38 protein-coding genes and 4 pseudogenes (1 of these 42 running past the window's edge) are annotated in these 57,671 nt (G+C 67.5%); 23 read left to right on the plus strand and 19 right to left on the minus strand.

The features are described 5' to 3' along the window. The 10 genes and pseudogenes from AWC17_RS30050 to AWC17_RS30090 all read left to right on the plus strand — a co-directional run. Positions 1-460, plus strand: a pseudogene (locus tag AWC17_RS30050) (hypothetical protein); the annotation flags it as partial. Next, entirely contained in the window at positions 457-1,266 is an 810-nt protein-coding gene (locus tag AWC17_RS30055) for a CbbQ/NirQ/NorQ/GpvN family protein (RefSeq protein ID WP_046182591.1), read from the plus strand. The pseudogene AWC17_RS30050 and the gene AWC17_RS30055, both read left to right, overlap by 4 nt. Before the next feature lie 14 nt (positions 1,267-1,280). Beyond that, positions 1,281-1,409: a hypothetical protein gene (locus tag AWC17_RS33945; protein WP_046182590.1), complete on the plus strand. Its 129-nt coding sequence runs from the start codon at positions 1,281-1,283 to the stop codon at positions 1,407-1,409. Continuing rightward, positions 1,406-2,131 (plus strand): hypothetical protein, encoded by a 726-nt coding sequence (locus tag AWC17_RS30060; RefSeq protein WP_046182589.1) that lies wholly within the window; start codon positions 1,406-1,408, stop codon positions 2,129-2,131. Before AWC17_RS33945 ends, AWC17_RS30060 begins: the two co-directional genes overlap by 4 nt. Positions 2,132-2,152: 21 nt before the next feature. Then, complete coding sequence (locus AWC17_RS30065; RefSeq protein ID WP_046182588.1) at positions 2,153-2,584, plus strand: hypothetical protein; 432 nt, start codon at positions 2,153-2,155, stop codon at positions 2,582-2,584. Next, complete coding sequence (locus AWC17_RS30070; RefSeq protein WP_046182587.1) at positions 2,581-3,633, plus strand: NAD(P)H-dependent amine dehydrogenase family protein; 1,053 nt, start codon at positions 2,581-2,583, stop codon at positions 3,631-3,633. Before AWC17_RS30065 ends, AWC17_RS30070 begins: the two co-directional genes overlap by 4 nt. A 15-nt stretch (positions 3,634-3,648) precedes the next feature. Further along, positions 3,649-4,890 carry a cytochrome P450 gene (locus AWC17_RS30075; RefSeq protein ID WP_046182586.1) on the plus strand — a complete coding sequence of 414 codons (1,242 nt, stop codon included), beginning with the start codon at positions 3,649-3,651 and terminating at the stop codon, positions 4,888-4,890. Positions 4,891-4,950: 60 nt separating this feature from the next. Next, positions 4,951-5,373: a hypothetical protein gene (locus AWC17_RS30080; RefSeq protein WP_046182585.1), complete on the plus strand. Its 423-nt coding sequence runs from the start codon at positions 4,951-4,953 to the stop codon at positions 5,371-5,373. A gap of 21 nt (positions 5,374-5,394) precedes the next feature. Beyond that, positions 5,395-6,345 carry an SDR family NAD(P)-dependent oxidoreductase gene (locus AWC17_RS30085; protein ID WP_046182584.1) on the plus strand — a complete coding sequence of 317 codons (951 nt, stop codon included), beginning with the start codon at positions 5,395-5,397 and terminating at the stop codon, positions 6,343-6,345. Between the two features lie 29 nt (positions 6,346-6,374). After that, positions 6,375-7,619 (plus strand): cytochrome P450, encoded by a 1,245-nt coding sequence (locus AWC17_RS30090; protein ID WP_046182583.1) that lies wholly within the window; start codon positions 6,375-6,377, stop codon positions 7,617-7,619. 202 nt (positions 7,620-7,821) lie between these two features. Here AWC17_RS30090 and AWC17_RS30095 read toward each other — a convergent pair whose 3' ends face one another. The 3 genes from AWC17_RS30095 to AWC17_RS33180 form a co-directional block, all read right to left on the minus strand. Continuing rightward, positions 7,822-10,476 (minus strand): sugar epimerase family protein, encoded by a 2,655-nt coding sequence (locus AWC17_RS30095; RefSeq protein WP_046182582.1) that lies wholly within the window; start codon positions 10,474-10,476, stop codon positions 7,822-7,824. 25 nt (positions 10,477-10,501) lie between these two features. Next, positions 10,502-23,035 carry a type I polyketide synthase gene (locus AWC17_RS30100; protein WP_085165659.1) on the minus strand — a complete coding sequence of 4,178 codons (12,534 nt, stop codon included), beginning with the start codon at positions 23,033-23,035 and terminating at the stop codon, positions 10,502-10,504. Between the two features lie 338 nt (positions 23,036-23,373). Beyond that, on the minus strand, positions 23,374-23,733 hold the full coding sequence (locus AWC17_RS33180) for a hypothetical protein (protein ID WP_082123002.1): 360 nt from the start codon (positions 23,731-23,733) through the stop codon (positions 23,374-23,376). Positions 23,734-23,903: 170 nt separating this feature from the next. Between AWC17_RS33180 and rbpA the strand changes: the two genes are divergently transcribed. Next, entirely contained in the window at positions 23,904-24,239 is a 336-nt protein-coding gene (gene rbpA / locus AWC17_RS30110) for an RNA polymerase-binding protein RbpA (RefSeq protein ID WP_046183782.1), read from the plus strand. Positions 24,240-24,249: 10 nt separating this feature from the next. Here the strand turns inward: rbpA and lnt are convergent. The 3 genes and pseudogenes from lnt to AWC17_RS30130 form a co-directional block, all read right to left on the minus strand. Continuing rightward, positions 24,250-26,843, minus strand: a pseudogene (gene lnt, locus AWC17_RS30120) (apolipoprotein N-acyltransferase). Positions 26,844-27,111: 268 nt separating this feature from the next. Continuing rightward, the gene (locus AWC17_RS30125; protein WP_244193549.1) at positions 27,112-28,644 is read right to left on the minus strand and encodes an amidohydrolase; all 1,533 of its coding nucleotides are present in this window, start codon (positions 28,642-28,644) and stop codon (positions 27,112-27,114) included. Positions 28,645-28,749: 105 nt separating this feature from the next. Next, complete coding sequence (locus tag AWC17_RS30130; RefSeq protein WP_046183785.1) at positions 28,750-29,283, minus strand: FxsA family protein; 534 nt, start codon at positions 29,281-29,283, stop codon at positions 28,750-28,752. A gap of 73 nt (positions 29,284-29,356) precedes the next feature. On the opposite strand from AWC17_RS30130, the gene AWC17_RS30135 reads away from it, so the two are divergent. Beyond that, entirely contained in the window at positions 29,357-30,064 is a 708-nt protein-coding gene (locus tag AWC17_RS30135; RefSeq protein WP_046183786.1) for a dienelactone hydrolase family protein, read from the plus strand. 5 nt (positions 30,065-30,069) lie between these two features. Here the strand turns inward: AWC17_RS30135 and AWC17_RS30140 are convergent, their stop codons facing one another. Both AWC17_RS30140 and AWC17_RS30145 read right to left on the minus strand, forming a co-directional pair. Beyond that, positions 30,070-30,924 carry a type 1 glutamine amidotransferase domain-containing protein gene (locus AWC17_RS30140; RefSeq protein ID WP_046183787.1) on the minus strand — a complete coding sequence of 285 codons (855 nt, stop codon included), beginning with the start codon at positions 30,922-30,924 and terminating at the stop codon, positions 30,070-30,072. 6 nt (positions 30,925-30,930) lie between these two features. Further along, complete coding sequence (locus AWC17_RS30145) at positions 30,931-31,317, minus strand: PPOX class F420-dependent oxidoreductase (RefSeq protein ID WP_046183788.1); 387 nt, start codon at positions 31,315-31,317, stop codon at positions 30,931-30,933. 125 nt (positions 31,318-31,442) lie between these two features. On the opposite strand from AWC17_RS30145, the gene AWC17_RS30150 reads away from it, so the two are divergent. Genes AWC17_RS30150 through AWC17_RS30165 form a run of 4 tightly spaced genes read left to right on the plus strand, consistent with a single transcriptional unit; the run spans position 31,443 to position 35,284 of the window. Further along, the gene (locus AWC17_RS30150) at positions 31,443-32,666 is read left to right on the plus strand and encodes a DUF1214 domain-containing protein (protein ID WP_197083401.1); all 1,224 of its coding nucleotides are present in this window, start codon (positions 31,443-31,445) and stop codon (positions 32,664-32,666) included. Beyond that, positions 32,663-33,808 carry a sulfotransferase family protein gene (locus tag AWC17_RS30155; protein ID WP_046183789.1) on the plus strand — a complete coding sequence of 382 codons (1,146 nt, stop codon included), beginning with the start codon at positions 32,663-32,665 and terminating at the stop codon, positions 33,806-33,808. The genes AWC17_RS30150 and AWC17_RS30155 overlap by 4 nt, the downstream gene beginning before the upstream one ends. Beyond that, entirely contained in the window at positions 33,795-34,466 is a 672-nt protein-coding gene (locus tag AWC17_RS30160; protein ID WP_052742766.1) for a TetR/AcrR family transcriptional regulator, read from the plus strand. The genes AWC17_RS30155 and AWC17_RS30160 overlap by 14 nt, the downstream gene beginning before the upstream one ends. A gap of 14 nt (positions 34,467-34,480) precedes the next feature. Continuing rightward, the gene (locus tag AWC17_RS30165) at positions 34,481-35,284 is read left to right on the plus strand and encodes an SDR family NAD(P)-dependent oxidoreductase (RefSeq protein WP_046183790.1); all 804 of its coding nucleotides are present in this window, start codon (positions 34,481-34,483) and stop codon (positions 35,282-35,284) included. Positions 35,285-35,288: 4 nt separating this feature from the next. On the opposite strand, the gene cobN is transcribed toward AWC17_RS30165, so the two are convergent. Next, on the minus strand, positions 35,289-38,861 hold the full coding sequence (cobN, locus tag AWC17_RS30170) for a cobaltochelatase subunit CobN (RefSeq protein WP_085165663.1): 3,573 nt from the start codon (positions 38,859-38,861) through the stop codon (positions 35,289-35,291). Between the two features lie 3 nt (positions 38,862-38,864). Continuing rightward, positions 38,865-39,532 (minus strand): annotated as a pseudogene (locus tag AWC17_RS30175) (alpha/beta hydrolase). Positions 39,533-39,705: 173 nt separating this feature from the next. On the opposite strand from AWC17_RS30175, the gene AWC17_RS30180 reads away from it, so the two are divergent. Genes AWC17_RS30180 through AWC17_RS30195 form a run of 4 tightly spaced genes read left to right on the plus strand, consistent with a single transcriptional unit; the run spans position 39,706 to position 44,445 of the window. Then, positions 39,706-41,118 (plus strand): EspA/EspE family type VII secretion system effector, encoded by a 1,413-nt coding sequence (locus tag AWC17_RS30180; protein WP_085165665.1) that lies wholly within the window; start codon positions 39,706-39,708, stop codon positions 41,116-41,118. Between the two features lie 58 nt (positions 41,119-41,176). After that, a complete protein-coding gene (gene cobG, locus AWC17_RS30185; protein ID WP_047322934.1) occupies positions 41,177-42,271 on the plus strand; it encodes a precorrin-3B synthase in 1,095 nt (364 codons plus the stop codon). Positions 42,272-42,316: 45 nt separating this feature from the next. Continuing rightward, a complete protein-coding gene (locus AWC17_RS30190) occupies positions 42,317-42,943 on the plus strand; it encodes a precorrin-8X methylmutase (RefSeq protein WP_047322914.1) in 627 nt (208 codons plus the stop codon). Then, positions 42,940-44,445 carry a precorrin-2 C(20)-methyltransferase gene (locus AWC17_RS30195; RefSeq protein ID WP_046187219.1) on the plus strand — a complete coding sequence of 502 codons (1,506 nt, stop codon included), beginning with the start codon at positions 42,940-42,942 and terminating at the stop codon, positions 44,443-44,445. The genes AWC17_RS30190 and AWC17_RS30195 overlap by 4 nt, the downstream gene beginning before the upstream one ends. Here the strand turns inward: AWC17_RS30195 and AWC17_RS30200 are convergent. Continuing rightward, positions 44,430-45,995, minus strand: coding sequence for a PPE family protein (locus tag AWC17_RS30200; protein WP_047322913.1), 1,566 nt, complete (start codon positions 45,993-45,995; stop codon positions 44,430-44,432). The two genes, AWC17_RS30195 and AWC17_RS30200, sit on opposite strands and share 16 nt — an antisense overlap. 153 nt (positions 45,996-46,148) lie before the next feature. Between AWC17_RS30200 and AWC17_RS33745 the strand changes: the two are divergent. Next, positions 46,149-46,787 (plus strand): annotated as a pseudogene (locus AWC17_RS33745) (DUF2275 domain-containing protein); the annotation flags it as partial. A gap of 159 nt (positions 46,788-46,946) precedes the next feature. Next, entirely contained in the window at positions 46,947-47,504 is a 558-nt protein-coding gene (gene sigC / locus AWC17_RS33750) for an RNA polymerase sigma factor SigC (RefSeq protein ID WP_231588604.1), read from the plus strand. On the opposite strand, the gene AWC17_RS30210 is transcribed toward sigC, so the two are convergent. Genes AWC17_RS30210 through dprE2 form a run of 4 tightly spaced genes read right to left on the minus strand, consistent with a single transcriptional unit; the run spans position 47,501 to position 50,893 of the window. Continuing rightward, complete coding sequence (locus AWC17_RS30210; RefSeq protein WP_167385664.1) at positions 47,501-48,229, minus strand: cobalt-precorrin-6A reductase; 729 nt, start codon at positions 48,227-48,229, stop codon at positions 47,501-47,503. The two genes, sigC and AWC17_RS30210, sit on opposite strands and share 4 nt — an antisense overlap. Further along, complete coding sequence (gene cobM, locus AWC17_RS30215) at positions 48,226-48,981, minus strand: precorrin-4 C(11)-methyltransferase (RefSeq protein ID WP_085165683.1); 756 nt, start codon at positions 48,979-48,981, stop codon at positions 48,226-48,228. The genes AWC17_RS30210 and cobM overlap by 4 nt, the downstream gene beginning before the upstream one ends. Next, positions 48,978-50,147 carry a bifunctional cobalt-precorrin-7 (C(5))-methyltransferase/cobalt-precorrin-6B (C(15))-methyltransferase gene (locus AWC17_RS30220; protein WP_047322912.1) on the minus strand — a complete coding sequence of 390 codons (1,170 nt, stop codon included), beginning with the start codon at positions 50,145-50,147 and terminating at the stop codon, positions 48,978-48,980. The genes cobM and AWC17_RS30220 overlap by 4 nt, the downstream gene beginning before the upstream one ends. Beyond that, on the minus strand, positions 50,144-50,893 hold the full coding sequence (gene dprE2, locus AWC17_RS30225) for a decaprenylphospho-beta-D-erythro-pentofuranosid-2-ulose 2-reductase (protein WP_046184709.1): 750 nt from the start codon (positions 50,891-50,893) through the stop codon (positions 50,144-50,146). The genes AWC17_RS30220 and dprE2 overlap by 4 nt, the downstream gene beginning before the upstream one ends. A 35-nt stretch (positions 50,894-50,928) precedes the next feature. Here dprE2 and AWC17_RS30230 point away from each other — a divergent pair, with 35 nt between their 5' ends. After that, positions 50,929-51,342 carry a F420-dependent biliverdin reductase gene (locus AWC17_RS30230; RefSeq protein WP_046184710.1) on the plus strand — a complete coding sequence of 138 codons (414 nt, stop codon included), beginning with the start codon at positions 50,929-50,931 and terminating at the stop codon, positions 51,340-51,342. A 32-nt stretch (positions 51,343-51,374) separates the two neighbouring features. Here AWC17_RS30230 and AWC17_RS30235 read toward each other — a convergent pair whose 3' ends face one another. The 4 genes from AWC17_RS30235 to AWC17_RS30250 all read right to left on the minus strand — a co-directional run. Beyond that, complete coding sequence (locus AWC17_RS30235; protein ID WP_082123057.1) at positions 51,375-51,914, minus strand: TNT antitoxin family protein; 540 nt, start codon at positions 51,912-51,914, stop codon at positions 51,375-51,377. After that, a complete protein-coding gene (locus AWC17_RS30240; protein ID WP_264056051.1) occupies positions 51,911-54,844 on the minus strand; it encodes a glycohydrolase toxin TNT-related protein in 2,934 nt (977 codons plus the stop codon). The genes AWC17_RS30235 and AWC17_RS30240 overlap by 4 nt, the downstream gene beginning before the upstream one ends. A 118-nt stretch (positions 54,845-54,962) precedes the next feature. After that, complete coding sequence (locus AWC17_RS30245; RefSeq protein WP_085165671.1) at positions 54,963-57,221, minus strand: prolyl oligopeptidase family serine peptidase; 2,259 nt, start codon at positions 57,219-57,221, stop codon at positions 54,963-54,965. A 34-nt stretch (positions 57,222-57,255) separates the two neighbouring features. Further along, positions 57,256-57,671, minus strand: the final stretch of a protein-coding gene (locus AWC17_RS30250) for a M24 family metallopeptidase (RefSeq protein WP_047322909.1). The gene runs 712 nt beyond the window's last position; 416 of the gene's 1,128 nt are visible here — the last part of the coding sequence; its start codon lies off the right edge, out of view; the stop codon is at positions 57,256-57,258.

Consider the following 57,671-nt stretch of genomic DNA (forward strand, 5'->3'; position numbering starts at 1 on the left):
GCTCCTTCCATCAGACTTGCCGGTCTTCGAGGGAACCTACGTCCGGATTCTTTTACACCGCGGCAGGGACACGACCCTGAAGGATTTCGACGATCGCCGGTTTGTGCCGCCGAGCGGGCTGGGCCTGTCCACCCGGGGATACACGCGACTCGGTGCGCCACTGCGCCACTTGACGAGCCGGCTCCTGGCGCAGCCCTCCGAGCGGCGGCTGCTGATCGTCATCGGCGACGGTCTCATCTCCGACGAGGGTTACGAGGGCCGTTATGCCTGGGCGGACGTCGCGCACGCTGTCGAGGAGGCGAACGACGCCGGTGTGTCGATGTACTACGTCGGCGTCGGACCGACCCGTGTCGATCCCCTTCCCGAGGTGTTCGGGCCCCGACGGTCGCAACGGATCCGACGCGTAGAGGAGCTCCCGAGGGTGTTAGCTCACGTCCACCGTGAACTGGTCGCCGCATGAACGCCGCCACCGACATATATTTCGCGAACGGCAACGAAGTTCAGCTGTTCGAGCAGGCCTTCCGCCAGCACATGCCCGTGATGCTCACCGGCCCGACCGGTTGCGGCAAGACCCGTTTCGTCGAGCACATGGCCCTGCTGTTGCAACGACCGGTCGTCACCATCAGTTGCCACGACGACCTCACCAGTTCCGACCTCGTCGGCCGCTTCATGGTGACCGGCGGCGACGTGGTCTGGACCGACGGCCCGCTGACCCGGGCCGTCAAAGCCGGCGCGATCTGCTACCTCGACGAAGTCGTCGAAGCCCGCCACGACTCATTGGCCATCCTGCATTCGCTCACCGATCACCGCCGGTCGCTGTACCTCGACCGAGCCGGCGAAGTCGTGACCGCGCCGAACACTTTCATGCTGGTGTGTTCCTACAACCCGGCATATCGCAGCTCGCTCAAGGAGCTCAAACCGTCGTTCCGCCAACGGTTCGTCACACTCACGATGAGGTATCTGCCGCCCGAGCGGGAGGCCGAAGTGATTGTCACCGAAGCCGGGATTCCCATCGCAACGGCACGGCGGTTGGTCGAATGCGCGGTTGCCATCCGCACTGCGGACGAAGCCTTTCACTTCGAGCCGCCGTCGACCAGGGTGCTGGTCACGGCCGCGCACTTGATCGCCGCCGGCGCAACCGAACTGGAAGCGGCCGACGCGTGCATACTGGCGCCACTGAGTACCGACGGCGCGGTCACCGACGGTCTACGCGAAGTTGCGGCAGCCAGCCTGGCCGCCATCGACGCCCCGAGCGCAACCCCCTAAGAAAGGAGTCCGGCATGGACCAACAGGAACAGAAGCGCAAACGGGCGCTCATCGTCTTCCAAATCTTCATCTACGGCTACCTGCTGGTGATGTTCGGCATCCAGCTGTACATGTCGTTCGCCCGAGGGTGGTGGGATTTGTGAATCTGCCTCTGCTCAAACGGCATTCGGAAGCGGGACCGGCCGGCACCGACGGGTCGGTCAGCCTCGAGGATCACCACGACGAGTCCCGCCAAGCGCAGCGCCGCGCCGACAAGTGGATGATCATCGGCGCCGCCCTGATGGGCATGTGGGCTCCGGGGCTCATCGGATTCCCAATCTTCATGCGTGGGGTGTGGCTGCAGCGCCAAGCACTGCGAGCCGGCTTGTCGGTCCGGCCCATGATCGTGACCCTGATCGGTTATCTGGTGCTGATCGACGGAATGCTCAACAGTCTCGGCTGGGCCCTGGACCTGGTCGCCAACCACACCTTGATCAACCGGGTGCTGATGGTTGGGTGGGGCAACATGTTTGATGCCGGCTACTTCTGGCACTACAACGAGCTCTGGATCGGCGGTGCGGCGGGACCTGGCGAAAAGGCTTATGTGGCAGGGCTGATCCTCACGGTGTTCTCCATGCGCGTGGCAGCGGCGATCGGGTTTCTGCAGATGAAACGCTGGGGCCATCAGTGGATGGTCGTCACCTGCTGGATGGGCGTGGTGATCTGGTCCGCGTATGTGTTCAACATGACGATGTTCGCCGACGTGCGGTACGCCGGTGTGGTGTTCCCGGTCATCGGCTGGTGGCTCTACGACATCTTCTACATCACCCCCTTCCTCGCCATCCCGTACCTGCACACCGTCAACCGCGAAATCTTCTCCGACTGAACAGGTTTAAGGAGCAACGCCATGACCGCACCGACACCCACCGACGAGCAAGATCCCACCGCTGGTCTCGAGCCGGGGACTACGCCGTACTACGCGCGAATGCACAAATGGATCAAACGGGCCGTGCTGGTATGCCTGGTCGCCCTGGTCATCGAAGGTGCATTCACCTTGCCGTTCATGGCGGTCTACTACGGCTACCCGACCCTGAGTCTCACGCAGATCTGCAGCGAGCTGCTCAAGATTCGATACTCCAACGACACCCTGGAGTGCAAGTACCCGTACCCGCCCTTCGGGCCGCCCGAGGGCGCCGAAGGCAAGGCCACCGCACAGGACGTGTGGGGGATCCAGCCGATACCGAAGTACCACAGGCTCGGGTTCCGCGAATTGGTCAGGATCCACAACGAACGGCTCGCTCGCCAGGCGGCCCAACAGCACGCGGCGCCGCACCCGTGACCTATCGGGTCGTTCAGTGGACGACGGGTAACGTCGGCAAGAGTTCGGTGCGGGCGATAGCCACAAACCCCACACTGGAGCTCGTCGGATGTTACGCCTGGTCGCCAGAGAAGGTCGGCCGCGATGCCGGTGAGCTGTGCGGGATCGAAGCGCTTGATGTGAAGGCCACCAACGACATTGACGCGCTGCTCGCGCTCAAGCCGGACTGTGTGGTCTACAACCCGATGTTCGCCGATGTCGATGAGCTGGTCCGCATCCTCGAAGCGGGTATCAATGTGGTGGGCACGGCAGGGTTCGTCACCGGCCACTTCCTGGGCACGGGACGCGATCGCATCGCCGAGGCCTGTAAGCATGGCGGGTCGACCATTTTCGGCAGCGGCATCAACCCCGGTTTCATCCAACTGTTCGCAATCGTGTCGGCAGGCCTCTCGGACCGGGTGGACAAGGTGTCAATGCTGGAATCCGCTGACACCACCATCTACAACTCCCCCGAGACCGAAATGCCGATGGGCTTCGGCTATCCCATTCACCAGGCAGATTTGCCGGCCATCACCGAGAAGGGGTCCGGTGTCTTCCGGGACGCCGTGCTGCTGATCGCCGACGCCCTCGGTGTGGAGCTCGACGAAGTGCGTTGCGAGGTCGAGTATGCCCAGACCACCGAGGATCTTGAGTTACCCGGCGACTGGACGATTGCAAAAGGATGTGTCGCCGGCGTAGACGTCCGTTGGAAAGGTGTTTTCGGCGGCCGCGAGATCATCGAGATCCGTGGCCGGTGGCGCAAGGGTCAAACGCTGGATCCGGATTGGCCGCTGGACATGGGCTACACCATTGAGGTGCAAGGCCAACCGACGATCAAGACGACGCTGAGCTTCCTTCCGCCGCCAGACTTTCAGGGCGAGACGTTGGATGACTACATCATGTTGGGTCTCACCATCACCGCCATGCCGGCGATCAACGCGATACCCGCCGTGGTCGCCGCTCCACCCGGCATCGCCACCTACAACGACCTGCCGCTGCTCCTTCCGCGGGGAGTACTGGCACGGAGCTGAGAGGACGTGCGTCTGATGACCGCAACAACCGGTGCGCCCAGTGTCTTTGAGGCGGGACTTCCGGTGCTCGAGTACGACATCACCGAGTCACCGCACGAGGTCTGCGCTCGCATCCGGGCAGCGCAGCTACGCGGCCCAATCGCACTCGGCCCATTCGGACCCGAGATCCTCTCTTACGAGCTCGCGCGCACCGTCCTCCGCGACACCCGATTCATCATTCCCCCGGGTCTTCACCTGAGCGCGCAAGGCGTGACCTCGGGCCCGCTTTGGGACAGAGTCGTCGGAAGCATCATTTGCGCGGAAGGCTCCGAACATCATCGGCTGCGAAGCTTGGTATCGAGGGCGTTCACCCCACGGGCCACCGCGCGTCTGCACGACACCATCGGCGAAGTCGTCAACGAACTGGTCGATGGCGTCATTGACGCCGGCCGCTGCGACGTTGTGACTGACATTGCCCGCCACTACCCGATCCCGATCATCTGTGCATTGCTCGGTGCGCCACGTGCAAGCTGGGCACAGTTTTCACGATGGGCCGAAGCCATCTTCAAGATGGCCAACTTCTCGGTCAATCTCGCCGACGAAACGCCCGCGATCCTGCGCGGTTGGGCCGAGCTCGACGCCTACGTCGATGAAATGGTCGCCGAGCGACGACACCGCCTGACCGACGACTTGCTCTCTGACCTCATCCGCGCCGAGGACCCGACTTTTCAAGGCGACCGCCTCAATGCGGACGAACTTCGCATGACGGTGGCCGGATTGTTGCTTGCCGGAACGGATACCACGCGCAACCAGCTGGCCGCGTCCTTGCAGGCGCTGCTCGATCACCCGGAGCAGTGGGCGATGCTGCGCGAGCGCCCCGAACTCGCCATGTCAGCGGTCGAAGAGAGCATGCGCCACTCGCCCGCCGTGTGCAACACGGTCCGCACCGTGAACGAAGACGTCGAGTTGGACGGATACACCTTCCCGAGTGGCACGTACATCTTTGTGAATTCTTTTGCAGCCAACCGCGATCCGGACATCTACCAGGACCCCGACCGCTTCGACATCACCCGCAAGGAGGCGCCGGCGGTACTGACATTCGGCGGCGGCGTGCACTATTGCCTCGGCGCGAACCTGGCCAGGCTGGAGCTGGCCGAAGGACTCAAGATCCTGGCGCACCGGCTGCCGGACGCCCGACGTGCCGGACCGGCACCCTGGAAGCCGATGCTCGGCATGAGCGGGCCGACAAGTCTGCCTGTGGAGTTTGGCGCCCGATGACGCAACCTGCGACCATCCCGCTTCCCGACCCGTCTTCCCGATCGTGCCTGGAGGTTTCGGATGACTGACTCATCGTCGCGGTTGCATCACGTCGTCTTCGCGGTAGCACGCGAACGACATGAAGCCGTGGGACAGCTTTTTACCGAGCTGGGGTTCAGCTTCGATGAGATCAATTTGGACGAGCTCGGGCTCCGGGTGCTCCTGGATTGGAATCGAGGCATCGAGCTGATCAGTCCCAACCCGGGGTCCACCGCCGAGGTGGCCACTTCGGTGACCGAATTCCTGGCCGGTCATGGTGATGGCGGCGTATTCACGGTGGTGGTGCAGGTTCCCGGAGCGTCGGAGGCAGAGGACATCGCCAAGCGCTACGGCTCGACCACACGCTTCCGGCAAGGCTTCGAGGGCGAGGGCAACTATCTCGAGGAAATCGACTTGTCCGTGTTCGGGTTGCCCCTGACATTCCTGTCGACCAACCTGCCGTAAGAAGCCACGAAAAGGATTGCCATGAGCGAGCTTCGATTCGACGGCCGGGTTGCCATCGTCACCGGGGCCGGCGGCCAGGACCCGAGTTTAGGCCGGTCCCACGCGACTCTGCTCGCCGAGCGCGGAGCCAAAGTGGTGGTCAATGACCTCGGCGTGGGCCCCGACGGGCGAGGAACCATGCGGGCAAACGCGGAGCAGGTCGTCGAACAGATCCTCGCCGCGGGCGGCGAGGCGGTCCCCGATCAACACAGCGTTGCAGAGGAAGACGGTGCCCGCCGCGTCGTCACGACGGCGCTGGACACCTGGGGACGCCTGGACATCGTGGTGAACAATGCCGGGGTCTGCTTCATGGCGCATTTCGACGAGATTTCCAGTGCCGATGTCCGCACGATCATCGACGTGCACCTGATGGGAACGGTGTGGATGTGCCGGGCGGCATGGCCGCACATGCGCGAGGCGGGGTATGGACGGATTGTGAACACGACGTCGGGCGCGATGTTCGGGATCGAGAACCTTTCCATCTACGGTGCGGCCAAGAGCGGCATCTTTGGATTGACCCGCGGGCTGGCCGTCGAAGGCGCGGCGTTCGGTATCAAGGTCAACGCGTTGGGACCGGCCGCCAACACCACCGCTATCCGGCACTTCAATGAGACTTCGCCGTTTACTTCGTTGATGGAAGCGCATTTCCCCACCAGCCTGGTGTCGCCCGCCGTCGCTTACCTGGCTCATGAGTGTTGCGAGCTGTCGGGAGCCAACCTCGAAGCGGGCGCCGGCAACGTCGGCCTGCGCGTTTTCGGCCAGACTGCGGGATACACCGACACGGACCTCACCGTCGAGAAAGTGCGCGACCACCTCTCGACCATCATCGACAAGCGTACGGCGACGATGATCCCCGACCCCGGCGAGATACCGGCGGCGCCCACCGGCGCGGCCCAGATCGGCGTCGTTCTGAAGCCCTACCAACCGATTTGAGCACATCGAGACCGCGACAGGGAGACATCATGACCGTCGGTACGGCGAAGCCCAGTGTCTTTGACGCCGATCTACCCGTGCTGAACTACGACGTCACGGACACACCTCAGGAGATCTATCCGCAATTTCGGGCTGCCCAGGAGGTAGCACCGATCGCGCTGGGCCCCGTGGGCCCGGAGGTGCTCTCCTACGAACTTGCTCGAACCGTGCTCGGCGACCCGCGGTTCGGCATTCCGCCGGGCATTCACCTCACCGCGCACGGAGTGACGTCAGGCGAGCTGTGGGACCGGGTCGCCCGCAGCATCCTCTGCATGGAGGGTGCCGAACATCGGCGGTTGCGCGGCTTGGTGTCGAGGGCCTTTACCCCACGGGCAACCGCCCGCATGGACGAAACGATCCACGCCGTCATCAATGAACTCGTCGATGCCGTGGTCGCGCGGGGACGTTGTGAGTTCGTCGAGGAGATCGCCCGGCCGTACCCCATCCCAGTCATCTGTGCACTGTTGGGGGCGCCACGGCAAGACTGGCAGCTGTTCTCGAAATGGGCAGAGGACATATTCAAGATAGTCAGCTTCGACTGCAACCTTGCCGAGGAAGAGCCCCAGGTACTGAGGGCTTGGGACGCTTTCGACGAATACATCGACGGGATGATCGCCGATCGGCGCAAGACCCTGACAGGCGACCTACTCTCCGAACTCATCCGGGCAGAAGATCGCGGCGACCGGCTCGACGCCGGTGAAGTCCGGATGCTGGCGTTCAGCATCCTGGTGGCCGGAACCGACACCACCCGTACGCAATTGGCGGCCTCGATGCAAGTTTTATGTGAGCATCCGGAACAATGGGCCCTGCTTCGCGACAGGCCCGAGCTCGGAATGAAAGCCGTCGAAGAAACCATGCGCCACTCCCCGTCGATGTGCAGCACCCTCCGCAGTGTCACCGACGACGTCACGATTGACGACTACACATTTCCGGCGGGCACCTTCATCATCGTGAACACTTATGCCGCCAACCGGGATCCGTCCATTTACGACGAACCCACGCGTTTCGACATCACTCGCGACGATCCGCCGCCCATCCTTACCTTCGGCGGGGGAACTCACTACTGCCTCGGTGCCAACCTCGCCAGGCGAGAACTCTCCGAAGCACTCAAAATTCTCGCCCACCGCCTGCCGCATCCACGGTGCACCGAGAACCCGCCCTGGAGGCCGCTTCTCGGCATGAGCGGACCCACGCGGCTTCCGCTCGAGCTCGTTGGATCAGACGCCGCGGTATAGACCGATGACGTAAAACCGCATTCCCCATTTCGGGCTTTCGCCCGGATATCTGCCCGAGATCACCTGGCCATCCCCCACCTCCACATTGCCCATGCTGCCGCTGAGGATTCTCGCAACGGACGCGGCGTGACCGTCGATATCATGCGCCCAACGCCCGCGCGCATGCCCGCGACAATCCGGCGAGCCGAGCGGGTGGATCCTATTAACGCTTTGGCTCAGATGATTTCAGTGGGTAGGGCGCTTCGCCGGAAAGCGGCGGGCGGTCCGCAGACGCCAGTTCCAGCACATGAATCTCGCCCGAGGCGCCGTCGACCTCGACGAGGGCGCCGGGCGGCAACGACTGGGTAGCTCCCTGCACGTCCACCACACAGGGAAAGCCGAATTCGCGGGCCACCACGGCCGCGTGGGACATCGGGCCGCCCAATTCGGTCACCACGGCCGCGGCGTAGCAGAACGCGGCGGTGTATCCGACGTCGGTGACCTCCGCGACGAGGACTTCGCCCGGTCGGAGGTCATCGATCGTCTCGGGCCGCACGATCCGCACCCGGCCGCGCACCTTCCCCCCGGACACGCCGACACCACGCAGAGTTTCCCCGCTACTGAGCACCGCCGACGTCGTTGTGGTTGGTTGCCAGCTTCCGCTGAACACCATCGGCGGAACCACGGCGACCAGCCGGCGTTGTTCGGCACGGCGCCGGGCCACCAGCCCCCCGACATCTGCCGGGAGTGCATCAAGCTCGTCGACGAGCAGATAGAACACATCATCGGCGGTATGGAAGATTCCGGCCTCGAGCAACCTGCGCCCGTACTCGCGCATCAGGTTGCGTAGCACCCAGTTGGCCCGCACCACTTTGTCGCGACGGACTTCGCGGTCGCGGAGTTGCCGCGCTGCCAGCTGCGCGACAGGCTTGGCGTGCAATGGAATCCGAGGGCGCTGTGGCTGGCGCGCAGGGGGGACGCTCATTGCTCTGGTCACCATCCGGACGAGCAACTCGGGATCATCGGCATAGCTGATCGACAGCATCTCGAGCTCGGCCGGGCCACGATGCCCGATCAGCGCCAGCTCGGCCAGTACGGCGGCGTGAAACTCCGGCGCCTCGACGGCCAGCTTGCCCAGCCGCTCCCCCGGTTCGGCCAGCAGCGCTGTCACTTTCGGGTCGCGCTGTGCGGCAACCACCAACCGCTGCATTGCCTCGACCGATCGCGCACTGACCAATTCCGGTCCCGCCGGCGCGGCGGTGTCTCGCCCACACAAACCGCGCAGCAGGACGTTGAACGCGGCGCACAGCATGAACGACGCCGACGCCAGCACCCAGCCGTGCACCACATCATCGCGCGCCAACGAGATCAGGCTGAGCAGCCGACGATCGTCCAGCCGGGCGGCGTCGTCGGCCAGGCGTTCCAGGCGATCGACATCGGCAACGAACTCGTGGGTGTCCCTGGACGACCCGGCGCTGAGGCCGATCAGGTTGACGCCGAATACCCCGATGTTGCGAACGGTCCGGAGTTGCTTTCGGATCCGGCCGGTTTCGGAACGTGGACGCTCCTCACCGAAGATCGGCAACGACGCCATGCTGGGGCCGAAGAACCCGCTGTTGCTGACGATCGTCGCGGGCTTGGCAAACGGTACGGTTTCGGCCATGAAATGCGCCGAGGTGATGGCCCCGTAGAGCCGGTGGGCGAAGACGGCGACGGTCCGCATGGCGATTTCACGCTGGATGATGCCGCCGGGCCGCAGCCGCTCGGCAATGGCCACGCCGCCGGCACGCAGCCCGCGCACGGTCACCGAGGCCGACGCCGGCGAGAACGGGCCAGGCAGCGCCTCCGACAAATTGGTGGCCAGAAAAGTCGGAAAGCGCGGGTCGATCGGGGTATCGAATTCTCCGTTATCTCCATCTGGGCCAGCCCAATTGGGCTTCACCCCGTCCTCGGACGGTGCGTCAACGGAAGGAAGGTCGCCGATGCTGGCCATCCGCCAGGGTAGCGAGACCACCCGCTTACCCACGGTGACCCGGCCGCGCACCGCGAGCGCGAAATCTTCGACACATTCACCGGAGTTCCACGCCGGCCGGAATCCCCACTGCTCACGCATCCTCGCGGTATCCATGAACGCGGCGCTGTGCACCAGTTGCAGTTCGGCCAGTCCAAAGCCCAACCGCACGACCGGGCGTCCGAGCGCCGCAGCGACGCGCCGGAAAGTCAGCTCGCCCGGGGCGGCGAGATTAACGGGGCCGCTGCCGATTTCGGTGTCCACGATCGCGCGGTTGAATAGCCGAAGGACGTCGTCGACGTGGACGACCTGCATGAGACGGTCGGCCGGCCCGTCGAGGAATACCGGCAGCGCCAGCAGCCGACGCACCCAGTTGTCGACGCTTCGGCCGAGAATCAGCGCGGAGCGGATCGCGACCCATTCCAGGTCCGATTCCTCAAGCATCTGCTCCACCCGGGCCTTGTGCTGGCCGTCGGCACTGACCGGCGTTCTCGCGTCGTGCTCGGTCTTCGGCGCATCGCCGCCGCCGTAAACATGTGACGACGATGCGAAAACGATCCTTCTGGCTCCCGTCTCAGCCATCGCCGCCAGCACGTTGCGGGTGCCCTCGATGTTGACCTGGTGGCTCACCGCGTCGCTATCGGCGAAACCCTTTGCCCATGCGCAGTGCGCGACAACGTCCGCGCCGGCCAGAGCGCGGTTGACCGCATCGGTGTTCCGGATGTCTGCTACGACGAAATCGGCTGCACTCGGCCAGCTTTCGGGTCGGTGCCGGGCGATCCCCGCCACGTCGTGGCCCTGGCTGAGCAGTCGGGCGGCGAGGCCGCGGCCCAGCACACCGCTGGCCCCGGTGACGGCGACTCTCACTGACTGCCCTTGCGCACGCTCACGGTTACTCGTCGTCGTCCATCAGTGCAGCGTTGACCAGATCCTCGAGGTCCATGTCCGCGATGTCCTTCTCCGAGGACACCGCGGCGGCCTGCGACCGTCCGTCCACTCGGCTGCCGTCGGCTTCATTCGCCAACGCCAGCAACAGCTCCAGCACTCCGGCCTGTCGCAGGCGCTTGACCGGAATCGATCCCACAGCGCGCTGGATTTCGGCCTCCCCGGGCGCGGCGGCGGGACTCTGCTGCTCGGCTGCGCCGACGAGTTCGCGGTGCATGTAACCGGCCAGCGCGGCGGAGTTCGGGTAGTCGAAGATCAGCGTGGGTGACAGGGCCAGGCCGGTAGCGGATTTCAGCCGGTTGCGCATCTCGACCGCGGTCAGCGAGTCGAAACCCAGCTCCTGGAAGGCCCGGTCCGGATCGATGGACTCGGGGCTGGAATTGCCGAGCACGGTGGCGATGTTGGCACGTACCAAGTCCAGCAGAACCGCCTGCTGCTCGTCCTCGGGCAACCCCTCGAGGCGTTGCAGCAGCGCCGATTTCGACTTCGCCGCAGCCAGGGAATCGTCGACCTGACGCCGGGTCGGCGCGTTGATCAGATCGATGAACATCGGCGGCAACGTCCCGCTATCGAACTTGACTCGCAGTGCGGCAAGGTCGATGTGGGCGGGCAGCAGGAACGGCTCGTCGACGATGAGCGCGGTGTCCATCAGTTCCAGCGCCTCGTCGGAGGACATCGCGACAATTCCGTCGCGGCCGAACCGGGCACGATCGGCCGCACCGAGCGCGCCGGTCATGGCGCTGGCCTGATCCCACAGACCCCAGGCCAGCGACATCGCCGGCAAGCCATGCGTGCGCCGGTGCACGGCCAATCCGTCCAGGAACGAGTTCGCCGCCGCGTAGTTGGCTTGACCCGAGGCACCCGCCAACCCCGCCATCGACGAAAACATGACGAACGCAGACACATCCAGGTCGCGGGTCAGCTCGTGCAGGTTCCAGGCCGCATCGACCTTGGCCCGCAACACCGCCTCCACCCGCTCAGGGGTGAGCGACGAAATCACCGCGTCGTCGAGCACGCCGGCCGCGTGAATCACTCCCGACAGCGGCCGCTGCACCGGGATATCGGCGATCACCTTGGCCAGCGCCTCGCGGTCGGCGGCGTCACAGGCCACCACCTGCACCTGGGCGCCGGCGGCGCTGAGCTCCGACACCAATTCCGCGGCCCCCGGCGCGTCCAGGCCACGCCGGCTCACCAACACCAGGTGCCGCGCGTCGTGGCGGGTCACCACGTGGCGCGCCAACGCCGAACCCGCCATCCCGGTCGCACCGGTGATCAACACGGTGCCCGCCGCCCAGGCGTCCGGCATCGTCATCACGACCTTGCCCACGTGGCGGGCCTGACTCAGATACCGCAATGCCGCAGGCGCGCGTCGTACGTCAAACCTGGTCACCGGCAACGGGCGTAGCACGTCGTCGCCGAACAACGCGGCCAGCTCGTCGAGTATCTGCTGAAGGCGGTCCGGCCCGGCCTCGAACAGATCGAAGGCGCGGTAGCGCACACCCGGGTGTTCCTCGGCCACCGCCCCGGGCTCGCGCATGTCGGTCTTGCCCATCTCCAGGAACACGCCGCCGGGCGCGACGAGTCGCAGGGAAGCATCCACGAAGTCGCCGGACAGCGAGTCCAGCACCAGGTCCACGCCACGCCCGCCGGTGACCGCCCGGAACTTGTCCTCGAAGTCCAGGCTGCGGGAATCCGAGATGTGATCCTCGTCAAAGCCCATGGCCCGCAGCGTGTCCCACTTGCCGCGGCTGGCGGTGGCGAAAACTTCCAGGCCCAGGTGGCGCGCCAGCTGCACCGCGGCCATTCCCACCCCACCGGCGGCGGCGTGCACTAGCACCCGCTGGCCCCGCTTGGCGGCGGCCAGGTCCACCAGCGCGTAGAAGGCGGTGGCGAACACCACCGTGGTCGTGGCGGCCGCTGTGTACGACCACCCGGCCGGCATCTTGGTGAGCAGCCGCTCGTCGGTCCTGGCGATCGTGCCGGTGCCATCGGGAAACAGGCCCATGACGCGGTCGCCGATCGCGAAACGTCCCTCGCCCGGTGCGGTTTCCGGGCCAGTTTCCAAGACCACACCGGATGCCTCGATGCCCATCACGGCATCCGGATCCGGGTACAGCCCCAGCGCGATCATCACGTCGCGGAAGTTGGCGGCCAGGGCCGACAGCGCAACACGAACCTGCCCGGGTCCCAGCGGGACGTCGGCGTCCGGGATGCGCTCCAACCGCAGGTTCTCGAAGGTGCCGGAACTGCTCATGCCCAGTCGCCACGGCCCGCCAGCCGGGGGCACCAGCAGACCGCCTACGGCGCGACTGCCGTGCACCCGCGCGATGTACACCGTTGAGTCGCGCAGCAAAACCTGCGGCTCACCGACCGACAAGATCGCGGCGACGGACTCATCGTCCAACCGACCATCGGTGTCGACGAGCACGATCCGGCCGGGGTGTTCGGTCTGTGCGGAGCGCACCAGTCCCCACACGGCCGCGCCCGCAAGATCGGTGACGTCCTCCCCCGGCAACGCCATTGCACCGCGGGTTGCCACCACCAGGGTCCCCGCCCCCTCACGGGCCAGCCAGGACTGCAGCACGGGCAGTACCGCCCGGGTGGCCGCGTATACGTCGGCCACGACATCGTCGACCACCGGCGCCGACTCGAACACCACCGCCGACGGTTGCGCGTCGGGGCTGTCCAATTCGGTTGCGCCCCAGTAAGAGACCGAGACGGGCTGCACCGACGTCGACCGCTGCGCCGACCAGATGACCTCGAAGAGCCGGTCCGGTCCAGAATTCGACACCGCCGCCAACAGCTGCTGGTCGGTCACCGGCCGGGCCACCATCGACGCCACCGAGAGCACCGGCAGCCCCAATCCGTCCGCGAGTTCGATCGACACCGCCGAATCACTCACCGGCACGATCCGCGCCCGCACCGCCGTCGCGCCCGCGGCGTGCAACGAGACTTGCTGCCACGAGAACGGCACCAGCATCGAACCTTCGGCGAGTTCATCGCCGTCCGAGGCCAAGATCACCGCGTGCAATGCCGCGTCGAGCATCGCCGGGTGGACGCCGAACCCGGCCGGCGAGACCCCGGTGTCCGCGGGCAGGGTCACCTCAGCGAACACTTCGTCACCGCGGCGCCACATCGAGGTCAGGCCGCGGAATGCGGGCCCGTATCCATACCCGCGCTCGGCCAGCCGCTCATAACCGTCACCGACATCCACCGCGGTCGCACCGATCGGTGGCCACACCGACAGGTCCGCGCTCGGCTGCACCGAGCCCGCACGCAGCACACCCTCGGCGTGCAACGACCAGGCCGAATCCGCGCCGGCGCGCGAAAAGACCGACACGGCACGGGCGCCCGATTCGTCCGCGCCGCCGACCACGACCTGCACCGCGACCGATCCGGAGCCCGGCAACACCAGCGGCGCCGCCAGATTCAGTTCATCGACAATCCCACAGCCCACCTCGTCGCCGGCGCGGATCGCCAGCTCCACGAATCCCGCTCCGGGGAACAGCACCACGCCGCCGACGGCGTGGTCGGCCAACCAGCCCTGCGCACCGGGCGACAGCCGACCGGTCAGCACCACCCCGCCGGAGGCCGGCAGTTCCACCACGGCACCGAGCAGCGCGTGCTCGCCGGGTGCGAGCCCCAAACCCGCGGCGTCGACCGTGGCGCCGTCGCCGCACAGCCAGAATCTCCGGCGCTCAAACGCATAGGTGGGCAGCTCCACGAAATTGGCTTTGAAGCCGGCACTGCCGATTGCGCCGCGCCAATCCACGTCCATCCCGGCGACAAATCCCTGCGCGACCGCATTGGTCAGGGTCACCGGTTCCGGGCGGTCCTTGCGCAACGCCGACATGGTGATGATCGGAGCGTCGGCAAGCGACTCTTCGATCGATGCCGTGAGCCCGCTGCTGGGGCCCACCTCGAGGAAGCGGTTACCGCCGCCCGCGTGCACGAAGCGCACGCTGTCGGCGAACCGCACCGCTTCGCGAATGTGCCGTTTCCAGTAGGCCGGCGAAGCGAAGTCGTCGTCCGCCAGCTGCCCGGTCAGGTTGGACACGATCGGTATCGTCGGTTTACCGACGGCGAGTCCGGCTGCGACCGTGCCGAATTCGTCGATCATCGGATCCATCAACGGCGAGTGGAACGCGTGGGACACCGCCAGTTGGTGGACGCGGCGACCGTCGGCGCGGAGTCGGGTCGCGAGCGCGGCCACCTTGTCCTCGGCGCCCGAAATGACCACCGACGTAGGCCCGTTGACGGCGGCGATGCCGACGCTGGCTTGGTCGGAGGGCACCAGCAGCGGCCGCACCTCGTCTTCGGCGGCCTGCACGGCGACCATCGCCCCGCCCTCCGGCAGGGCCTGCATGAAGCGGCCGCGAGCGGCGACCAGTACCGCCGCGTTCTCCAGCGACAGGACGCCGGCGACGTGCGCGGCCGACAACTCTCCGATCGAGTGGCCCAGCACGAAGTCGGGGTGGATACCCCAGGATTCGAGCAACCGGAATAAGGCGACTTCCACCGCGAACAACGCCGGCTGGGCGAATTCGGTGGTGTTCAAGAGGTTTTCGTCATGTCCCCACATGACTTCGCGCAAGGGCCGCAGCAGATGCCGGTCGAGCTCTGCCACGACGGTGTTGAACGCCTCGGCAAACACCGGGTAGGCGGCGTGCAAGCCCATGCCCATGCCGAGGATTTGGGCGCCCTGGCCGGGGAAGACGAACACGGTCTTGCCGCCGGGCGTCGCCGCGCCCTGGACGACTGATCCGACTTCACCGGCGGCCAACTCGTCGAGGCCGGCCAGCAACTGCTCGCGATCACCGCCGACAACCACGGCCCGGTGCTCGAAGTTCGATCGGCCCGCCAACGACCACGCCATATCGCCGACGTCAAGCTCGCTGCGCCGGCGTAGGTGCTCGGCGAGCCGCGCCGCTTGGGAGCCCAACGCCGGCAATGACTTTGCCGACACCACGCACGGCACGACCGGCGATTTGGCGCGTTCCACCACAGGCACGGACGCGGGCGGTGCGGCCTCGATGATCACGTGCGCGTTGGTGCCGCTGATGCCGAATGATGACACGCCGGCCCGGCGCGGACGATTTGCCTTCCAGGGCCGCGGCTCCGTGAGCAGCGACACCGATCCCACCGACCAGTCGACGTGCGGACTGGGTTCGTCGACGTGCAGCGTTGCCGGCAGCAGATCATGGCGCATCGCCAGCACCATCTTGATCACGCCGGCCACACCGGCGGCGGCCTGCGTGTGGCCCATGTTCGACTTGATCGATCCCAAGAGCAGTGGCTCGGCACGGTCTTGCCCGTAGGTCGCCAACAACGCCTGGGCCTCAATGGGATCGCCCAACGTGGTTCCCGTGCCGTGGCCTTCCACCACGTCGACCTCGGCCCCGGACAGTCCCGCATTGGCCAGCGCGGCGCGCACCACCCGCTGCTGGGACGGACCGTTGGGCGCGGTCAGCCCGTTGGAGGCGCCGTCCTGATTGATCGCCGAGCCCCGCATCACCGCCAGCACCGGGTGCCCCAGCCGCTGCGCATCCGACAAGCGCTCGACGACGAGCATGCCGCCGCCCTCGGAGAATCCTGTGCCGTCGGCGGCCCCCGCATACGCCTTGCACCGGCCATCCGCGGAGAGCCCGCGCATGCGGCTGAACTCCACGAAGATGTCCGGTGTGGCATTGACGGTGACGCCGCCGGCCAGCGCCAGATCGCACTCCCCCGAGCGCAGCGACTGCGCCGCCATATGAAGCGCCACCAACGACGACGAACACGCCGTGTCCACCGACACCGCCGGGCCCTCGAGCCCCAGCACGTACGACACCCGGCCCGACGCCACACTCGACGACTGCCCGGTCAGGCGGAAGCCTTCCGCGGCCGGGGCGGCGCCCATGCCGTAGCCCTGGGTGTACACCCCGGCGAATATGCCGGTGGCGCTGCCCCGCAACGCGCCGGGTTCAATTCCGGCTCGCTCCAAGGCTTCCCAGGAGAGTTCGAGGAACATTCGCTGCTGCGGATCCATGGCCAGCGCCTCGCTCGGCGCGATGCCGAAGAAGGCGGGGTCAAAGTCCGCGACACCGTCCACGAAGCCGCCCGTGCGCGTGTAGCAGGTTCCCGGGACGTCGGGGTCCGGGTTGTAGATGCCGGCCAGGTCCCAGCCGCGGTCGGTGGGAAACGCTGAGAGCACGTCGCGGCGTTCGATGAGCATCTGCCATAGATCGTCGGGGGAATTCACCCCGCCCGGATAGCGGCACGACATGCCGACGATCACGATCGGGTCGTCGCCGACGGCGCGAACCACCGGGGCGGGCGTGATTTCTTGTGGCACTCCGGCAAGTTCGCTACGGATGTAGCCCGCCAGGCCGTTCGGTGTCGGGTAGTCGAAGATGAGGGTGGGCGAAAGCGCCAGTCCGGTAGCGGTTTTCAGCCGGTTACGCATTTCGACCGCGGTCAGCGAGTCGAAGCCCAAATCCTGGAACGCCTTGTCCGGGTCGATCGCCTCCGGCGTGGTGTTACCCAGCACCGTGGCGATGTGCGAGCGGACCAGGTCCAACAGCACGGCGTGCTGTTGGGGTTCGGGGAGCCCGTGCAGACGATGCGCCAGAGCCGATTTCGACTTGGCGGCCGCCAGCGACTCGTCGACCTGGCGGCGCGCGGGCGCGTTGACCAGGTCGGCGAACATGGGTGGCACCGCGGCGGCGTGGGCACGAAGGGCGCCCAGGTCGATGCGGGCGGGCGCCATGAACGGCTCATCGACAATCAGCGCGGTGTCGAACAAGTCCATCGCCTCGTCCGACGACAAGGCCAAGATCCCGTCGCGCCCGAGCCGGGCGAGGTCGGCGGCGTCCAGCCCACCGGTCATGGCGCTGGCCTGGTCCCACAGACCCCATCCCAGCGCGATCGCCGGCAATCCATGGCTGCGCCGATGCGCGGCCAACCCGTCCAGGAAGGAGTTGGCCGCAGCGTAGTTGGCCTGGCCCGACGATCCCACCAGCCCGGCCATCGACGAAAACACGACGAACACCGACAGGTCGAGATCGCGGGTGAGCTCGTGCAGGTTCCAGGCCGCATCCACCTTGGCGCGCAACACCGCATCCACTCGCTCCGGCGTCAATGAGGTGACCACCGCGTCGTCGAGCACACCGGCGGCATGGATCACCCCGGTCAGTGGATGGCTCGCCGGGATATCGGCGATCACCGAGGCCAACGCCTCCCGGTCGGCCGCGTCGCACGCGACCGCGCGCACCCGGGCTCCGGCTTCCTCCAATTCGGCGATCAACTCGGCAGACCCCGGCGCATCGGGACCGCTGCGGCTCAGCAACACCAAGTTCTGCACACCGTGTTGCGTCACCAAGTGGCGGGCCAGCGTCGAACCCGCCATTCCGGTTCCACCGGTGATCAGCACGGTGCCCGATGCCAGCGACGCGTCGGGAACCGTCATGACGACCTTGCCGATGTGGCGGGCCTGGCTCAGGTACCGCAACGCCGCGCGAGCGCGTCGAATATCGAAGGTGGTCACCGGCAACGGCCGCAGCGCACCGGCGTCGAAAAGCCCGGCCAACTCGATCATCCATTGGTGCATCCGGGGACGGCCGGGCTCGAAGAGGTCGAAGGCGCGGTACCGCACGCCCGGATATTCCTGGGCGATCACACCGGGGTCGCGGATGTCGGTCTTGCCCATTTCCAAGAACACGCCACCGGGGGCCACCAGCCGCAGCGAGGCATCCACGAAGTCGCCGGCCAGCGAATCCAGCACCACATCCATGCCGCGGCCACCGGTCACCGCCCGGAATTTGTCCTCGAAATCCAGGCTGCGGGAATCCGAGATGTGATCCTCGTCGAAGCCCATGGCCCGCAACGTGTCCCACTTACCCCGGCTGGCCGTCGCGAAAATCTCGAGACCCAAATGCCGGCCCAACTGGACCGCCGCCATTCCCACCCCACCGGCGGCCGCATGGACCAACACCCGTTGACCCGGCTTGACGTCGGCGAGGTGCACGAAGGCCATGTACGCGGTGGTGAACACGGCCGAGATGGCGGCGGCTTCGGCGTATGACCAATCCGCCGGCATCGGCTGCAGCAGGCGGACATCGCCGGCGACCAGCGTGCCGCTTCCGTCGGGGAAGAACCCGTAAACCGAGTCGCCGACGGCGAAGTCGGTGACGCCCGGGCCGACTTCCACCACCACGCCGGCGCCTTCACCGCCGAGCAGCGCGTCGTGGGTGAACATGCCCAGGGTGATCATGATGTCGCGGAAGTTGGCGGCGATTGCGCGCAGCGCCACCCGAACGTGACCGGGCTCCAATGGAGCGTCGGCGTTGGGAACCGGCTCAAGCCGCAGGTTTTCGAACGTGCCGGCGGTGCCGATACCCAGTCGCCAGGGCCCGTCGCCCGGAGGTACCAAGAGGTCGTCGACGGCGCGGCTGGGCCGCACCCGCGCCGTGTAGACCTGTCCGTTGCGCAGCAATATCTGCGGCTCCCCGACCGCGAGCGCCGACGCGGCTGCCTGATCATCCAGCGGCACATCGGAATCCACCAGGACGATGCGGCCGGGATGCTCCGTTTGCGCCGAGCGCACCAGACCCCATACCGCTGCGCCGGGCAGATCGCTGATGTCTTCTCCCGCCAATCCCACGGCGCCGCGAGTCGCCACGATCAGCACACCGGAGTCGTGTTCGGTCAACCACGACTGCACGGCGGTCAACGCCTGGTGGGTGCGCTCATAGGTTGCGGTGACCGGATCCTGTTCGGTGACAACCGATTCCAAAAGCTGGTAAGCGGTCGCCGGGTTGGCGTTGGCCGCCGCAGCCGCCGGCGACCACACCACCTCGAACAGCCGCTCGGGGCCCGAGCTCGACACCGCCGCGCGCAGCTGCCGCTCGCTCACCGGGCGGGCAGCCATCGCGCCCACGGACAACACCGGCAAGCCCAGCCCGTCAGCGAGTTCGATCGAGATTGCGCTGGTGCCGTTGGTCGGCGCTATCCGCGCGCGGACCGCGGTCGCACCCGCGGCGTGCAACGAGACGTCCTGCCACGAGAACGGCAGCATCACTTCGACAGGCTGGCCCGCCGCCAGCCGGGCCATGATGACGGCGTGCATCGCCGCGTCGAGCAACGCCGGGTGCACTCCGAACCCGCCGACGCCTCCCGCCGCGTCCGGCAGCCGCACCTCCGCGAACACCTCGTCGCCGCGGATCCACGTCGCGGTCAATCCCCGGAACGCCGGGCCGTAGCCGTATCCGTGGGCTGCCAGCTGGTCGTAGCCGTCGGCCACGTCCACGGCGGCCGCACCCTCGGGCGGCCACACCGACAGATCGGCGCTGGGCGCAATCGAACGCGAGCTCAACACCCCTTCCGCGTGGCATACCCATCCCGAACCGGCGTCCGCGCGGGAAAACACCGAGACGGCGCGCCGGCCCGATTCTTCGCTGGGACCGACAACCACCTGTACGGCAACCGAACTGGAGGCAGGCAGCATCAGGGGCGCCTGCAGCGTCAGTTCGTCGACCACCGAACAGCCGACTTCGTCACCGGCCCGGATCGCCAGCTCGACGAACCCAGCGCCCGGGAACACCGCGGCACCGGAGACCGCGTGATCGGCCAACCACCCCTGCAGGCTGGGCGACAAACGACCCGTCAGCACCACCCCGTCCGAAGCCGGCAGCTCCACGACCGCGCTGAGCAACGCGTGCTCGCTGGTGCCCAGCCCCAAACCCGCGGCGTCGGCCCCGATACCCTCACCGGACAGCCAAAACCTGCGCCGGTCAAAGGCGTACGTCGGCAGCTCCACGTAGCTCGCCCCGGCCAACACTCCACGCCAATCGACGCTCACGCCCGCCACGAATGCGGCAGCGGCCGACGCCAGGAACCGCTTGAGACCGCCGTCATCACGGCCCAGGGTGGGAACCACGATGGCCTCAGAGTCGCCGGCGGTGCAGTCGTTGCAGGTGTCTTCGATTCCGGCGATCAGCGCGGGATGCGGACTGGATTCGATGAACGTGCGGTACCCGTGCTCGCATGCGGCGCGCACGGCCTGGTCGAACTGGACGGTCTGCCGGATGTTGCGATACCAGTATGCGGCGTCCAAACCGGCGGTGTCCAAACGATTTCCGGTCACCGTAGAGAAGAAGGCGATACGCGAGGAACTCGGTTCGATACCGGCCAGAGCCTCGGCCAGCTCGTCACGAATGGCCTCGACCTCGACCGAGTGCGACGCATAGTCGACGTCGATCCGGCGGGTGCGCAGCTCGAGGTCGGCGCAGAACCCGACTAGTTCGTCGAGGGCGGCCACTTCACCCGATACCACCACCGCAGAAGGGCCGTTGACGGCCGCGATGCTGACACGATTGCCGTAGGGCGCTAACAATTCCCGTGCGCGCTCTGTGCTGCATGCGATCGACAGCATGCCCCCGGAGTGGGCCAGCGAACGCAGCAACTTGCTGCGCAGCGTGACCACCCGAGCGGCGTCGCGCAGCGAGAGAGCACCCGCGACATACGCCGCGGCGATCTCACCCTGTGAATGGCCGATCACCGCGTCTGGGCTGACTCCGACCGATTTCCACAGTTCGGCCAGCGACACCATCACGGCGAACAGCACCGGCTGCACCACGTCCACGCGATCCATACCCGGCGCCCCGGGGGCGCCACGCAGAACGTCGATCAGCGACCAGTCGACGAATTCCGCGAACGCTTCCGCGCACGCGTCGATCTGCTGTGCGAATACCGGTGCGGTTTCGAGCAATTCGATGCCCATGCCCAGCCATTGGGAACCTTGGCCCGGGAACACGAAGACGTTCTTGCCGGCCGGTAGCGCGCCGCCCTGGATGACGGTGCCGGTCAGGTCCTGAATATCGGGGCCGGCCAACTCATCCAGCCCGGCCAGCAACCGGTCGCGATCGCCACCGATGACGACGGCCCGATGCTCGAAGGTCGCGCGACCCGCCAGCGACCAGGCCACGTCGGCGACATCGAGCTCACCATGGCCGCGCACATGCCCGGCCAGGCGGGCAGCCTGAGACCTCAACGCCGGCAACGATTTAGCGGACACCACCCACGGCACCGCCACGGGCTTCGGGCGGTCCTCCGGCGGCTCGGGCGCCGGGACCGCCTCGACGATCACGTGTGCGTTGGTGCCGCTGATCCCGAACGACGACACGCCGGCCCGTTGCACCCGGCCCTGTTCGCGAGTCGCCGGCCAGGGCTGCGCCTCGGTCAGCAACGACACCGATCCCGCCGACCAATCGACATGCGGGCTGGGTGCGTCCACATGCAATGTCGCCGGGAACATTTCGTGGCGCATGGCCTCGACCATCTTGATCACACCGGCCACGCCCGCCGCGGCCTGCGTGTGGCCCATGTTCGACTTGATCGACCCCAGCCATAGCGGCTCGGACCGATCTTGACCGTACGTCGCCAACAACGCCTGGGCCTCGATGGGGTCGCCCAACGTGGTGCCCGTTCCGTGGCCTTCCACCACGTCGACGTCGGCCGGCGACAAGCCGGCATTGGACAATGCCGCACGCACCACCCGCTGCTGTGACGGACCATTCGGCGCGGTCAACCCGTTCGACGCACCGTCCTGATTGACCGCCGTGCCCCGCACCAGAGCCAGCACCGGATGACCCAACCGCCGCGCGTCCGAGAGCCGCTCGACGACCAGCATCGCGCCGCCCTCCGACCAGCCGACGCCGTCGGCGGCTCCGGCGTAAGCCTTGCACCGGCCGTCTGGGGCCAGCCCGCGGTGGCGGCTGAATTCGACGAAGACCGTCGGGGTGGCGTTGACGGTCGCGCCGCCGGCCAGCGCCAGATCGCACTCCCCCGAACGCAACGACTGCACCGCCATGTGCAACGCCACCAACGACGACGAGCACGCCGTGTCCACCGACACAGCCGGGCCCTCGAGCCCCAGCACGTACGACACCCGGCCGGAGGCGACGCTAGAGGTCATGCCCGTCAGGCGGTAACCCTCGATCTCCTCTGCGAGCATGCCGTAGCCCTGGACGATGAGGCCGGCGAACACACCCGTCGCGCTACCCCGCAGCCCGCTGGGGTCGATCCCGCCCCGCTCCAGCGCCTCCCACGACAATTCGAGCAACATGCGATGTTGTGGGTCCATCGCGAGCGCCTCGCTCGGAGCGATGCCGAAGAAGGCGGCATCGAAGTCGGCGACACCGTCCACGAAGCCGCCGGTCTGCGCGTACGTCTTGTGGCGCGCGTCGGGGTCCGGGTCGAACAGGCCGGCCAGGTCCCAGCCGCGATCGGTGGGAAACTCCGTTATCACGTCGCGGCCGTCGGCGACCATCTGCCACAGGTCTTCTGGCGTCTCGACTCCGCCGGGGAAGCGGCAGGACATACCGACGATCGCGATCGGCTCGCTCGATCGCTCCAGCAGCGCACGGTTGGTGCGTTTCAGGCGCTCGACCTGGACCAGCGCTTTTCGCAGCGCTTCGGTCGCATGCTGGAGTTGATCCACCATCACTACCTCTCGCCTAACTTGGCCGTCAGCTGTCCCGATGCGACTCTCGCCGAGTCACGGAAATTGCTGCACGATGCGATGTCGTGCCGCTCTCCGGCCCAAGAATGTCGCTGGTGAGTATGGCCAACTCTGACGGTATTTCAAAACGTCCGATGCTCCCGGCTGCTACAGGAAGACCGGCTTCGGCGTGAGGCACGCCCTGTCCAAGGGGATCCGGAACGCGCCGTTGCGCCCGCGGGTATCGGGGCCTCTCAAGACCCAGGTACGCAGTGATACAACTGACGCGCCTTCCATGGCGCGACTGTACCCGGCTATGCATCGATAGTGGTCAGGACGGGTCAGACACCCGCCCGGCGCCAGCCATCGGCCGCCCGGGCGGCCCGGATCAGCACGTCGCACAATTCGCGCAGTTCGGTTGCCTGGGCTCCTTCGTCGAGCGCGGTGGCGACATCCTCCGCCGCGCACCGCACCTGGTAGACCCGGTCGGACAGGTCGACCGCGTCGTCGGCCGACAGGACCACCGCGTCGGGAGGCAACTCCAGTGAGGTCCCGGCGCCGCCCCGGGTCATCGACGCGCGTTGTTCGTACGCCCGCTGCCGGCACGACTGCCGGCAGTACTGGCGGCGACGTCCCATCCCGGCGTCGGACACGTCTCGACCGCACCAGCGGCAAGGCTGTGGGTGGGTGCGACGGCTCACGCCTGCCGACTTTAGTCGGGATTGCGCGGCGATCCCGGTATCATTGAAGGTCGCGTCGCGTACGCCGGCCGCCAAACCCGGGAACTACGCAGAGCGCCGCAACGTTTGCCAAGCGGACAGAATTGCACCACAGCAGCCCGACAGTTCACAGGACCTAGAGGAGTAGCAACATGGCTGATCGCGTCCTTAGGGGCAGTCGCCTCGGAGCCGTGAGCTACGAGACCGACCGCAACCACGACCTCGCGCCGCGTCAGATTGCGCGGTACCGCACCGAGAACGGCGAGGAGTTCGAGGTTCCTTTCGCCGACGACGCTGAGATTCCCGGCACCTGGCTGTGCCGCAACGGCATGGAAGGCACCCTGATCGAGGGCGACCTGCCCGAGCCGAAGAAGGTGAAGCCGCCGCGCACGCACTGGGACATGTTGCTGGAGCGGCGCAGCGTCGAAGAACTCGAAGAGCTGCTCAAGGAGCGGCTCGACATCATCCGGTCACGCCGCCGCGGCTGACCCCGACCGCTTAGGTGCGGTTGTCGGCGCGCTGGGTGCCGGCGCGGTTCTTGCGGCCCTCGACGCCCCACCGCGTGACCTTGACCAGCGCCTCGCGGATGTTCGAGCCACTCATCTTCGAGACGCCGAGTTCACGCTCGGTGAAGGTGATCGGCACCTCGACGACGACGAACCCGTTGCACACCGTGCGCCAGGTCAGGTCGATCTGGAAGCAGTAGCCCTTGGAGTCCACCGCCTCGAGACCGATCGCCTCGAGGACTTCGCGGCGGTAGGCGCGGTAGCCGGCGGTGATGTCATGGACACCAATCCCCAGCGCGAGCCGTGCATAGGTGTTGGCCGTCCACGACAGCGCCCAGCGCCGCCAGGGCCAATTCCGCACCGTCCCGCCCTCGACGTAGCGGGACCCGATGGCCAGGTCGGCTCCGGCGTCGACGGCGTCCAGCAGCCGGTGCAGCTGTTCGGGCGCGTGGCTGCCGTCGGCATCCATTTCCACCAGCACCGAGTAATCGCGGCTCAGGCCCCAGGCGAAGCCCGCCAGGTACGCCGCGCCCAGGCCGTCCTTGGCGGTGCGGTGCATCACGTGGGTGCGACCGGCATCGGAGGCCGCCAGCTCCTCGGCGAGTTCGCCGGTGCCGTCGGGGCTGCTGTCGTCGACGATGAGCAGGTGCACGTGGGGGCAGGCGTCCTTCAGCCGCCGGTGGATCACCGGCAGGTTCTCCCGCTCGTTGTAGGTGGGGATGATCACCAGGACGCGCTCGCTGGGACGACTTCCCGGGTCCCGGGGCGCCTGCTGGCCGGTGGTCATGTAGCTCCTCTGTGTCGCCCGAAATTACGCGACGGTCGTCGGCCGCCCTCGTGGAGCGGAGTGTAGTCACCGCCGTCGTCCGGCGGCGTCTGGTTCCCGCCCTCGTCGGGCGGACTGTCCGAGTCAGCCTCGTCGGGCGGGGTTTCGCCCGTGGGCGTACCGGCGTTTGGGGATTCGACCGGGGCCTCGGACCTCCGACGAATCGGACGCGGGAACCATCTATTGTGCCGTATCCCGGCCAGGATGGCCGCTCCGGCCGTCGCGACCAGCAGCCATTGCAGCATCGGGCCCCAGCGGGTCGCCGGCGTCAGTTTGGTCTTCAGGCGCACCTGGATGTCCAGGTAATCGGGCTGGAAGAAGTCCGTGCGCACCAACTCGGCGCCGTCCGGCGCAATCACCGCGCTGATCCCGGTGGTGCCGGCGACCACCACGTATCGATCGTGCTCGACGGCCCGCACCTTGGCGAATCCCAGCTGCTGCTCGCTCATCGTCTTGTTGAACGTGGCGTTGTTGCTCGGCACGGCCAGCAGCTGGGCACCGTTGAGCACCGCTTTTCGCGGGACGCGGTCGAAGATCACTTCCCAGCAGGTGGCGAGCCCGACCGGCACCCCGGCGATGTGCACGACATCCCGGCCCGGGCGGGGCACCATGTTCCCGGCGCGGTTGGCGTACCCGGAAAGACGCTTGAACAGCCACGGCATCGGCAGGTATTCGCCGAAAGGCTGCACGATCTCCTTGTCGTGCCGGTCGGCCGGCCCGGTGGACGGATTCCACACGATCATGGTGTTGGTGTACTGGGGGTTCTCCGGCGGGCTGCCGGGCAGTTCCGACACGGTGCCGATCAGGATCGGCGCGCCGATCGCGGTCGCGGCCTGCGATATCTCCAGCGCGGCGTCGACATTGGCCAGCGGGTCGATGTCCGAGGAGTCCTCCGGCCAGATGACGAATTGAGGTTGCGGCGCCTGTCCCGCGCGCACGTCCTCCGCCAGCCGCAGCGTCTCGCGGACGTGGTTGTCGAGCACCGCCCGACGCTGCGCGTTGAAGTCGAGGCCCAGCCGCGGCACGTTGCCTTGCACCACCGCGACGGTGACCGAGGGCTCGCCGCCCGATCCCGTGCCGGCGTGGCGAACCTGCGGCCAGACGATGACGGACGCGAACAACACCAGACATATGCAGACGCCCGGCAGCACCACTGCGGGCGGCGCCGTATCGGCGGTCGCCGGTTCGTCGTCGCCGACCCCGCGATGGACGCGACTACCGGTGCGCCACCACTTCACGATCTCCAGCTCGATGGCGGTCGCGCTGAACCCAACCAGCACGATCGCCATGGAGAGCAGCGGGGCGCCCCCGAGCTTGGCCAACGGCAGGAAGGGGCCCTGCGCCTGGCCGAATGCGACCGACCCCCACGGGAAGCCGCCGAACGGGACGATCGATTTCAGCCACTCCTGGGCCGTCCACACCAGCGCGAACCACACGGGCCAGCCCGGCAGCTGGCGCACGAGCACGGCGCACAGGCCGAAGAGGGCCGGAAACACCGCACACGTCATCGCCAACACCGTCCAGGGCACGGCGCCAACGAGCATGCTGATCCAGGGCAGCAGCGGCAGATAGAAGGCCAGCCCGAAGAGGAACCCGTAGCCTAAACCGCCCGCCGGCGTCGTCGCCGGATGCTTGAGCACCCAGGCCAGCAGGGCGGCCGCGACGACCGCGCCCCACCACCAGTTCAGCGACGGGAAGCTGGTGAAGAGCAGTACACCCCCTGCCACGGCGCACACCAACCGGGTCAGCCGTGGCAGCATGGCGGCCCGGACCGCGGGCAGCCGCGCGAGCGCCGCCGCGCCAAGTCCCGCGACCACCCGGCGTCCCACGGCCCCCAGGCGATCCGTCAGTGGCGGGGCGGCGGGTTGCGGGTCGGGTTCGGGCTTCAGGTCGACGCCGGCGGGCTCGTCGTCGCGCTCCGATTCGGCTTCGTCGCTTATCGGGTCGCTGTCCGGGTGCGCCGGTTGGCCGGCGTCCGGGTCGGGCTCGTCGGTGTGGCCGGGACGGTCCTTTCGGCCGAACCATTCCCTAGCCATGGATGACAGCGCCCCGATGCACCGTCCGTCGGCAACGCGGCAGGGCGTCGTTCGGGCCCAGGCGCGGTAGGGCCGGCACCCGGGCGCGTGGGTCGGTCGACCAGCGCTGAACGGCGTCGCGAGGGGCGTGGACGTCCAGGGCCCCGGACTCCCAGACCGCGTAGGAGGCCGGCGCGCCGGGCACCAGGGTTCCCGTCTTGCCGTCGTGGACGCCGGCGGCCCTCCAGCCGCCGCGCGTTGCGGCGGCGAACGCGGCGCGCGCGGAGACCGCGCTGCCGGGGGTGTGATGGTTGACCGCCGCGCGCACGCTCCCCCACGGGTCGAGGCCCGTTACCGGTGCGTCGGAACCTAGCGCGAGGGGCACGCCTTGGGATGCTAACAGCGCAAGCGGGTTCAGCCGGCTGCCTCGTTCGGCGCCAAGGCGCCGCGCGTACATGCCGTCGGTGCCGCCCCACAACGCATCGAAGTTGGGCTGCACGCTCGCGATGACGCCCCACCGACCCAGTTGGGCGGCCTGCTCCGCGGTCACCATTTCGACGTGCTCGAGGCGGTGCCCGCACCGGGCGACGGCCACCGCCCCGAGCTGCGCGACGACCCGTTCGAAGGCGGTGACCACCGCCGAGACGGCGGCGTCACCGATGACATGGAAGCCTGCGGTCACCTCCGCCTCGGTGCACGCCCGCACATGCGCCTCGATGGCGTCGGGGTCGAGGTAGCAGGTGCCGAACCGGTCCGCGGCGTCGGCGTACGGCTCGTGCAGCCAAGCGGTGCGCGAACCCAGCGCGCCGTCGACGAAGAGATCGCCGGCCAGCCCGCGGGCTCCGGTCTCCTCGATGAGCGCGCGCGCCCGTGCGGGCGTGCTCACCGCCTCGCCCCAGTAGCCGGTCACTTCGACGCCGTGATCGAGGGCCCGCAGCTGCAGCCAGTCGTCCAGCCCGCCGATCTCGGGCCCGGCGCATTCGTGGACCGCGACAATGCCGGCCGCCGCGGCGGCCCGCAGGGCGGCCGTGCGGGCGTCGCCGAGCTGCTCGGGCGTCAACAGGTCACGGGCGACGGCGCGGACCAGGTGGTGAGCGTTGCCGGTGAGCGGCCGGTCAGGGGCGAAGCCGACCGCCGCCGGTAGGTCCGCGACCAGCCGGCGCAACCCCGTCGAGGCGAGCGCGGAGTGGACGTCGACCCTGGACAAATAGGCGGGCCGGTCACCGAGGACGGCATCGAGGTCGGCGGTGCTCGGCGGGCCGTTCTCGGGCCACGACGACTCGTCCCAGCCGTGCCCCCACACGGGCCGGCCCGGGTGGGCGGCCGCATAGTCGGTGACCAGCTGGATGCACTGCGCCCGCGAGCGCGCCGCACGCAGGTCGAGCCCGCTGAGGGTGAGACCGGTCGCGGTCAGATGGATGTGGCTGTCCACGAATCCCGGCGCCACGAAAGCACCGTCCAAATCCTCGACGTCAGCGCCGGGAAAAAGGCTGCGGCCGACGTCATCGCTGCCCAGCCACGCGACGACGTCGCCCCGCACCGCCATGGCCGTGGCGTCCGGATGGGTCGGGCTGTGCACCCGGCCGTTGACCAGCAACGTGGTGGACGTGTCGCTCACAGGGCAAAACTACGTGTGATGGCGGGCGGGTGTTCAGTCCCAGCCGGGCCGCCCCGGAAATCCGCCACGCACCGGCTCGTTCGGTAGGGCGGGCGGCCTGAAGTCCCGAACGTCCACGACCTCGCCGTCGATGTAGTCGTCACCCGCAGCGCCGCCATCACGCACGCCCACGCCGAACAACGTCGTGTCGGTGAGCAACGGCATCCGCCGCCGCAGACCGCGCATCGCGATCGCGGCCAAACCGGGGCCGACGGCCGACCTGACGGGCCGCACCAGCAGCAAAAGCCCCAACGCCGTGGTGACCAGTCCGGGCACCAGCACCAGGGCGCCGGCCAGCGTGACCAACGTCCCGTCTCGCACCGCGGTGCGCGGTTCGGCAAGACCGGACCGGAGCTGGCCGACCTGGCGGACGAGATGAGAGCCCATCACCGGCACCAAGAGGCCCCAGCCGACCAGGAAGGTGCCCACCAACGCCAGCAGCGTCCAACCCCACCCGATCGTCGAAACCAGGGCGATGATCGCCGCCAGCTCGACGACGGCGTAGACCAAAAACAGCCGTGACAGCATGCCTCGCCAACGTCCGTGCACCCCGCGGAAGTTCCCCTGGTGGCGCGCGCCGAGGCTGCAGTTAGATGACGCTATGACAACGATTGAGATCGACACCCCCGACGGACCGATCGACGCGCTGCTGGACCTTCCCCCGGGCCAGGGCCCGTGGCCCGGGGTGGTCGTGATTCACGACGCGTTCGGATACGGCAGGGACAAGGAGTCGACGAACAAGCGCATCGCCCAGGCCGGCTACGTGGCCATCACCCCCAACATGTACGCGCGGGGTGGCCGCATCCGCTGCATCACCCGGGTGATGAAGGAGCTGCAGACGCAACGCGGCCGCGCCCTCGATGACATCCTGGCCGCCCGCGATCACTTGAAAGCCATGCCCGAATGTTCCGGCCAGGTCGGCATCGCGGGCTTCTGCATGGGCGGCCAGTTCGCACTGGTCATGTCGCCCAAGGGTTTCGGTGCCTCCGCGCCGTTCTACGGCGCTCCCCTGCCCCGCAACCTCGACAAGACGCTCGAGGGGGCGTGCCCCATTGTGGCCAGCTTCGGCGGCCGTGACCCACTGGGACGGGGCGCGCCCGAGAAACTGCGCGAGACCATCGCAAGTAAGAACATCACCGCCGACGTGAAGGTCTATCCCGGGGTCGGGCACAGCTTCGCCAACGAACTGCCCGCCCAGCCCCTGCTTCGGATTACCGGTTTCGGCTACGACCGGGCCGCCACCGAGGACGCGTGGAGCCGCGTTTTCGCGTTCTTCGGCGAACATTTGGCGGCGGGCGCGACAACGTAGTTGCGTCATAACAACTTTCGCGACAAGACCGTCGCGAACGTGTGGGTGTCACCCGGCCATCGCGCCGACACGTAGCTGCCGTCGTCGACGACGAACGCCGGCCGCGAGTCGGTCGCGGTGTCGCGCGCCATGCCGGAGGTCTTGCGCCGCCAGCCCGGCGAACCGCGCACGACGTCGCGGAAATCCGTCGGATCCTTCAGTGCGCGAGTCACTTCCGACTGCACCGACATGTAGCCGCCTGGCTGGCCGGGCCGCTCGGTGTAGGTCCGGTAGTAGTTTCGATCCCAGAACCGGGTGACCCGCGTCAATCGCCACGCCAGGCCCTCCATCGCCCACGTCAACGCCGTGGTCTTGTGCCCGTAGAGCACCGAGTGACCCGTCGCGGGGTCGACGCTGCGCGCGGCGAGCAGCACACCATGACAGATGGCGGCGACGATTACCCCGCGGGCGAATGCGTCCACGACGAGCCGGTGCAGGATGCCGCTGTCGATGTAGCCGCGCATTCCCCGGGCGCGATGTCCGCCGGGCAAAAGCAGTGCGTCGATGCCGTCCAGGCCGGCTTGGGCCCACGTAATTGGGTGCTGAAACTCGTTTGATGCCAACATGTCCCGGTAGGCGCTGCGCCCGTCCTTGTTGGCGCGCAGCATCAGCCCGATCATCGGGATGGCGCCCAGCACCGGCAGGGCGGACCACACGTCCAAGCCGCGGCCGCTCACCATGATGCCGTCTGCCGCACCGGGCGATCCACTCTCGGTGGCGAACACCACCCGATGACCGTTGCTGGTCAGGACGCGCCAGCTGACGGCGACCTCGGTCGGGTCGAAGTCGCGGTCCGGGATCGGGACGAGGACTGTGCCCATGCGGCCCTAGGCCTGCGCCACCCTGAGCTCGAGACCAACATTGTTCTCCATGCCGCCGCGCAGCTTGCTGAAGAAGTTGAACACCTTGCCCACGATGCCGTAGCGCTTTCGGATCGCGTCGTAGACCGCGGCGGTTTGCGACTTGTCGAGGATGGCGGCGGTGCCTTCGACGGTCTCGCTGGTCGGGCTGCCCTGCATGGTGCAGGTGGCCAGCGTGACCCGCGCATTATTGCGGATCCGCTTGACCTTCCACGACTTTTCCTGGGTGATGACCAGTAGCCGTTCCGTGTCGGCCGCCGCCCAGATCGGCGTCGGCTTGGGCTTGCCGTCCTTGGTGAAGGTGGTCAACAGGATGTATTGCGCCTTGGCGAGATCGGCAAAGGTGGGCGTCACGGTAACAACCTACGCCGCACCGACCCGACATTGACATCGTGAGCGCTCAGCTGCGATAGTCAGGACACCTTAAGCGAAAATATGATTTTCATTTAAGACCGGTGGCACCGACGAAGCGGGGAACCGTGAGCGATCCAAAAGCACCGCTGGCGTGGCTGCCGTTTTCGATCGCTGAGGCGGCGTTGTCGGGGAAACCCGCCAATGCCGACCTATTGCAGGCATGGTCACACCTGTTGACCCGACTCCGCGAAGCCGCACAGGCCGTCGAATCCGACCCGGCGGGTCGAAATCGAATCGACCTTGCCGCCGGCATCCGGCATCTGTTGGTGTTGCTTACCGCAGGTATCGACGAGGTGCTGCGGTTCGATCCGGACCCGGTTCTGAGCGTGCGACGTACCAGCACCGACGACATGGTGACCTGGGGCATGGAGTGCCCGGACTGCCTTTACACCCGTGCCGTGCTGCGCGGCGGGGAGAGTTACCGGTTGTTCGGCAATCGCGGCACCGCACGATACGTCGGGCTGCAGACGATGAACGGCATTGTCGCAACCGCGAACGAACTGGTCGACGAACTCGAGATGGACGCCGACGGAAACTTCGAGGTCATGCTGTCAGCCGACGAACGACCGGGCAATTGGATGCGGATCGAGGGTGACAGCCCCACGTTGACGGTGCGGCACTTCTTCTACGACTGGGACACCGAGGTCGCCTCGTCGCTGCGCATCGAGCGAGTCGGCGAGGCAGTGGAAACGAAAGGCCCTTCGGTCGAACCGGACACGGTGGTCTCGCGGCAGATCGTCGCTCTCGGTGACTTCGTCGGCGACAATCTGGCGTTCTTCCTGCAATTCGGTGCTGCGGCACCGCCCAACGGATTCCTGCCGCCGATCGACCGCACCGATATGGGCGCGGCGGCGGAGAACAGGCCGGTAATCGGTCGGTGGGAGCTGCGCTCGGACGAGGCGCTCATCGTGGAAGTGGAGCCGCCCCAGGGTCTTTACTGGAGCTTTTCCATCGGCAATCCGTGGTGGGAGACGATCCACTACGGGCGCCACCAGTCCAGCCTGAATGCCCATCAGGCCGCCGTGGACGCCGATGGTGTGGTGCGCGTGGTGCTGTGTGAGCGCGATCCCGGTGTTGCGAATTGGCTCGACACCGCCGGCCACACCAACGGCCCCATCATCCTGCGCTGCGTCCGGACCGAAACCGCACCGACGCCGTCGACACGAGTGGTGGCGTTCTCCGACGTCCGCGCGGCGTTGCCCGTGGACACCCCCACGGTCACTCCCCAGGAGCGGACGGCCATCCTGGCGGCACGCCGTCGCGCCGTACAAGAAAGGTTTGGGCGGTGACGTTCGATCCCGACGAGTTGGAAGAAGGCGCTTGCACCGCGACAGGTTTCGATGATTTCGGCTCGCCATACTATCGCGAGGGGCTGGAACGCATCGTTGATGCGCTGAACACCGAGGCCGATCTCAACGACATGGGTCGCGTCATCCAGCACGCCACCATCAGCAATGCCCTGATTCAACGCCTCAAGATCGAGGACACCTACACCCGGCATCCCGAAATCGATCGGGAGGAGATCAGCGGTCCCGTCTTTGTGATCGGGCTACCGCGCACCGGGACCACGGCGCTGAGCCAACTGGTGGCCGCCGATCCGCAGTTCCGGTCGCTACGGATGTGGGAATCCCAGGCCCCCACCCCGCCGCCGGAAGCCGCTACTCAACATACCGATCCGCGGATCGCGCAGGCCGAGGCCGGACTGAAGATGCTCAACGACATGTTTCCGTTGATGAAAACGCTGTACAACTCCGAGCCGACGGCCGCGACCGAATGCCAGGACTTGATGGGCATGAGTTTCCGGACCTTCCACTTCGATGGCGCCGTACGCGCGCCAGGGTATTTGGAGTGGGTCATGCAGTGCGACATGCGTGAGACCTACGTGTACCACCGGCGAGTGCTCAAGTTGCTGCAATGGCACTGCCCACCCGTTCTGTGGCACCTCAAGACTCCCGTGCACATGTTCGCTCTCGATGCGCTCGTCGACGCCTACCCGCACGCGAAATTCCTTTGGAGCCACCGTGATCCGGCTAACGTGATGGGCTCGGTGTGCAGCCTCATCCAGTATGTGCGCAGCTGGAGCAGCGACCGCAACGACGCCGACGAACTCGGCGCCGAGCAGCTCGACAGCTGGGTTGAAGCTGTGCGGCGGGCAATGGATTTCCGGAGCCGGGTGGGTGACGACCGATTCGCCGACGTCTCGTTCGCGGATTTGCAGACTGATCCGGTAAGAACGCTGCAAGCCAGCTACGAGTCCCTCGGGTTGACCTTTTCCGACGCCACCCTGCTTTCGGTCAACCGGTGGGCGCAGGAGCACCGACCCGGCTCCCGCGGTGCGCACGAGTACGACCTGGCCGACTTTGGCTTGTCACCCGAAGGTGTGCGCGAGCGGTTTGCCGACTACCTCGCCACCTATGATGCAACCGGCTGACGACGTGACTGCTCCTCGTACACGGCGACGCGACAAGCTGGGTCCGGATCCGGCGGTACGCCGCGAAATCCTCAACGCCGCGTCGATCACTCTGCGAGAGTACGGAGTTCGCGGCTTCGGTGTCGCCGCTGTGCTGGAACGAGCGGGGCTGAGCACGCGCGCTTTCTATCGGCACTTCGCCTCCAAAGACGAACTGATCGCCGCGGTCTTTTTGGAGACCGCCCGCGTCGAGAAGCGGCGGCTTCGACGCCGAATGGGCCGTGCCACCACGGAGATCGAGGCGGTGGCGGCGTGGATTGACGGGCGGCTCGACTTGGCGTTCGACGACAGCATCGGAGCCGACTTGCGGCGGCTGTCGCAGGAGGCTCAATCACAGATGTTCGCCTCCCCCGTTCTCGTTCAGCCCGCATACGCGGAAATCCTCGAACCCCTCAGCCACGCACTTGAGCGCGGTCTGGACAACGGGGTGTTCCACCACATCGATCCGGTGACCGACGCCCGATTCATCCATGGCGTGGTCTGGGCCGGCATTGACCGGCAATGGACGGCGAGCGATTGTGACCGCGACGACCTCCGCCGGCGCATTATGCGTTTCTGCTTGGGCGGGCTGGGCGTGGCACCGGAAGCGATCGAACGGATCTGCTTCACCAACTCGTAGCGAAGGAGTCGACGATGGATCTCGGTTTCGCGGGATCGACTGCCGTGGTCACCGGCGGCAGTAAGGGTATGGGACTGGCCATCGCCGAAACCCTCGCTGCCGAGGGAGCCAGCGTGGCCGTCATGGCCAGAAGTCCCGAAGCACTCGATGCCGCCGTGACATCGCTGCGCGAGGCCGGCGCTCCGGACACCATGGGCATCAGCGTGGATATGGCCGATGCCGAGTCCATCTCCGATGGCTTCGCCGCAGTCTCGCAGCGGTGGGGGCGACTCAACTGCCTCGTTCACACGATCGGACCCGGCGACGGATATTTCGAGCAGATGGACGACGCACAATGGGAAGAGGCGTTCACCCTCGGCACGATGTCGGCGGTGCGATCGATCCGCGCCTCGTTGCCGATGTTGCGCTCCGCGGATTGGGCCCGCATCGTGACGCTGTCCGCACACTCGATTCAACGGCAGAACCCGCGCATCGTCGCCTACACCGCATCGAAGGCGGCGCTGGCCAGCGTCACCAAGAACCTATCGAAAAGCCTTGCCAAGGACGGCATTCTGGTCAACTGTGTGTGCCCTGGAACCATCGTGACGGCCAGCTTCACCGAGGCACTCAAGGACATCCTGGCCGCCGATGGCCTCGACGCAACCGATCCGGTCGACGTCATGACCTGGATAGACAACAACTTTCACCAGCCCTGCGACCTCGGCCGCGCCGGGCTTCCCGAAGAGGTCGCTTCCATTACCGCCTACCTGGTGTCGCGTCGAAATGGTTATGTCACCGGGGCCACCGTCAACGTCGACGGCGGATCGGACTTCATCTGACGCCTCAGCCCTCTAGGTCACCCTCGGTTTCCAGCAGCGCCTGGCGCAGCCCGTCGAGGGTCTCCGCCTGCGGCTGTTCCCACATGCCGCGACCGGCGGCCTCCAGCAGTCGTTCGGCCATGCCGTGCAGCGCCCAGGGGTTGGATTCGGCCATGAACTTTCGGTTCTCGGGATCCAGCACGTAGCTCTCGGTGAGCTGCTCGTACATCCAGTCGGCCATCACCCCGGCGGTCGCGTCGTAGCCGAACAGGTAGTCCACGGTCGCCGCCATCTCGAACGCACCTTTGTAACCGTGCCGGCGCATCGCCGCCATCCAGCGCGGATTGACGACGCGGGCGCGGAACACTCGGGTGGTCTCCTCGGACAGCGTGCGGGTGCGGATCGCGTCGGGTCTGGTGTTGTCGCCGATATAGGCGGCGGGCGCCTGCCCGGTCAACGCCCGGACGGTGGCCACCATGCCGCCGTGGTACTGGAAGTAGTCGTCGGAGTCGGCGATGTCATGTTCGCGGGTGTCGGTGTTCTTGGCGGCCACCGCGATGCGCCGGTACTGGCGGTTCATGTCGTCAACCGCCTCGCGGCCGTCCAGGTCGCGGCCATAGGCGAATCCGCCCCACGCGGTGTACACCTGTGCCAGGTCCGCGTCGTCGCGCCAGTTGCGGCTGTCGATCAGCTGCAGCAGTCCGGCACCATATGTGCCCGGCTTGGAACCGAAAATTCTTGTGGTGGAGCGTCTTTGATCGCCGTGCTGAGCGAGGTCGGCCTGGGCGTGCGCGCGCACGTAGTTGTCGTCAGCGGGCTCGTCGAGGCCCGCGACCAGCCGCACAGCGTCGTCGAGCATGGTCACCACGTGCGGGAAGGCGTCCCGGAAGAACCCTGAGATCCGCACGGTCACGTCGATGCGCGGGCGGCCCAGCTCCGTCAGCGGAATCGGCGTGAGGTCGACGACGCGCCGCGACGCGTCGTCCCAGACCGGCCGAACACCCAGCAGCGCAAGCACTTCGGCGATGTCGTCGCCGGCGGTGCGCATCGCCGAGGTGCCCCACACCGAAAGTCCAACAGACTGCGGCCACTGCCCGTGGTCGTTGCGGTAGCGGGTCAGCAGCGAATCGGCCAGGGCCACACCGGCTTCCCAGGCCAACCGGGACGGCACTGCCTTGGGATCGACGGAGTAGAAGTTGCGGCCGGTGGGCAGCACGTTGACCAGGCCGCGCAGCGGGGATCCCGACGGGCCGGCCGGGATGAACCGGCCGTCCAACGCGTTGAGCACCTGGTCGATTTCGGCGGCGGTGCCGGCGAGCCGGGGCACCACCTCGGTGGCCGCGAACCGTAGCACCGCAGCCACCTCGGGATTGTCGGTAATGCTTTCGGCAACTTGGGGATCCCACCCGCTGGCTTGCAGCGCGGCGACGAGTGCGCGCGCCGCGGCTTCGGCCTGGTCGACCGACGCCCGTTCGTCGGTGCCGTCCTCGGCCAGGCCCAGCGCCTGCCGCAAGCCGGGGATGGCGTGCTCGCCACCGAACAGTTGACGGGCCCGCAGGATCGCCAGCACGAGGTCGAGTTCCACTTCCCCCGACGGCTTTTGACCGAGTATGTGCAGGCCGTCGCGGATTTGCACGTCCTTGATCTCGCAGAGCCAGCCGTCGACGTGCAACAGCATGTCGTCGAACGAGTCCTCCGGGGGCCGCTCGGTCAGCCCGAGATCGTGGTCCATCTTGGCGGCCCGGATCATCGTCCAGATCTGTTGGCGGATGGCGGGCAGCTTGCCGGGATCCAGCGCGGCGACGTTGGCGTGCTCGTCGAGCAGCTGCTCCAGCCGGGCGATGTCGCCGTAGGTTTCGGCGCGCGCCATCGGCGGAATGAGGTGGTCGACGAGCACCGCATGCGCTCGCCGCTTGGCCTGGGTGCCCTCGCCGGGGTCGTTGACCAGGAAGGGGTAGATCAGGGGCAGATTGCCCAGCGCGGCGTCGGATCCGCAGGCCGCCGACATGCCCAGCGTCTTGCCCGGCAGCCATTCCAGGTTGCCGTGCTTGCCCAGGTGCACCACGGCGTCGGCTTTGAAGCCCGCATCGATCCAGTGGTAGGCGGCCAGGTAGTGGTGGCTGGGCGGCAGGTCCGGGTCGTGGTAGATCGCCACCGGGTTCTCACCGAAACCGCGGGGCGGCTGCACCATCAGCACCAGGTTGCCCGCTTGCATTGCGGCGATGACGATTTCACCGTCGGGATCTCTGGTGCGATCCACGAAGAGGTCGCCGGGCGGTGGGCCCCAATGCTGTGTCACCACGTCGGTCAGTTCGGCAGGCAGGGTGGCGAACCAGTCACGATAGTCCTTGGCGGACAACCGGATTGGGTTGCCAGCCAATTGCCCTTCGGTGAGCCAGTCAGGGTCCTGGCCGCCGCGCTCGATCAGGGCGTGGATCAATGCGTCACCGTCATTGGCATCGACCCCGGGCAGCTCGCCCACCTGGTACCCGCGCTCGCGCATCGCCCGCAGCAGCGCGACCGCGCTGGCCGGGGTGTCCAGGCCCACCGCGTTGCCGATCCGCGCGTGCTTGGTCGGATAGGCCGAAAACACCACGGCTACTCGCTTTTCGGCCGGCGCGACGTGGCGCAGCTGCGCGTGCCGGACCGCCAGGCCCGCGACTCGCGCGCATCGTTCCGGGTCCGCGACGTACGAGATCAGCCCGTCGTCGTCGATCTCCTTGAAGGAGAACGGGACCGTAATGATGCGGCCGTCGAACTCGGGCACCGCCACCTGGCTGGCGACGTCGAGTGGGCTGAGCCCGTCGTCGTTTTCGCTCCACTGAGCCCGAGAGCCGGTCAGGCACAATCCCTGCAGGATCGGAATGCCCAGGGCCGCCAGGTGTTCGACGTTCCAGCTGTCGTCATCGCCGCCGGCGGAAACCGTGGCCGGCTTCAGTCCCCCGGCGGCCAGGACAGTGACCACCATGGCGTCGGCGTCGCCCAGCCGTTGCAGCAGTTCGGGTTCGGCGGTGCGCAGCGACGCACAGTACACCGGCAGCGGCCGTCCGCCGGCGTCCTCAATGGCTCGGCACAGCGCCGCGATATAGCCGGTGTTGCCGGCCAGTTGCTGCGCGCGGTAGTACAGGACGGCGATCGTGGGGCCGTCCGCGCCGCTGGTGGACCGCTCCAGTTCGCCCCAGGTCGGCGTGACCACCGGCGGACTGAACCCGAACCCGGTCATCAGCACGGTGTCGGACAGGAAGGCGTGCAGCTGGCGCAGGTTATCCACGCCGCCGTGCGCCAGGTAGATGTGCGCTTGCACCGCGATGCCGGCGGCCACCGTGGACAGGCCGGTCAATTCGGCGTCGGCGGCCTGCTCGCCGCTGACCAACACCGTCGGCACACCGCTGGCAACCACCATGTCGATGCCGCTCTGCCAGGCGCGGTAACCGCCGAGAATCCGGACGACCGCGATCGAGGCGCCGGCCAGCAGGTCCGGCAGCTCGCTTTCATCCAGGCGTGACGGGTTGGCCCACCGATAGTTTTTCCCGCTGGAGCGGGCGCTGATCAAGTCCGTGTCGGACGTCGACAGCAGCAGGATGGTCGGCTCAGCCACCCGTCATTCGTACCCCAGCGTCGCTGCGATCCGGGCGGCGACCTCTCCAGCCACCCGCAAAGCCTCCGCGCTCTTGCCCGGCTCATAGCGATCCGCGGCGGCGTCGAGTCGGCGCCGGCGATGGACCCGTGGTCGGCGGCCAGCTCGACCAACTCGACCGGCCAGCCGACCCGTCGGAGCGCGGCGGCGAAGTCCCTGCTGGCCGACACGGGCACGACGTCGTCGGCCAGGCCGTGCAGCAGCGTGAAGGGCGTTCCGACGCGGTCGGCCGCCAATGCGTCGGCCGGGACCTGACCGGTGAGCGGGTCGGGAACCATGAACGCGCCCGCCAGGCAGACGGTATGCGCCAACTGCAGTTCGGCGCTCAGCGTCAGACTCGCCGCGGCGCAACCTCCCATCGACCACCCGACGAGAACGATGCCGTCGGGATCATCGGCGCGCTCCCTGGTGAAGTCGAGCGACCCCAACAGATCCCCGCGGCCGCCGTCCTCGGTGTGGGAGTTCCAGTCCGGCGCCACCACCGCCGCGCCGTGGCCGGCGAGCACGTCCGCGAGGGGACCGAAGGCCGCGCGCGCATCCGTCTGCATGCCGTGCCATAGCAGGACGGTAGGTTGCATCGGATCGCCGCAGACATCGGCCAGACGTCCCGGGGCGTACTCCACTGTCTGCATGCGAACGGGGGTGCCCAGCGCGAGAGGTGTTCAATCCGCGAATAACGCGGCGATGCCGGCGATAGGCCATAGCGGCGCGCTGACTCGCGAAAAATTTGGTGCTCATCGCATACCGCAGCCGATGTTAGCGTTGACCAAAGCCGAACAACGGCAAGATATCCAAGGACGCCCCCATGTCGATTCTGGCCGATGCTGCCCGAATGCTTACCAACCTGGCCAACTTCGGATCACAATTCATCGGCCTGGATGCGAACCTCACGCCTCCCACTTCCGGTTCGGCAGGCGGCGGTGAATACCTAGCGGCCAGCGTGACCGGCATGACCGGCGGCCTGGGAAGCAGCCTGAACTCGCGGCAAATCATCACGGGGATAGCCAAAGGGGGCGGTTCTCTCGCGGAATGGGACCGCGACTTCATCACAAAAAAGGGTACTGTCGATCCTCCCGAGTGGAGATCGCGGTTCCACAGCAAGGTCATATACGAACCTGCCGATAAGGCAAAAGTCGCCAGATACGGCCGAAAAGTCGGCGACATTGAATTAGTCAAAAGCAACACGGGCGCAAGCGTCAACATTCTCCCGTGGACTGCCAGCGTTGTCGGGTATTTGGAACTGTTGACCGGATTCGGGCCCCCGAACGAGGGGGACGATCTGAAGGTCAGCGCGGAGCAGTGGAGCGCGCTGCAGGAGTACCTCGAGGCGGCCCTTCCGAACGAGGACTGGCAGGGCGAAGCTTCAGGGGCCTACGCAGCCCAGGTGGTGGCATTGCGGGACATCGCGCAGACGCTTGCCGACCTGGACGGTCAACTGGCCGATCTAGTCGAGAATCAAGCGGAATGGGTGACCCACATTCGCCTCGGTTTCGGGATTTTGCTCAACCTACTTACCGTGGCCATCGCCATTGAAGCCGCTCTGCGAATAGCCCTGGTTGCCGTCCCGGGCGGACCGGCCTGGGCAATGGGTTGGGCAATCCTGGCTTCGTCGCTTGCAATGGCCGCCGCGCTCGGCATGCTCGGCGCCCTGACCGGCTTGTCGGTAGAAAATGGCAAAAAGGCAGACGATGTGACCTCCGAGATCGATCGCTTGGGTGCGGCCGCGGCGCAATTTGGGATCGAATCGACGACTCACAGCGAAGTTTCGGCGGCACCTGAGTCGCGAGTCTCCGAATTCCAAAGGCTTTCCAATGCTCCGTCCGCGACGATCGCCGCACCCAGCCGCCAGCAATCAGCGCAGCGAAAGATGGCTGAGAAACAGTCCGAACGCAGGCAGACAGGCACGACCGAGGCACCGGAGAGCCCCCAGGACGCTCAACGCGACGACAAGCAGAACGCCGCGATGCCAACGCTCGGCACGTTGATGCAAATGTCGAATCAAGCAGGGAATAACTCCGCGCAATCTTCTCGTCGCGCCGACCCGCTTAACTCTTTGATCGGACGAGGACGCCAGCCTGACCCGATGGCTGATCAAGACCCGGCGGCGGAGGCCGTCCAAGCCCAGGGGGCGGGCGCGGGCTCGGATGCCGCCGACCGTGCACCTATCGAGGTCGGCGGTGAGACCGAGCAGACCCTCCAAAGAGAGCTCGGCAAGTAACTTCGGTTCAGCACCTCGACTGACGTTCCGCGGGCACCCTGGCCGTACCGTGGACGGGGTGGCCAGGACGCGCGACACCGACGCCTGCCCCGGTGCGCTGCAGGTGCACCGCGCGGCCGACGGCGCCCTCGCGCGGATCCGGCTGCCGGGCGGCGCGCTGACCGCCGCCCAGCTGGCGGCGCTGTCGCGGGTGGCGAGCGAATACGGCTCGTCGACGCTGGAGCTGACCGCGCGCGGCAACGTGCAGGTGCGCGGGATCACCGATGTGACGGCAGTGTCCGAGGCGATCGCCAACGCCGGGCTGTTGCCGTCGGAAACGCACGAGCGGGTCCGCAACGTCGTCGCGTCGCCGCTGTCCGGCCGGGCCGGCGGCAACGCCGACGTGCGGCCGTGGGTTGCCGAACTGGACGCGGCGATCTGCGCCGAGCCGAGTCTCGTCGACCTGGGCGGCCGGTTCTGGTTCGGCTTTGACGACGGGCGCGCCGACGTATCGGGCTTATGCGCCGACGTCGGCGTGCACGCGTTCCCCGACGGCTGCGCACTGCTGCTGGCCGGACGCGACACCGGGGTCCGACTGAGCCCCGGCGAGGTGGTCGAGACGCTGGTCATCATCGCGACACGTTTCGCAACCACGCGCGGAACCGCTTGGCGTATCAAGGAATTGAGCGAGATTGAAAGCTTGCTGCCTGGCGTGGAACTCGGTGCCGCGCCCTTCGCCGCGGTCACCAGGCCGCCGGTGGGTTGGATCAACCAGGATGACGGCCGGGTGGCGCTCGGCGCCGCGGTGCCGCTGGGGGTGCTGCCCGCGCGCGTCGCGGAATACCTGGCGGCGATCGAGGCCCCCCTGGTGATCACGCCGTGGCGATCGGTGCTGGTGTGTGATCTCGACGAGGCCGTCGCCGACGTCGCACTGCGGGTGCTGGCGCCATTGGGCTTGGTCTTCGACGACAACTCCCCCTGGCTGACCGTCAGTGCGTGCACCGGCAGCCCCGGGTGCGCGCACTCAGCCGCCGACGTCCGGGCCGACGCCGCCCACGCGCTGGACGCCGACTCGACGATTCATCGCCACTTCGTCGGCTGCGACCGCGCCTGCGGCAGCCCGCTTGCCGGTGAGGTGCTGGTCGCCACCGCAGACGGATACCGGCGGCTGTAGCCGGGGGCAGCGGGTCGCCACCCTGACGAGCCTTAAAGTGGGCGGGTGCTCGACTACATCCGCGACGCGGCGGAGATCTATCGCCAGTCGTTCGCGGCCATCCGCGCCGAAGCCGACCTGACCCGGTTTCCGGACGATATAGCGCGGGTGGTGGTCCGGTTGATCCACACCTGCGGGCAGGTCGACGTCGCCGAACACGTCGCGTTCACCGACGATGTCGTCGACCGCGTCGGCGCCGCCCTGCGCAGCGGCGCGCCGGTGCTGTGCGATTCCTCGATGGTGGCGGCCGGAATCACCGGCGCGCGGCTGCCGGCCGCCAACGAGGTGGTGTCGCTGGTGGCCGATCCGCGGGCCGCGGAGTTGGCCGCGCGACGGCGCACCACTCGATCGGCGGCCGGGGTCGAGCTATGGGCCGACCGGCTGCCCGGCGCGGTGCTGGCGATCGGCAACGCACCGACCGCACTCTTCCGGCTGCTCGAGCTGATCGACGAAGGCGTTTCCCCGCCGGCGGGCGTGCTGGGCGGCCCGGTCGGCTTCGTCGGGTCGGCGCAGTCCAAGCAGGAGCTCGTCGACCGTCCACGCGGGATGTCGTATCTGGTGGTGCGGGGCCGCCGCGGTGGCAGCGCCATGGCCGCGGCCGCCGTCAACGCGATCGCGAGCGACCGCGAATGACCGGCGGCGCCAACCAGAGAGGCACGCTATGGGGCGTCGGGCTGGGGCCGGGCGACCCGGAACTGGTGACCGTCAAGGCGGCCCGGGTGATCGGCGAGGCCGACGTGGTGGCCTACCACAGCGCCCGGCACGGGCGCAGCATCGCGCGCGGCATCGCCGAACCGTACCTGCGGCCCGGCCAGATCGAGGAGCACCTGATCTACCCGGTGACCACCGAGGTGACCGACCATCCCGGCGGGTACGCCGGGGCGCTCGAGGACTTCTACGCCGAAGCCACCGAACGCATCGCCGCCCACCTGGACGCGGGCCGCAACGTGGCGCTGCTGGCCGAGGGTGACCCGCTCTTCTACAGCTCGTACATGCATTTGCACACCCGGCTGACCCAGCGGTTCGATGCTGTGATCGTGCCGGGTGTGACGTCGGTGAGCGCCGCCTCGGCGGCCATCGCGACGCCGTTGGTGGCCGGTGACGAGGTGCTCTCGGTGCTGCCGGGCACCCTGCCGGTCACCGAGCTGACCCGCCGCCTCGCCGACGCCGACGCCGCGGTGGTGCTGAAACTAGGTCGTTCGTATCACGCTGTGCGCGAAGCGCTTTCGGCATCCGGACAGCTTGACGACGCGTATTACGTCGAGCGGGCCAGCACCGCCGGACAGCGCATCTTGCCCGCCGCCGACGTCGACGAGGCCGGCGTGCCGTACTTCTCGCTGGCCATGCTGCCCGGCGGGCGCCGTGGACGGCAGTCGCCCACGGCCGGGACCGTCGCGGTGGTGGGTCTGGGACCCGGCGACGGCGACTGGATGACGCCGCAGAGCCGGCGCGAGTTGGCCACCGCCACCGACCTGATCGGCTACGGCGGCTACCTGGACCGCGTGCCCGTGCGCGACGGCCAACGGCGGCACCCCAGCGACAACACCGACGAACCCGCGCGCGCCCGGCTGGCCTGCACGTTGGCCGAGGAAGGCCGGGCCGTAGCGGTGGTGTCGTCGGGCGATCCCGGGGTCTTCGCGATGGCCACCGCCGTACTGGAAGAGGCCAAAGAGTGGCCGGGAGTGCAGATCCGCGTCATTCCGGCGATGACCGCCGCCCAGGCCGTCGCCAGTCGGGTCGGCGCTCCGCTCGGCCACGACTACGCGGTGATCTCACTGTCCGACCGGCTCAAGCCGTGGGAAATCATCGCCGAGCGGCTGGCCGCCGCGGCCGCCGCCGATCTCGTGCTGGCCATCTACAACCCGGCGTCCAAGTCGCGAACGTGGCAGGTCGGCGCGATGCGTGACCTGTTGCTGGAACACCGCGAACCCGGCACGCCGGTGGTAATCGGCCGCAGTGTTTCTGGGTCGGCATCCGGGCCCGACGAGGACGTCCGCGTGGTGCGGCTGGCCGATCTCGACCCTGCGGAGGTGGACATGCGTTGCCTGCTGATCGTCGGTTCCTCGCAAACCCAGTGGTACTCAGGCGATTCCGGCGACCGGGTGTTCACGCCTCGGCGTTACCCGGTCGGCTGATCGTCGTTGCCCCAGCTGCTGGGCATCATCGGCAGGGTGGGGCCGTCACTCAACCCGTCGGGGGTCAGCGTCGCCAACCCGGCCGGCCGGGCGATACCGGATCTCGCTGCTGCCCCGGCGAATCCGTGCGGTCCCCCGCCCTGGTCGGAGCCGCGCACGTCGTCCGGATCTTCGGCGTCAAAGCCCAAATCCTGGTCCAAATCCATGAATTCGTAGCGGTACGCGCGGTCCGGCGCGGTCCCGGCGCGGCGCCGTCGGGCCCGAGCCTTCTTCTTGGCCGCTGCCGCCGCGGTGGCCGCGGCGGGCGCGTCGACGTCGTCGGGCGCCGGCTCCCCCGACTTGCGGCGCGACCGGCTGCTGGCGCTGCCGCGCGCCGCCAAACCCGACAGGCCCACGGCGTACAAGGCGTCGGACATCGCAGCGCCGATGCCGTCCGTGGCCGTAGGGCTGAAGCCGGCGCCCGGCCCGCCGCCGACCGGTCCGCCGCCAGCGGGTGTGGCCACGGTCGATGCAGGGGCGCTGGACATCGTCGGGACATTGCTGACGCTTGCCGGGGCCGTGCTGATAGTCGGAGCCGGCGCGGATGCCATCGGCGCGGCGATCGAGAGCGGGGCCGCGACGCTGACCGCGGTGACCGCCGCCGCCGCACCCCCTGCCGCCGCGGCGCCCAGTGCGGCAACGACCATCGGTGCGAGCACCACGGCCATCTGGATCGCGGCCTGCATGAAGGGCCAGAAGATCATCAGGGTGTGAAAGATGGCCCAGCCGAGGGCGCTGGAGAGGGCCGGCGAGAACCCCAATTGGCCGAAGAACGAGGCGAGGCCGTTGACGAAGGGCACCGGAGGGAACGGCCAGCCACCGGGATTGAGATCTTTGGACACCGGCCAGGCGAAGTTTCGCGTGTACTGCTGCAGCCAGGCCGTGAGCTGGTCCTGCCACGACGGATAGGTCTGTGTTGCTTGCTGCTGGGTGTCGGCGGCTTGCACCGCCGCGATGCTCGCCTCCGCGGCCGGGGCGACGATCGAGGGTGCGGGCGTGGTCGTCGGGACCGCGGCGAGGGCAGATTCGGCCACCACCTGGTAGGTGGTCATGGTCGTGGCGGCTTGCACCCACATGCGCGCGTAGTCGGCTTCGTTGACGGCGATGGGAATGGTGTTGATGCCGAAGAAGTTCGTCGCCACCAGCGCCGCGTGGGTCGCATGATTGGCGGCGAGTTCCGGCATCGTCGGCATGGCGGCCAGCGCCGCGGTGTAAGCGCCGGCCACCGTCTCGTGCAGCGCGGCGATGGCCGTGCTCTTGGCGGAGCTCTCCAGCAGCCAGGTCAGATACGGGGCGTGGGCCGCGACGTACTGTTCGGCGCTGGGTCCCTCCCATGCACCGCCTTGCACGTCACCCAGCAGGCCGGTGAGTTCGTCTGCGGCCTCGGCGTATTGGCTGCTCATCGATGACCATGTCGCGGCAGCGGCGAGCAGCGGCCCGGGTCCGGGGCCGCTGCTGAGCAAGGTCGAGTGCACTTCAGGCGGGGAGGCGATCCAGATCGGGGCGGTCATCGTCGGGGGCCTTCGGGCACGAACACGAATACCCCTTCGGGGATGGGCTGGCGCTGCTGACGTTCAGTGGTCGGTTTGCCGGACGGATTAGTTCCCGCCGTTTGATTTCGCGCGTTCTTTGCACGCGGACCGGGCATGCGCAACGATGCAGGGATGCGGTGCGACGCGGCGCGTGAGGCGCTTTCGGCTCGACTGGACGGCGAACGTCCCCAGGTGCTTGCGCAGCAGGTCGACGCCCATCTCGAATCGTGCCGGCGTTGCCGCTCCTGGCTCATCGGCGCCGCGGTGCAGACCCGCCGAATGGCCACGGTTGAGCCGGGCGACGGACCCGACCTGGTCGCGAAAATCATGGCGAGCATCGGCGAGGAGTCGTCCGGGCGTCAGCGCAGGGCGCGTTGGCTGCGCTCGCACTACCGGCGCTGGGGCCTGATCGGTGTCGGTGTATTCCAGGTGGCGATCGCCGCCGCGCAAATCAGCGGCATCGATTTCGGGATGGTGTCGAGCCACATGCACGGCGCGATGTCCGGAGAGCATCTGATGCACGAGTCCACCGCCTGGTTGCTGGCGTTGGGTCTGGCGATGGTTGCCGCCGGCGTCTGGCCCGTCACCGCGATTGGGGTGGCGGCGATTACGGGCGTCTATTCGGTCGCGCTGTTGGGTTACGTGGTCGTCGACGCCTTCGACGGCGACGTCACATCAACGCGTATCGCCAGCCACATGCCGTTGCTGCTGGGCCTCGCGTTCGCGTTGCTGGTGGCGCGCGAACGGGTGAGATCCGACAGAGCCGGCGCCTCCGACGTATCGGGCAACGCCGCCTGGCGGGCAGAGTCCCCCGCTGCACGACGACGTGGCCACCTCTGGCCGATCAACCGTTCCGCCGTCGACCCCGCCGTGGCCGCTACGACAGGCCGTCGTAGACTCAGTCAGCCCGCGAGACAAAGGTGGTTCGCCATGATCGCGTCAAGCGATGACGAGGCCGTTACCGAGCTCGCGTTGGCCGCCGCGCGTGGGAATGACCGGGCGCTCGAGGCTTTCATCAAGGCCACCCAGCAAGACGTGTGGCGGTTTGTCACCTACCTGTCGGACGCGGGCAGCGCCGACGACCTGACCCAAGAGACTTTTCTGCGCGCGATCGGTGCCCTCGAACGGTTCTCCGGGCGCTCGAGTGCCCGGACCTGGCTGCTTTCCATTGCGCGCCGCGTCGTGGCCGATCACATCCGCCATGTCCAGTCGCGGCCCCGCGCCGCCACCGGAGCCGACCCGGAACACGTGCTGCGGGGCGACCGCCACGCTCGCGGATTCGAAGACCTGGTCGAGGTCACGACGATGATCGCGAACCTCACCGTCGAGCAACGAGAAGCCTTGTTGCTCACCCAGTTACTCGGGCTGCCCTACGCCGACGCCGCGGCGGTGTGCGGCTGCCCGGTGGGCACCATCCGGTCCCGCGTCGCGCGGGCTCGTGACGCCCTGCTGGCCGCCGACGCCGAGCGCGACGACCTGACCGGCTAATCCAGTCTCATTACCCATTCGGCGGCCTGTTCTACGCCGTCCACCGCCGTCACCCCGGCCGGTAGCGGCGGCCGCGCCACCATCACCACCGGAATGCTGAGTGCCGCAGCGGCATCCAGCTTCGCCCGCGTCATCTCCCCACCGCTGTTCTTGGTGACCAGGGCGTGGATGCGGTGTTCCCGCAGCAGCGCGAACTCGCCGTCGTAGCGATACGGACCGCGCGATAGCACCAGCTGGTGACGGTGCGGCAACAAGGCAGGGTCAGGTTGGGTCACCGCGCGGATCAGAAACCACGCGTCGCTATGAGCGAAGGCCTTCGTCCCTGAGCGGCCGGTGGTGAGGAACACGCGCGAAAAACTCTGTTTTGCAACGACTTCCGCCGCTTCCGTGTCCGATTCGACGACGATCGCGGAGCCCGGATCCCACGCCGGACGGGCCAGCACCAGATGCGGGATCCGCAGTTCACCGCAGACTTGGGCGGCGTGCGCTGTCATGGCCGCCGCGAACGGGTGGGTCGCATCGACGACGGCGTCGATACGTTCGTCGAGCAGCCAGCGTCGCAGCCCCTCGGCGCCGCCGAAGCCGCCGATGCGAACCGGACCGACCGGCAGCGCGGGGTCGGGGACCCGACCCGCCAGGGAGCTGACGATGTCGATGCGCGGATATAAGGCTTTCGCCAGCGCGCGTCCTTCGGCGGTGCCGCCGAGCAACAGCACCCGCATCAGTGCCTGCTCCCCCGCGTCCGCCCGGTCGAATACAGATAGCTGTCGGTGAATCCCTCGGCGGCCAGCACGTCGCCGACGACGATCACCGCCGTCTTGGTGACGTTGGCTTCGTGCATCTGCCCGGCGATGTCGGCAAGCGTCCCGCGCAGCACCACCTGTTGCGGCCAGCTCGCGAAAGCCACGACGGCAGCGGGCGTTTCGGGCCGATAGCCGCCTTCGAGAAGTTGCGGCACGACGGCGTCGATCTGCGCAGCGGCCAGGTGCAGTACCAGCGTGGCGCCGGATCGGGCGAGCGTGGCCAGGTCTTCCCCGGCCGGCATGGCCGTCGACAGGGTGGCGACCCGGGTCAGTGTCACCGTCTGCGCGACGCCGGGGACGGTGAACTCGCGCTTGAGCGCGGCCGCTGCCGCGGCGAAAGACGGTACGCCCGGTACGATCTCGTAGTCGATTCCCAGCGCGTCGAGCCGGCGGCATTGCTCGGCCAGCGCGCTGTAGAGGGAGGGGTCACCGGAATGCAGTCGTGCCACGTCATGGCCGGCGGCATCGGCGTCGGCCAGTTCGGTGATGATCTGCTCCAGCTTCAGCGGGCCGGTGTCAATGACTTTCGCCCCGGGCGGGCACAGTGCCAGGAGGTCGTCGGGCATGATCGAACCCGCATACAGGCACACTGGACATGTCTCGAGGAGCCGCTGGCCGCGGACCGTGATCAGGTCGGCGGCGCCCGGGCCAGCGCCGATGAAATACACCGTCATTTCCTCACCGTCCACTGGGTGACCGGCATCTGCGGGCGCCATCCGGTGAAGCCGCCGAGCGGCTCGCCCTGATAGTGCTGGAAGCGTCGCAGTTCACCTCCGAGGCGCGAATATGACTGCGTCAAAGCCGATTCGGATTCGGCGGTGACCGCGTTGACGACGAGGTGTCCACCAGTTGGCAAGTGGTCGAGGCAGGCGTCGAGCAGGCCGGGTTGGGTGAGGCCGCCGCCGATGAAGATCGCCGACGGTGGCTTGAGCCCGCCGAACGCCTCTGGGGCGTCGCCGCGCACGTCGATGCTGGCGCCGAAAGCCGCGGCGTTGAATCGGATGTTTTCGCGGCGTCGTTCGTCACGCTCGAACGCGACTGCGCTGCAACCCTTCCAGCTCAAACACCACTCGACGCTGATGCTGCCCGAGCCCGCGCCGACATCCCATAGCCGCTCGCCCGGACGCGGAGCCAGCGCCGCCAGCGTCACCGCGCGGATTCCGTGTTTGGTGATCTGCCCGTCGTGGACGAACACTTCGTCGGGCAGGGGTGACAGCCGCTCGTCGGGCAGGTACCGGATGGCGATGACGTTGAGGTCATCGACGTCCTGCGGCGCTTCGGCCCAGTGGCGCGCCGTGCCGTCACGACGGTGTTCGTTTGGGGCACCGAGGTTTTCGAGGACACTGAAGGGGGAATCGCCGCGGCCGTGTGCGCTGAGCAGTGCGGCGAGTTCGTTCGGGGTGGCTCCGTTTTTCGACAGTACGATCGCTTGGCCGCCGCGGCGTATCGCGGTGTGTGGCTGCGCGGTGACCAGGCTGATCACCTCCGTGTCGTGGGCGTTCCAGCCCATCCGCGCGCACGCCAGCGTCACCGATGACACGTGCGGCAGCACCCGGACTTGTTCGGGGCCGTACAGCCGGATCAGCGTGCCGCCGATGCCGTGCAGCAGTGGGTCACCGCTGGCCACCACGTGGATGTCTTCGGCGTGGTCGTCGAGCAACGTCTGCAGCGCGGGCAACATCGGTGAGGGCCACTGCCGCCGGGGCGCGGCTAGGGTGTCGTCGAGCAGGTCGAGCTGCCTCTTCGAGCCGTAAATGACGGTGGCCCTTTGTAACTCATCGCGCGACGTTTCGGCGAGCCCGGCCATCCCGTCGGCTCCGATGCCGACCACGATGATCATCGCGGCATCCTGCGCCAGACGAACTGCGGCAGCAGTCGCATCACGGCAGACGCCGGCCCCAACGCCCACGGTATCCACACCGTGCGCCGGCCCTTCGCCAGCGCACGCGCGGTCGCCGCGGCCACCTGCGCAGGTGTGCTGGCCAGCGGCGCCGGTGTCATCCCCTCGGTCATACGCCCGATGACAAAGCCCGGGCGGGCGATCAGCACCCGAACCCCCGTGCCGTGCAGCGCGTCGGCCAACCCGCTGGCGAAGCCGTCCAGGCCGGCCTTGGCCGAGCCATAGACGTAGTTGGCGCGACGCACGCGCGCGCCGGCGATCGAGGAGAACACCACCAGCTGGCCGCGGCCGGTGGTGCGCATCGCGGCGGCCAGGTGGGTGAGCATGCTGACCTGGGCGACGTAATCGGTGTGCACGACGGCCACCGCATGCGCGGCGTCGGTCTCGGCGCGGGCTTGGTCGCCGAGGATTCCGAAGGCCAGCACCGCCGTGGCGATGGGTCCGTGAGCGGCGACGACCGAGGCGACCAGCGGGCCGTGCGACCCCAGATCGTCGGCGTCGAACTCCTTGGTGTGCACCGTCGCCGCGCCGGCGGCTTTCAGCGTGGCGACCTGGTCGCCGAGTTGATCGGCCTTGCGCGCGGCCAGCACCACCGTCGCCCCGGGCGCCAGAAGCCGCGCCAGCTCGATGCCGATCTCGCTGCGGCCGCCCAGGATTAGTACTGGTCCCGCGCCCGTGTCATCCACGGCTGCGATTATTGCCTGCGCTAGCGTGAGCGGTGATGGCGAATACCACTACCCGGCTCACCGACGATGCGCTGGCGTTTCTGTCCGAACGGCATCTGGCCATGCTGACCACGCTGCGAGCCGACAATTCCCCGCATGTGGTGGCGGTGGGATTCACCTTTGACCCCAAGACGCACATCGCGCGGGTCATCACCACCGGCGGCTCGCAGAAGGCGGTGAACGCCGACCGTGGCGGGGTGGCGGTGCTCAGTCAGGTCGACGGCGCGCGCTGGCTGTCGCTTGAGGGCCGGTCCAAGGTGAATCGCGATGGCGACGCCGTCCGCGATGCCGAGCTGCGGTACGCCCAGCGGTACCGGACCCCGCGCGCCAACCCGCGGCGAGTGGTCATCGAGGTGCAGGTGGAGCGGGTGCTCGGGTCGTCGGACTTGCTGGACCGAGGCGAGCAGTAGCGCAACTTGCATCAGTTCGGCGCTTCATCGAGCTATCGCGGCTCGAAGAGCGGTTTGCCGTCGGGATCGTCAGCTGACGCTTCAATTTGGTCAATTGTCGCCGTTAGATACAGCGCCAGTTTTCTGAGTTCCGCTGTTGCAGTCACTCTGTCAGCACTGCTGACAGCTACCGTTGAGCCATCGGAGGCAATCAAGGCAAAGCGCTGAGTACCTTGAAAATCGCGAGTTTCAATACTGTACGGAGATAGCAGACCATTGTGCGAGGCCGGCACACCTACTCGGGGCAAACCTCTCGCGCTACGGATGTGCAAGCAGAACCTTCCGAAGAGGTACTTCTCGATCGTGTCCATGGACGGAGCCGCTAAAATGAAATGCTCGGGCCCCATTCGGTCGGAATCGGTAACAACAAACCAGCCGTCCTGGCTTTTTCCTATAAAGAGTCGGATTTCGCCTAGGGCTGCCCAGAAAAGGGCCCGCCCGTCATCCGTACATTTGCCAGGCGTGAGTGTGTAACCAGCTAGCTCGGCCCACTGCTCGAGGCGCGTGGAAATTCCTATGCTGCTGTCGGTCATTTCAACACTCCGATTTCAGGGTCAGCGAGCTCTTCAACCGTCATCGGCCTGCCTTCGGAGTTAAATATGCGTACCTGGATAGAGCCACCGGGTTGACCTACCCCGGGCGCGACTTCCGATACTTCGATGGTCCATCCGTCGGGTAGGTGATCAAAAGTATAGGCGTTGTAGGGTTCACGAAGGGAATTGACGTGCAGGGCCCGTTCCTCCCATGATGCCGGTTGGCCATCTTCCATAATGGCCAAGTACTTACCATCCGTTCTGCCAACCCGATCGACTAAAGAGCCATAATCTCGCAAGTAAGACTCAGGATCTGTGTAGGCGACACGTGTATGCGGCACAGCGCCATCGTTAAGCGGGAAATTCGCCCAAGGTTGACCCTGATCCCCAACCTTGTTAAAGCGTTCTGCATATTCCGCTTCGGCATAAGGGCGTCCAAGGGGATCGCGACCATACGGCGCTTCGGGATCACGAACAAGCTTGGCGACGTCACCGTCGACCTTGGAAGGATCGACCGGATTGTCGGTGAAATCCCAGTGGTCACCCAACGGATCCCCGTAATGCGGGTCAAGTGGTTCATCCGGCAACCGATGCCATCCGTCACCGGCGGGCTCGTGTGAATGCACAGGATCCTGGCGCTCGCCCCCCGGCGATTCACCGTTGCCCGGCCCCGGCGGACCATCGCCGTCGGCCGGTAGTTTCTCTCCGCGGCGACCGGAGGAATCTCCGTCGCCGTGCCCGCGCGAATCGCCCGGCCGATCGCCGTCGCCAGGCCCGCGCGGTTCTCCGCCATGCGGCGGCTGTCCGTCTGGCGGGCCACCGTCGCCGGGACTGTGCCATGCGCGACCCGGCGGAGGCATTTCCGCCGGGCGACCGCCTAGGGCTGTGAAATGCGGCGCAGAAGCCGTGGGTGAAGCAGCGATCGGGGCGGGTGCCGGTCTTGGCGCGCTCGCACCGACCTGTGCGGGCTCGATCGGCGATCCGTTAGGCGCTACCGGCGCACGCGCCGCCGAATGTTCGACTAGTTGCGGAACGCTCGACGGCACACGCTCGCCGGCGGCGGGTACGGCTGGCGGAAGTGACCCCGGTGCTGTAGCCGGTATCGGTTCACGCGGTTCGCCCACGGGCGTGGGTACCGATTCATGGGGGCGACCCGAAGGCACCGACACTGGGTCATGGGCGCTACCCGCAGGAACCAACCCCGGATCGTGCGGACCACCACCCGCCGGCGCGGGAGCGGCCGCCGGCCCACCTCGCGGGTCCGGAACACCACCCGCAGGCGCTGACCCTGCTGCCCGAGCCCCCGCCGGGTCGTGCGGACCACCCCCGGCCCCAGGTCCGGGAGCCTCCGGCGGCGTTGGCCCGGGGGCGGTAGATGGGCCTTGCGGCGCACCCGGTGCAGCGTCGGGTGGGTGTGGTGTCGCCTCGACGGGCGCCTCTAGGGGCTTGCCGGGCGGTAGACCCACCGGCGTACCACTAGCGGTCGGGGCTTCGATCTTGGGCAAGTCCCCGGTAACGCCTTCGAGGTTTTTGCCTAGGTCGCCGCCTGTCTTCGAGATATCAGCCAAGGCGCCACGAGCGCCCGTAATCCCGCGCAGCCCGCCGGCCGCTCCCTCACCGGCACGCCCTGCCGCGCCAGCCGCCTCAGCGCCTCGTGCAGCGGCCCCAGCACCGTCTGCCGCCGCACCTGCTTCTCCAGCACCAGGGGCGAAGAGCGTCGCGACGTCGAAGACGTTTTCGCCGAATCCCAATCCTGGTCGAGCCTTACTCCAATCATCAAGGTGCAGCAGTGATTTGAGCATTTGCAGGTTTGTTTTCCCAGCCTCCTCGGGGTTCAGGAAGGAATTGACCAGGCTTCCCTTCCACATGGTTTTGCCCAAGGCGGACCATGTAGACGCTGCACCCTGTGGATCGACAAAGAACCATTGTGGGTTGAGGTCGACCAGGCCTTCCAACATGCCGACAGCGCCCTTGGCGACACCCTCGTTCGTATTAGCCCACGTATCGAACGCGGTCGCGACCGGGTTCCCTACCTGTTCGCCTAAGTATTGAACGAGCTTGCCGCGGACAAACTTCTCGGACTTGACGACCAGGCCGTCGCCGACCTGCATCACGATCTTGATTCCCTGCTCGAACGCCCGAGCTTCGCGGCCCAATTGGTGGAGCACGGCGTTGATGTCCTGGGCGATCTTCTTGATCTCGTCGATCGCGTCACCTTCGAAGATCAAGATCGCGTCATGGACTGGATCAGCCAGTGATCCCAACCGGTGCAACAGATCCCGAATATGGTTCTGGGCCTGATCCACCTCGTTCGCGAACCCGTCGAGGCTGCTGGCCAGCTTCCCGCACTGGCCGCCGATCTTCCCCAAGCAATTGCCGATCTGGGACAAGGCCTCATCGACCTTGTCGCCCTCAGGGATCTGCTGACCATCGAACAGCGACTTCGAAGCGTTGAGCGCGTCCCGCATCCCGCTCGCGGCCCCTCCGAAGCTTCGCCACCGAGACGCTGCCGCATGCAACCCCGCCACGTCGCCGTCGGGCCACACACCATCGACGAACGACTGCACCACTTCCCAAAGCACAGGCGGGGGCGGCCCGGGACCCAACGTCCCCGGCGGCCCCGGCGCTGAGATCTTGACCGGTTCGGCCGGCGCCTGCAACGCGCCGCCACCGCCGCCCAGCGTCGACGCCGCTTCAACGTGTGAATAGTTGGCCGCGCCTTGCTGGATGACGGCTCCGCAATGCCGGCAGGCGTTGATAGCCGCCGCCGCGGCGTTCAGCAATGACCCCGCGGCGTCCTGGTACGCCAGTCCGAACACCTCACCAGCCAAATCATGGCCGGTGTTGGCCGCAAAACCTGCCGTCAACACCGTCAGACCCGCGGCCACCCCGTCGCCGGCGGCCACGACGGCGCTGCCCGCAGCGAACATCGCCTCGGGATCGACCGCTAACGGAGCCACGCGCGAAATTCTCGTCGAGACTGCGCGTCGCCGCTATTCACCCAATGATCGCTCCGCCAAGCTAGCCACAACCGTTGGGCGCCACAACTCATTCATCCACAGCTCCCCGTGCGGTCAGCGTGATTTGGTGCCGCCCCGCCGACATCGTCACCGTCGCTTCAGCCGGCTGACCATCGAGTCGCACATCAACTCCGGGAGGCACACCGCCGAGCGTGATCCGCGTAGCGGTATCGGTGGCCACGGTGATCGTCGCCTCTGGCAGTCCGGCGAGCCCGGCACGGCGGACGTCCATGGCAAGGCTTGCGACCCCGGTAAGCCGCAGCGTCAGATACGGCAAAGCACCAACGGGCGGTCCGACCTTCCAGTCCAGTTCGCTATACCCCCCGGGAGTCGGTTCAAAGGTCGGGATAACACCGCGATGATGCCGAACGGTGTGTGTCGGGTCCGGGCGCGCATACGATCGCGCGTCGACTTCGGCGACGGCCCCGCGCCGCGCCGTCACTGCGGGATCCGCGGTCAGGCCCGACAACCACCACACCTGATGCGGCCCGATACCCAGGTCGTCGCGCACCAGTTGCGGATACCACGCGAACGTGATGTGTCCCGGATCGGCTTGCCGCAGGGCGGTTTCCATGTGTTTGACGGAATCCTCGAAATTGTCCTGCAGCACCCAGACGAGGTGGTCCCCGGCGGGATACACGGTGAACCGGTGCCGGTAGCCCAGCCGGTCTAGCTCCAGCACCTGCTCGAGGGCCGAGGGGAACGGCACCAGTTCGTCAACGAGTCCGTGCGCGATGACGTAGGGAAGCCACCGCGCGTTCACCAACAACTTCCAGGTATCGCCCTCGCGTGCGCACGGCGAATCCGGGTCGAGGTCGGCCGGGATGTCGACGTCGGGAAGCAGCCGCACCCCGCACGTGGGCGGGCCGGCCAGCACCACCGCCTGGGAAAACACCTCCGGATAGCTCAATCCGAGCTTGTAGGCCGCATAACCGCCCATCGAATAGCCCGAGATCACGGTGCGATTGGGATCGGTGCCCAGTTGTTCGGCCACCCGCGCCCACACTTCCCAGACGTCGAGTTCCCCTGTGTCGAAGTACCAGGTCGACGGTCCACGGGCCAGCGGCGTGACCACTACCGAGTCTCGCCCTTCGCAGACCGCGTGCAGAAAGTGCGGGTCGATCCCGGCGAACTGGCTCTGCCCCAGGGCGAGCGAATGCAGCAGCAGAGTCAACGGCAGCATCCGGCCCGGCTTGAAACTCGACGGCAGGCACACCGAATACGGCTGCACGCGACCGAGGAACTGCGGCTTGGTGCTCAAAATGTCGTCGCCGGCGATCCCCTGTCCCAGCTCGATCGAGGACACGTACCACCGCGTCGTCGGGCCGGTGATCACCGGCTCGGGCGTGGTATCGCCGGCCGCCAGCCGATCCCACTCCACGGTCACCGCAAACTTCGATACGTCGCCGCGGGTCAATGCCTCCGCCTGCGCCATGTCCGACCAGAAGTTCAGATGCGGCGGCTCCTGCTCGTTGGTGCGGAACGCGACGTTGTAGACGTTTGGTTGCCCGGGCAGCGCGCCGTGCTCGGCGGGCACGTCGGCGAACCCGTCACCCGCCGCGTTTGCCAGCCCCGCCGCCAGCCGCACCGTCCAGCTGCCGGCCGGCTCCAGCAAGGTCCGCGGCACCTGCGCCAGAAATGTTCGCGATCCCATGTCGACGCTGTGCAGTACCGGCGTCGTGGACTGGGTGGTCAGGTCGATCAGTGTGGCGCCACTGCCCGAAACCAGCAGAGCCATGTCGATTCCGGCCGAGCGCACCCCGGCCCCGGCGGGCCACTGCTCTGGCGCAGTCCGGGCGGGATCGGTGTCGAGGGTGAACAGCGCGATGGGGACCGACGCGTCCAGCAATGTGTTCCAGTCGATCCGCCACCACGTGTGGGTCGCGGTGAGCCCGATCGCGACACGGAAGATGTCGGCGCCGTTGCGGGCCGCGGGGCCGTCCGGATAGATGTAGGTGCCGCGTGGGGGCGCCTGAACTTTCAGGTCGCCGATTGGCAGGCCCGTCGCGCCGTGGTCGTCGTAGAGGAAGTCGGTCCAAAACAGGGCACCGCCGGACACGCGGCCTGCGCCACAGGTGCGTGGAAACTCCTCGCCGAAAGGCCATCCCGACGGCACCGGAAGTTGCGGCTCGGGGCGTAGCGCCGCCGGCGGCACCCCCTCGGGCATCCCGCCGACTACGACGAGCTCAGCGGGTGGCGCGGGCGCCGTTGCGACGGGATGCACCAGCGTGTCAGCGATGTGGCGTGCGATGCGAATCGGAAGCAGAGTCAAATCCACAAGTGACATCAAGCCAAACGTACGCGCCAGTGGGCCCTGGGTGCTACGCCACGGGCACCACGATCAGTTCGTGCGGCCGATTGTTGACGGCCAGGCCACCGTCTTCGGTCACCACGACGATGTCCTCGATGCGGGCGCCCCACCGGCCCGGGAAGTAGATGCCGGGCTCGATGGAGAAGGCCATGCCCGCGGTCAGCGGCAGGTGATTGCCCGCGACGATGTAGGGCTCCTCGTGGACCGACAGCCCGATGCCGTGACCGGTGCGGTGCACGAAAGCCTCCGCAAGCCCGGCGTCTGCCAGCACATCGCGGGCGGCGGCGTCGACCTGCTCGGCCGTCACGCCCGGACGAACCGCATCGACGGCCGCACACTGCGCCCGCTGTAGCACCGAATACTGCTGCGCCACTTCGGGGTCCGGCTCGCCGATACTGTAGGTGCGGGTCGAGTCGGAGTGATAGC

Source organism: Mycobacterium nebraskense, from assembly GCF_002102255.1.
GTDB lineage: Bacteria > Actinomycetota > Actinomycetes > Mycobacteriales > Mycobacteriaceae > Mycobacterium > Mycobacterium nebraskense.

Bases quoted from the DNA above. Each gene is read 5' to 3' on its own strand.
- AWC17_RS30235 (WP_082123057.1), bottom strand. From the start codon at position 51,914: ATGACCGACAGCAGCATAGGAATTTCCACGCGCCTCGAGCAGTGGGCC.
- rbpA (WP_046183782.1), top strand. From the start codon at position 23,904: ATGGCTGATCGCGTCCTTAGGGGCAGTCGCCTCGGAGCCGTGAGCTAC.
- AWC17_RS30180 (WP_085165665.1), top strand. From the start codon at position 39,706: ATGTCGATTCTGGCCGATGCTGCCCGAATGCTTACCAACCTGGCCAAC.
- AWC17_RS30160 (WP_052742766.1), top strand. From the start codon at position 33,795: ATGCAACCGGCTGACGACGTGACTGCTCCTCGTACACGGCGACGCGAC.
- AWC17_RS30055 (WP_046182591.1), top strand. From the start codon at position 457: ATGAACGCCGCCACCGACATATATTTCGCGAACGGCAACGAAGTTCAG.
- AWC17_RS33945 (WP_046182590.1), top strand. From the start codon at position 1,281: ATGGACCAACAGGAACAGAAGCGCAAACGGGCGCTCATCGTCTTCCAA.
- AWC17_RS30065 (WP_046182588.1), top strand. From the start codon at position 2,153: ATGACCGCACCGACACCCACCGACGAGCAAGATCCCACCGCTGGTCTC.
- AWC17_RS30230 (WP_046184710.1), top strand. From the start codon at position 50,929: ATGGCGAATACCACTACCCGGCTCACCGACGATGCGCTGGCGTTTCTG.
- AWC17_RS30135 (WP_046183786.1), top strand. From the start codon at position 29,357: ATGACAACGATTGAGATCGACACCCCCGACGGACCGATCGACGCGCTG.
- AWC17_RS30100 (WP_085165659.1), bottom strand. From the start codon at position 23,035: ATGGTGGATCAACTCCAGCATGCGACCGAAGCGCTGCGAAAAGCGCTG.
- cobM (WP_085165683.1), bottom strand. From the start codon at position 48,981: ATGACGGTGTATTTCATCGGCGCTGGCCCGGGCGCCGCCGACCTGATC.
- AWC17_RS30200 (WP_047322913.1), bottom strand. From the start codon at position 45,995: ATGACCGCCCCGATCTGGATCGCCTCCCCGCCTGAAGTGCACTCGACC.
- AWC17_RS30245 (WP_085165671.1), bottom strand. From the start codon at position 57,221: ATGTCACTTGTGGATTTGACTCTGCTTCCGATTCGCATCGCACGCCAC.
- AWC17_RS30195 (WP_046187219.1), top strand. From the start codon at position 42,940: ATGACCGGCGGCGCCAACCAGAGAGGCACGCTATGGGGCGTCGGGCTG.
- AWC17_RS30130 (WP_046183785.1), bottom strand. From the start codon at position 29,283: ATGCTGTCACGGCTGTTTTTGGTCTACGCCGTCGTCGAGCTGGCGGCG.
- AWC17_RS30075 (WP_046182586.1), top strand. From the start codon at position 3,649: ATGACCGCAACAACCGGTGCGCCCAGTGTCTTTGAGGCGGGACTTCCG.
- AWC17_RS30080 (WP_046182585.1), top strand. From the start codon at position 4,951: ATGACTGACTCATCGTCGCGGTTGCATCACGTCGTCTTCGCGGTAGCA.
- AWC17_RS30220 (WP_047322912.1), bottom strand. From the start codon at position 50,147: ATGATCATCGTGGTCGGCATCGGAGCCGACGGGATGGCCGGGCTCGCC.
- AWC17_RS30140 (WP_046183787.1), bottom strand. From the start codon at position 30,924: ATGGGCACAGTCCTCGTCCCGATCCCGGACCGCGACTTCGACCCGACC.
- AWC17_RS30125 (WP_244193549.1), bottom strand. From the start codon at position 28,644: ATGGCGGTGCGGGGCGACGTCGTCGCGTGGCTGGGCAGCGATGACGTC.
- AWC17_RS30165 (WP_046183790.1), top strand. From the start codon at position 34,481: ATGGATCTCGGTTTCGCGGGATCGACTGCCGTGGTCACCGGCGGCAGT.
- AWC17_RS30090 (WP_046182583.1), top strand. From the start codon at position 6,375: ATGACCGTCGGTACGGCGAAGCCCAGTGTCTTTGACGCCGATCTACCC.
- AWC17_RS30240 (WP_264056051.1), bottom strand. From the start codon at position 54,844: ATGTTCGCTGCGGGCAGCGCCGTCGTGGCCGCCGGCGACGGGGTGGCC.
- sigC (WP_231588604.1), top strand. From the start codon at position 46,947: ATGATCGCGTCAAGCGATGACGAGGCCGTTACCGAGCTCGCGTTGGCC.
- AWC17_RS30085 (WP_046182584.1), top strand. From the start codon at position 5,395: ATGAGCGAGCTTCGATTCGACGGCCGGGTTGCCATCGTCACCGGGGCC.